General features: G+C 63.0%; 53 protein-coding genes (2 of these 53 cut by a window edge). 41 read left to right on the forward strand and 12 right to left on the reverse strand.

The annotated features are described in order from the left end of the window. From HEP69_RS19550 to HEP69_RS19590, 9 genes are all read left to right on the forward strand, one after another. Nucleotides 1-60 carry the 3' portion of an NIPSNAP family protein gene (locus tag HEP69_RS19550; RefSeq protein WP_290560181.1) on the forward strand. It extends 282 nt beyond the left edge of the window, so 60 of the gene's 342 nt are visible here — the last part of the coding sequence; its start codon lies beyond the left edge, outside the window; its stop codon occupies nt 58-60. Beyond that, the gene (gene phnK / locus HEP69_RS19555) at nt 57-827 is read left to right on the forward strand and encodes a phosphonate C-P lyase system protein PhnK (RefSeq protein WP_290560182.1); all 771 of its coding nucleotides are present in this window, start codon (nt 57-59) and stop codon (nt 825-827) included. Before HEP69_RS19550 ends, phnK begins: the two co-directional genes overlap by 4 nt. 33 nt (nt 828-860) lie before the next feature. Then, nucleotides 861-1,544: a phosphonate C-P lyase system protein PhnL gene (gene phnL, locus HEP69_RS19560; RefSeq protein WP_290560278.1), complete on the forward strand. Its 684-nt coding sequence runs from the start codon at nt 861-863 to the stop codon at nt 1,542-1,544. After that, nucleotides 1,541-2,086, forward strand: a complete 546-nt coding sequence (gene phnN / locus HEP69_RS19565) for a phosphonate metabolism protein/1,5-bisphosphokinase (PRPP-forming) PhnN (RefSeq protein WP_290560183.1) — start codon at nt 1,541-1,543, stop codon at nt 2,084-2,086. Before phnL ends, phnN begins: the two co-directional genes overlap by 4 nt. Before the next feature lie 25 nt (nt 2,087-2,111). Next, nucleotides 2,112-3,251 carry an alpha-D-ribose 1-methylphosphonate 5-triphosphate diphosphatase gene (locus HEP69_RS19570; RefSeq protein WP_290560184.1) on the forward strand — a complete coding sequence of 380 codons (1,140 nt, stop codon included), beginning with the start codon at nt 2,112-2,114 and terminating at the stop codon, nt 3,249-3,251. Nucleotides 3,252-3,659: 408 nt separating this feature from the next. Next, the gene (locus HEP69_RS19575) at nt 3,660-4,316 is read left to right on the forward strand and encodes an ABC transporter ATP-binding protein (RefSeq protein WP_290560185.1); all 657 of its coding nucleotides are present in this window, start codon (nt 3,660-3,662) and stop codon (nt 4,314-4,316) included. Next, complete coding sequence (locus HEP69_RS19580) at nt 4,313-6,715, forward strand: FtsX-like permease family protein (RefSeq protein ID WP_290560186.1); 2,403 nt, start codon at nt 4,313-4,315, stop codon at nt 6,713-6,715. The genes HEP69_RS19575 and HEP69_RS19580 overlap by 4 nt, the downstream gene beginning before the upstream one ends. Further along, a complete protein-coding gene (locus tag HEP69_RS19585) occupies nt 6,705-7,748 on the forward strand; it encodes a lipocalin-like domain-containing protein (RefSeq protein WP_290560187.1) in 1,044 nt (347 codons plus the stop codon). The genes HEP69_RS19580 and HEP69_RS19585 overlap by 11 nt, the downstream gene beginning before the upstream one ends. Then, nucleotides 7,741-8,253 (forward strand): pyridoxamine 5'-phosphate oxidase family protein, encoded by a 513-nt coding sequence (locus HEP69_RS19590; protein WP_290560188.1) that lies wholly within the window; start codon nt 7,741-7,743, stop codon nt 8,251-8,253. The genes HEP69_RS19585 and HEP69_RS19590 overlap by 8 nt, the downstream gene beginning before the upstream one ends. A 234-nt stretch (nt 8,254-8,487) precedes the next feature. On the opposite strand, the gene HEP69_RS19595 is transcribed toward HEP69_RS19590, so the two are convergent. After that, a complete protein-coding gene (locus HEP69_RS19595; RefSeq protein ID WP_366111663.1) occupies nt 8,488-9,345 on the reverse strand; it encodes a GntR family transcriptional regulator in 858 nt (285 codons plus the stop codon). Between the two features lie 94 nt (nt 9,346-9,439). Between HEP69_RS19595 and HEP69_RS19600 the strand changes: the two genes are divergently transcribed. From HEP69_RS19600 to HEP69_RS19640, 9 genes are all read left to right on the forward strand, one after another. Beyond that, entirely contained in the window at nt 9,440-10,615 is a 1,176-nt protein-coding gene (locus HEP69_RS19600; RefSeq protein ID WP_290560189.1) for an FAD-dependent monooxygenase, read from the forward strand. A gap of 1 nt (nt 10,616) precedes the next feature. Then, nucleotides 10,617-11,342 carry an SDR family oxidoreductase gene (locus HEP69_RS19605; protein WP_290560190.1) on the forward strand — a complete coding sequence of 242 codons (726 nt, stop codon included), beginning with the start codon at nt 10,617-10,619 and terminating at the stop codon, nt 11,340-11,342. Further along, entirely contained in the window at nt 11,339-12,829 is a 1,491-nt protein-coding gene (locus tag HEP69_RS19610; RefSeq protein WP_290560191.1) for an aldehyde dehydrogenase, read from the forward strand. Before HEP69_RS19605 ends, HEP69_RS19610 begins: the two co-directional genes overlap by 4 nt. A gap of 34 nt (nt 12,830-12,863) precedes the next feature. Then, the gene (locus tag HEP69_RS19615; RefSeq protein WP_290560193.1) at nt 12,864-13,871 is read left to right on the forward strand and encodes a TRAP transporter substrate-binding protein; all 1,008 of its coding nucleotides are present in this window, start codon (nt 12,864-12,866) and stop codon (nt 13,869-13,871) included. Then, nucleotides 13,871-14,410, forward strand: coding sequence for a TRAP transporter small permease subunit (locus HEP69_RS19620; RefSeq protein ID WP_290560194.1), 540 nt, complete (start codon nt 13,871-13,873; stop codon nt 14,408-14,410). The genes HEP69_RS19615 and HEP69_RS19620 overlap by 1 nt, the downstream gene beginning before the upstream one ends. Nucleotides 14,411-14,413: 3 nt before the next feature. Further along, entirely contained in the window at nt 14,414-15,727 is a 1,314-nt protein-coding gene (locus tag HEP69_RS19625) for a TRAP transporter large permease (RefSeq protein WP_290560195.1), read from the forward strand. Then, complete coding sequence (locus tag HEP69_RS19630) at nt 15,724-16,500, forward strand: aspartate/glutamate racemase family protein (RefSeq protein ID WP_290560196.1); 777 nt, start codon at nt 15,724-15,726, stop codon at nt 16,498-16,500. Before HEP69_RS19625 ends, HEP69_RS19630 begins: the two co-directional genes overlap by 4 nt. A 361-nt stretch (nt 16,501-16,861) precedes the next feature. Beyond that, entirely contained in the window at nt 16,862-19,069 is a 2,208-nt protein-coding gene (locus tag HEP69_RS19635; protein WP_290560197.1) for an NADP-dependent isocitrate dehydrogenase, read from the forward strand. Between the two features lie 140 nt (nt 19,070-19,209). Then, the gene (locus tag HEP69_RS19640) at nt 19,210-20,070 is read left to right on the forward strand and encodes a crotonase/enoyl-CoA hydratase family protein (protein WP_290560198.1); all 861 of its coding nucleotides are present in this window, start codon (nt 19,210-19,212) and stop codon (nt 20,068-20,070) included. Between the two features lie 131 nt (nt 20,071-20,201). Here the strand turns inward: HEP69_RS19640 and HEP69_RS19645 are convergent, their stop codons facing one another. Continuing rightward, complete coding sequence (locus HEP69_RS19645; protein WP_290560199.1) at nt 20,202-21,182, reverse strand: DMT family transporter; 981 nt, start codon at nt 21,180-21,182, stop codon at nt 20,202-20,204. A 136-nt stretch (nt 21,183-21,318) separates the two neighbouring features. Between HEP69_RS19645 and HEP69_RS19650 the strand changes: the two genes are divergently transcribed. The 13 genes from HEP69_RS19650 (at nt 21,319) to HEP69_RS19710 (ending at nt 35,961) form a co-directional block, all read left to right on the forward strand. Then, a complete protein-coding gene (locus tag HEP69_RS19650; protein ID WP_290560280.1) occupies nt 21,319-21,831 on the forward strand; it encodes a carbon monoxide dehydrogenase subunit G in 513 nt (170 codons plus the stop codon). Between the two features lie 91 nt (nt 21,832-21,922). Next, nucleotides 21,923-22,861, forward strand: coding sequence for an ABC transporter ATP-binding protein (locus HEP69_RS19655; RefSeq protein WP_290560200.1), 939 nt, complete (start codon nt 21,923-21,925; stop codon nt 22,859-22,861). Then, entirely contained in the window at nt 22,858-23,619 is a 762-nt protein-coding gene (locus HEP69_RS19660) for an ABC transporter permease (protein WP_290560201.1), read from the forward strand. The genes HEP69_RS19655 and HEP69_RS19660 overlap by 4 nt, the downstream gene beginning before the upstream one ends. 392 nt (nt 23,620-24,011) lie before the next feature. After that, nucleotides 24,012-24,809, forward strand: coding sequence for a S49 family peptidase (locus HEP69_RS19665; RefSeq protein WP_290560202.1), 798 nt, complete (start codon nt 24,012-24,014; stop codon nt 24,807-24,809). A gap of 171 nt (nt 24,810-24,980) precedes the next feature. Further along, nucleotides 24,981-25,934 (forward strand): calcium/sodium antiporter, encoded by a 954-nt coding sequence (locus HEP69_RS19670; protein WP_290560203.1) that lies wholly within the window; start codon nt 24,981-24,983, stop codon nt 25,932-25,934. A 19-nt stretch (nt 25,935-25,953) separates the two neighbouring features. Beyond that, nucleotides 25,954-26,733, forward strand: a complete 780-nt coding sequence (locus HEP69_RS19675) for an SDR family oxidoreductase (RefSeq protein WP_290560204.1) — start codon at nt 25,954-25,956, stop codon at nt 26,731-26,733. A gap of 301 nt (nt 26,734-27,034) precedes the next feature. Further along, nucleotides 27,035-28,912 (forward strand): excinuclease ABC subunit UvrC, encoded by a 1,878-nt coding sequence (uvrC, locus tag HEP69_RS19680; RefSeq protein WP_290560205.1) that lies wholly within the window; start codon nt 27,035-27,037, stop codon nt 28,910-28,912. A gap of 360 nt (nt 28,913-29,272) precedes the next feature. Beyond that, nucleotides 29,273-31,321 (forward strand): CRTAC1 family protein, encoded by a 2,049-nt coding sequence (locus HEP69_RS19685; protein WP_290560206.1) that lies wholly within the window; start codon nt 29,273-29,275, stop codon nt 31,319-31,321. A 273-nt stretch (nt 31,322-31,594) separates the two neighbouring features. Then, nucleotides 31,595-32,893: a cytochrome c peroxidase gene (locus HEP69_RS19690; protein WP_366111670.1), complete on the forward strand. Its 1,299-nt coding sequence runs from the start codon at nt 31,595-31,597 to the stop codon at nt 32,891-32,893. Nucleotides 32,894-33,396: 503 nt separating this feature from the next. After that, nucleotides 33,397-34,563, forward strand: coding sequence for a serine hydrolase (locus HEP69_RS19695; RefSeq protein ID WP_290560207.1), 1,167 nt, complete (start codon nt 33,397-33,399; stop codon nt 34,561-34,563). 38 nt (nt 34,564-34,601) lie between these two features. Then, nucleotides 34,602-35,267: a CDP-diacylglycerol--glycerol-3-phosphate 3-phosphatidyltransferase gene (pgsA, locus tag HEP69_RS19700; protein WP_290560208.1), complete on the forward strand. Its 666-nt coding sequence runs from the start codon at nt 34,602-34,604 to the stop codon at nt 35,265-35,267. Continuing rightward, a complete protein-coding gene (gene moaD, locus HEP69_RS19705) occupies nt 35,267-35,512 on the forward strand; it encodes a molybdopterin converting factor subunit 1 (RefSeq protein WP_290560209.1) in 246 nt (81 codons plus the stop codon). Before pgsA ends, moaD begins: the two co-directional genes overlap by 1 nt. 5 nt (nt 35,513-35,517) lie before the next feature. Next, complete coding sequence (locus HEP69_RS19710) at nt 35,518-35,961, forward strand: molybdenum cofactor biosynthesis protein MoaE (protein WP_290560210.1); 444 nt, start codon at nt 35,518-35,520, stop codon at nt 35,959-35,961. A gap of 428 nt (nt 35,962-36,389) precedes the next feature. Here HEP69_RS19710 and HEP69_RS19715 read toward each other — a convergent pair whose 3' ends face one another. The 3 genes from HEP69_RS19715 to ubiA form a co-directional block, all read right to left on the reverse strand. After that, nucleotides 36,390-36,716, reverse strand: a complete 327-nt coding sequence (locus HEP69_RS19715) for a hypothetical protein (RefSeq protein WP_290560211.1) — start codon at nt 36,714-36,716, stop codon at nt 36,390-36,392. Continuing rightward, nucleotides 36,703-38,610, reverse strand: coding sequence for an OmpA family protein (locus tag HEP69_RS19720; RefSeq protein WP_290560212.1), 1,908 nt, complete (start codon nt 38,608-38,610; stop codon nt 36,703-36,705). Before HEP69_RS19720 ends, HEP69_RS19715 begins: the two co-directional genes overlap by 14 nt. An 87-nt stretch (nt 38,611-38,697) precedes the next feature. Continuing rightward, nucleotides 38,698-39,660: a 4-hydroxybenzoate octaprenyltransferase gene (gene ubiA / locus HEP69_RS19725; RefSeq protein WP_290560213.1), complete on the reverse strand. Its 963-nt coding sequence runs from the start codon at nt 39,658-39,660 to the stop codon at nt 38,698-38,700. A gap of 11 nt (nt 39,661-39,671) precedes the next feature. On the opposite strand from ubiA, the gene HEP69_RS19730 reads away from it, so the two are divergent. From HEP69_RS19730 to HEP69_RS19740, 3 genes are all read left to right on the forward strand, one after another. Further along, nucleotides 39,672-40,394 (forward strand): 16S rRNA (uracil(1498)-N(3))-methyltransferase, encoded by a 723-nt coding sequence (locus HEP69_RS19730; RefSeq protein WP_290560214.1) that lies wholly within the window; start codon nt 39,672-39,674, stop codon nt 40,392-40,394. After that, a complete protein-coding gene (locus tag HEP69_RS19735; RefSeq protein WP_290560215.1) occupies nt 40,391-40,915 on the forward strand; it encodes a hypothetical protein in 525 nt (174 codons plus the stop codon). Before HEP69_RS19730 ends, HEP69_RS19735 begins: the two co-directional genes overlap by 4 nt. 94 nt (nt 40,916-41,009) lie before the next feature. After that, nucleotides 41,010-42,380, forward strand: a complete 1,371-nt coding sequence (locus HEP69_RS19740) for a glutamate--cysteine ligase (RefSeq protein WP_290560216.1) — start codon at nt 41,010-41,012, stop codon at nt 42,378-42,380. Nucleotides 42,381-42,502: 122 nt separating this feature from the next. Here HEP69_RS19740 and plsY read toward each other — a convergent pair whose 3' ends face one another. The 5 genes from plsY to HEP69_RS19765 all read right to left on the reverse strand — a co-directional run bounded on the left by plsY (nt 42,503) and on the right by HEP69_RS19765 (nt 46,440). Further along, a complete protein-coding gene (gene plsY, locus HEP69_RS19745) occupies nt 42,503-43,111 on the reverse strand; it encodes a glycerol-3-phosphate 1-O-acyltransferase PlsY (protein ID WP_290560217.1) in 609 nt (202 codons plus the stop codon). Nucleotide 43,112: 1 nt separating this feature from the next. Continuing rightward, complete coding sequence (gene pyrC, locus HEP69_RS19750; protein WP_290560218.1) at nt 43,113-44,396, reverse strand: dihydroorotase; 1,284 nt, start codon at nt 44,394-44,396, stop codon at nt 43,113-43,115. Nucleotides 44,397-44,546: 150 nt separating this feature from the next. Next, nucleotides 44,547-44,933, reverse strand: a complete 387-nt coding sequence (locus HEP69_RS19755; RefSeq protein ID WP_290560220.1) for a hypothetical protein — start codon at nt 44,931-44,933, stop codon at nt 44,547-44,549. Next, the gene (locus HEP69_RS19760) at nt 44,930-45,490 is read right to left on the reverse strand and encodes a hypothetical protein (protein ID WP_290560221.1); all 561 of its coding nucleotides are present in this window, start codon (nt 45,488-45,490) and stop codon (nt 44,930-44,932) included. The genes HEP69_RS19755 and HEP69_RS19760 overlap by 4 nt, the downstream gene beginning before the upstream one ends. Beyond that, entirely contained in the window at nt 45,490-46,440 is a 951-nt protein-coding gene (locus tag HEP69_RS19765) for an aspartate carbamoyltransferase catalytic subunit (RefSeq protein WP_290560223.1), read from the reverse strand. Before HEP69_RS19765 ends, HEP69_RS19760 begins: the two co-directional genes overlap by 1 nt. A gap of 110 nt (nt 46,441-46,550) precedes the next feature. Between HEP69_RS19765 and HEP69_RS19770 the strand changes: the two genes are divergently transcribed. From HEP69_RS19770 to HEP69_RS19790, 5 genes are all read left to right on the forward strand, one after another. Then, nucleotides 46,551-47,327: a uracil-DNA glycosylase gene (locus HEP69_RS19770; protein WP_290560224.1), complete on the forward strand. Its 777-nt coding sequence runs from the start codon at nt 46,551-46,553 to the stop codon at nt 47,325-47,327. After that, nucleotides 47,324-47,941, forward strand: a complete 618-nt coding sequence (locus HEP69_RS19775; protein ID WP_290560225.1) for a LysE family translocator — start codon at nt 47,324-47,326, stop codon at nt 47,939-47,941. Before HEP69_RS19770 ends, HEP69_RS19775 begins: the two co-directional genes overlap by 4 nt. Before the next feature lie 6 nt (nt 47,942-47,947). Next, nucleotides 47,948-48,490 carry a molybdenum cofactor biosynthesis protein B gene (gene moaB / locus HEP69_RS19780; protein ID WP_290560226.1) on the forward strand — a complete coding sequence of 181 codons (543 nt, stop codon included), beginning with the start codon at nt 47,948-47,950 and terminating at the stop codon, nt 48,488-48,490. Between the two features lie 90 nt (nt 48,491-48,580). Continuing rightward, nucleotides 48,581-50,035, forward strand: a complete 1,455-nt coding sequence (locus HEP69_RS19785; RefSeq protein WP_290560227.1) for an HlyD family efflux transporter periplasmic adaptor subunit — start codon at nt 48,581-48,583, stop codon at nt 50,033-50,035. A gap of 4 nt (nt 50,036-50,039) precedes the next feature. Further along, nucleotides 50,040-53,444 carry an efflux RND transporter permease subunit gene (locus HEP69_RS19790; RefSeq protein ID WP_290560228.1) on the forward strand — a complete coding sequence of 1,135 codons (3,405 nt, stop codon included), beginning with the start codon at nt 50,040-50,042 and terminating at the stop codon, nt 53,442-53,444. Nucleotides 53,445-53,547: 103 nt separating this feature from the next. Here HEP69_RS19790 and HEP69_RS19795 read toward each other — a convergent pair whose 3' ends face one another. Continuing rightward, entirely contained in the window at nt 53,548-54,354 is an 807-nt protein-coding gene (locus HEP69_RS19795; RefSeq protein ID WP_290560229.1) for a protein-disulfide reductase DsbD domain-containing protein, read from the reverse strand. Between the two features lie 146 nt (nt 54,355-54,500). Between HEP69_RS19795 and HEP69_RS19800 the strand changes: the two genes are divergently transcribed. Beyond that, nucleotides 54,501-55,058, forward strand: coding sequence for a YqgE/AlgH family protein (locus tag HEP69_RS19800; RefSeq protein WP_290560230.1), 558 nt, complete (start codon nt 54,501-54,503; stop codon nt 55,056-55,058). Nucleotides 55,059-55,060: 2 nt separating this feature from the next. Here HEP69_RS19800 and HEP69_RS19805 read toward each other — a convergent pair whose 3' ends face one another. Further along, a complete protein-coding gene (locus HEP69_RS19805; protein ID WP_290560231.1) occupies nt 55,061-56,011 on the reverse strand; it encodes an L-threonylcarbamoyladenylate synthase in 951 nt (316 codons plus the stop codon). Between the two features lie 162 nt (nt 56,012-56,173). Between HEP69_RS19805 and HEP69_RS19810 the strand changes: the two genes are divergently transcribed. Continuing rightward, a protein-coding gene (locus tag HEP69_RS19810) for an acyl-CoA dehydrogenase (protein WP_290560232.1) crosses the window boundary here: on the forward strand, nt 56,174-57,186 show its 5' portion. Its footprint extends 703 nt past the window's final position; 1,013 of the gene's 1,716 nt are visible here — the first part of the coding sequence; it begins with the start codon at nt 56,174-56,176; its stop codon lies beyond the right edge, outside the window.

A 57,186-nucleotide genomic window follows, 5' to 3' on the forward strand; every position in this document is an offset into this window, starting at 1 on the left:
ATCGAGGATCTGATCCTGCATCCGACCGCATTCTCACACCCGATTGGAGAGGCATCATGACCCGGCTCTTGTCCGTTCGTGACATCGCCAAGACCTATGGTGGCCGCATCGGCTGCACCGATGTCAGCTTTGATCTCTACCCCGGAGAAGTGATGGGGATCGTGGGCGAAAGCGGGTCGGGCAAATCGACCTTGCTCAATTGTCTTGCCGGGCATCTGGCTCCTGATCGGGGCGAGGTTCTCTACGATATGCGAGGCCAAGGCTTGCGCGACACACTGACCCTTAGCGAGCCGGAACGGCGGATGCTCAGCCGCACCGATTGGGCCTTTGTCCACCAGAACCCGCGCGATGGGCTGCGGATGAGTGTCAGCGCGGGCGGCAATGTTGGCGAGCGACTGATGGCCGTGGGTGCGCGTCACTATGGCGATATCCGCGCAACGGCGACCGATTGGCTGGGCCGGGTCGAAATCCTGGAAGAACGGATCGACGATCGTCCCTCGTCTTTTTCGGGCGGCATGCAGCAGCGCCTGCAAATCGCGCGCAACCTGGTGACCGGTCCTCGGCTGGTGTTCATGGACGAGCCCACCGGCGGCCTGGATGTCAGCGTGCAGGCGCGGCTCTTGGATCTGATGCGCGGGCTGGTGCGCGAGATGGGGCTGTCGGCCCTCATCGTGACCCACGATCTGGCGGTTGTGCGGCTCCTGGCGCATCGCATCATGGTCATGAAAGGCGGCCATGTCGTGGAGGCCGGACTGACCGATCAGGTGCTCGACGATCCACAACACCCCTATAGCCAGCTTCTGGTGTCCTCGGTGCTTCAGGTCTGAGGGGCCGGGGGCATGCAACGAAAGGCAACGCCGATGATCGAGATTGAGAACCTGGGCAAGAGTTTCACCCTGCACAATCAGGGGGGGGCCACGATCCGGGTGATGGACGGCGCCAGCCTGTCGGTGGCGGCGGGTGAATGCGTGGCGCTGACCGGGCAGTCTGGCGCGGGCAAATCGACGTTGATGCGTATGGTCTATGGCAATTACCTGGCCGACGCGGGATCGGTCCGCGTGGGCGGGGTCGAGTTGGTGGGCGCCGAGCCGCGCGATGTTCTGGCACTGCGCCGCGAAACCCTGGGTTATGTCAGCCAGTTTCTGCGGGTCGTGCCACGGGTTCCCACACGCGAGGTGGTCGCCGAGCCGCTTCTGGCGCTGGGCACTCCCAGAGATACCGCGCTGGTCCGGGCGCGTGAACTGCTGACCCGCCTGCGCATTCCTGAGGCACTCTGGGGACTATCACCCACGACATTTTCGGGCGGTGAGCAACAGCGGGTGAACATCGCTCGCGGCTTTGCCCATACCTATCCGGCTCTGCTTTTGGATGAACCCACGGCCAGCCTTGATGCCGCCAACCGGGAGACCGTGCTGAGCCTGATTGATGAGGCCAAGGCGCGCGGGGCCGCGATCATCGGGATCTTCCATGATGAGGCCGCTCGAACCCGCGTCGCGGACCGGGAAATCGACGTGGCGCGGTTTACCCCAGGGCTGGCGGCATGAGGTGGGGCCGGATCTATGCGGTGGTCGGCGCCTCAGGGGTCGGCAAGGACACCGTGATGGCGGCGCTCGCCAAGGCGCGGCCCGAGCTGCATTGGGTACGCCGCGTGATCACCCGGCCCGAGACGGCGGGCGGCGAGCCCTTCGAGGGCGTCAGCCTGGCCGCGTTCGAGGCGCGCCGCAATGCAGGTGAATTCGCGCTGAGCTGGGAGGCGCATGGCTTGCATTACGGTATTCCGGTGACCGCGCATGTCGCGCTCTCGGAAGGGCGGGACGCGATGTTCAATGGTTCCCGCGCAATGCTGAGAGAGGCGCAGACGGCCTTTCCTGGCATGCAGGTTCTGCATATCACCGCCGATGCGGCGGTGCGGGCCGCGCGACTGGCCGCACGCGGTCGCGAGACGCCAGACGAGATCGCGCGGCGGATCGCCCGCACCACGCCGCCGGTCCCATCCGGCCTGTCTGTTACGGAAATCGACAACTCCTGCCCGCTGGAGCGCAGCGTTGCCGCCTGTCTGGCCGTTCTCGACCTTGAGACCGCCTGACACATCCATGAAAGGGACAGATCACGTGCAAGAAACAATCCTGACACAGGCCCGTCTGGTCATGGAAGACGCGGTCCGCGACGGTACTTTGGTGATCCGCGACGGACGGATTGCCGACATATCCGACGGGTCCAGCCGGGCCCCATCGGCGGTTGATTGCGAGGGCGATCTGATCATTCCCGGTCTGATCGAACTGCACACAGATAACCTTGAACGTCATATCCAGCCGCGCCCGCGCGTGGACTGGCCGCATGGTCCCGCGATCCTGGCTCACGACGGTGAGTTGGCGAGTGTCGGCGTGACCACCGTCTTTGACGCGATGCGCGTGGGCTCGATTCCATCGGGCAAGGGGCGGTATCTGAGATACGCGCGCCCTCTGGCCACCGAGCTGATGGAGATGCGCAATGTCGGCGCTCTGAGGATCAGCCATTTTCTGCATTTGCGGGCCGAGGTTTGTTCGGAAACGCTGGAGCAAGAGCTGGCCGAGTTCACGCCCGAAGACCGCGTCGGCCTGGTCAGCGTGATGGATCACACCCCAGGGCAACGGCAGTTCCGCGATATCTCCAAGCTCAAGCTCTACGTGCAGGGCAAGAACAACATGACGGATGCGGATTTCGACGTGCATGTCAGCACGCTCAGGACGCTGCGCGATCAGCATGGCGACCGGCACGAACGGGTGGCCGTGTCCGAGGCCGCGCGGCTGGGCGCGATCCTGGCCAGCCATGATGATACGACGCGCGGTCAGGTGCAGGTCTCGGCCGACCACGGCATCCGTCTGGCAGAGTTTCCGACAACACATGAAGCCGCAGAAGCCTGTCACGAGCATGGTATCGCGGTGATGATGGGGGCGCCCAACCTGATCCGGGGCGGGTCGCATTCGGGCAATGTCGCGGCGCATGATCTGGCTGAGGCCGGGCTGCTCGACATTCTGTCATCCGACTATGTCCCGTCTGCCCTGCTGACCGGTGCGTTCCTGCTGGCAGATCTGTGGGGCGATTTGCCCCGCGGGATCTCGACCGTGACCGGCGCGCCTGCGCGCTCCGCCCGATTGGCGGATCGGGGCCGGATCGACCAGGGGCTTCATGCCGATCTGGTGCGGGTCGCGCGGATCGGTCAGATGCCCGTGGTCCGCGCGGTCTGGAGCCATGGCCGCAGGGTAAGCTAAGCACGGCCCCTCCGCGGGTCCGATCAGGGCAGCAAGGCGCACGTTCTTCGCGATACCACCGCCGCTGGGTTGAAGGGCAGGCCCAAGAGAATTTTCTGACAGGGTCTGTGTGGCGGACGGTCTGATCGGCGAACAGGTCAGCTTTGCCACTGGTTTGCCGCCTCACGTCGCGTTCAGCTCTTCCTGCCTCGCCGACGTCATGACCCGCTGGTCGGTATCACTCGCGTCTTCGCCCGCGTTGCCGGACCAAAGGCCTTGCTGGCCATAGGTCGGGTCACGTCCGATGCCTGCGGACGGATCATCCGGCCCGCGATCCTTGCAGCGGGTGGGGTGATCCCGCTCAGGCGTGCCACGTCCGATTGCCGCATGCCCCTTTTTCTTTTGCGATCATGTGATAGCTGAGCAGGCATGCTGCTTGAGATCGAAAACCTGACCAAATCCTACCCCAGCTCCGATGGGCCGGTGCCGGTTCTGCGCGGCGTCGACTTGAGCCTTGATGTGGGGCAGACATTGGCGCTGACCGGCGAATCCGGATCGGGCAAAAGCACTCTGCTGCATCTGGTGGGTGGGCTCGATCACGCCGATAGCGGCAGCATCCGTATCGCGGGGCAGGAGGTGACCACTCTCGATGATCAAGGCCGTGCGGCGCTCAGGCGCCATGAGGTTGGCGTGGTTTTTCAGCAGTTTAACCTGATCCCCTCATTGGATGTTGCCGCCAACATCGCATTTCAGGCACGTCTGTCCGCACAGGCCGATCCGACCCGGATCGAGGACCTGGCGCGCGCGCTGGGGCTGACCGATCACTTGCGCAAATATCCCGAGGCGTTGTCGGGCGGTCAACAACAGCGCGTCGCCATCGCCCGCACGCTTGCCGCGCGGCCCCGGCTGGTATTGGCGGACGAACCGACCGGCAATCTCGACGAGGCCACGGCGGGAGAGGTTCTGACCCAGATGCTGGACCTGGTGGCCGAAACCGGAGCGGCTCTGATGGTGGTGACGCATTCTGCCGGTGTGGCCGCGCGCATGGGCAGGCGCGTGCATCTGAGCGGCGGTCATCTGGCATGACTGGCGCGGCGCTGGCGGCGCTCTGGTCGCACTGGGCGCGCAACCCGCTCCAGCTTTTCACACTGATCGCCGGTCTGGCGCTGGCCACGGCGCTCTGGTCCGGCGTTCAGGCGATCAACGCCGAAGCGCGGGCGAGCTACGATGCCGCCGCGGCAACACTGGGTGAAGGGCGCTTTGATCAGCTCTTGCCGCGTGTGGGCGAGACGATCCCGCAGGAGAGATACATCGCGCTCAGGCGGGCGGGCTGGCAGGTCTCGCCGGTGCTGGAGGGACGGTTGGCCACGCCGGACGGCAGCATACGTCTGCTGGGCCTCGACCCGATGACCAGCCCGGGCGGGCTGTCGCCGGTGGCGTTGGGTGGCGAGGATATGGACCTGGTCTCCTTTCTGTCGGACGGGATCATCTTTGCCGATGCGGTCACGGCAGCCCAGATCGCGAGCGTCGTCGATCTTGAGGTGATCGTGGACCCGTCTGTCGCCCCAGGTCTGGCATTGACGGATATCGGTGTGGCGCAACGGCTCTTGGATCGCGGGGGAGTGTTGACCCGGCTGATCCTGGCACAGGTTCAGCCCAAGGGCCTCGTTCCGCTGACTGAACTGGCTCCGGACCTAATGCGCCGCGTCGCTCAGGAGGGCAGTGACCTGGGTCGGCTGACCGACAGCTTTCATCTGAACCTGACCGCATTTGGGTTTCTGAGCTTTGCAGTGGGCATCTTTATCGTTCACGGGGCGATCGGGCTGGCGTTTGAGCAACGCCGCACCATGGTGAGGACGCTGCGCGCGCTGGGTCTGCCGTTGCGCCGTCTGGTGTGGCTGATGGTCGCCGAACTGGCGGTATTCGCATTGCTTGCAGGCACTCTGGGTGTGGTCTTGGGATATCTCATCGCGGCGATGCTGCTGCCGGATGTGGCGGCCACTCTGCGCGGGCTTTACGGAGCGGATGTAGCCGGTTCCATCCGGCTGCGCCCGGGCTGGTGGTTGTCGGGCTATGCCATAGCGCTGGGCGGAACGGCGATGGCCGCCGCAGGCGCGCTTTGGCAGATCGCGCGCATGCCGCTTCTGGCCAGCGCAAGACCGCGCGCGTGGGTCATGGCACGCGGGGCGGGCGCGGCACGGTCGGGGGCCTTGGCCGCCGGATTGCTGCTCGGTGCGGGCGCGCTGGCGCTATGGGGATCGGGTATGGTGATGGGGTTTGCTCTGCTGGCATGCCTTCTGACCGGTGCTGCCCTCGCGCTGCCACTGCTGCTGCGCATTGTGCTCGGCATCTGTCAGGCCCGCGCACGCGGCGTGGTCGCACACTGGTTCTGGGCCGACACCCGCCAGCAATTGCCGGGGATGAGCCTTGCCCTGATGGCACTGTTGCTGGCGATTGCGGCGAATATCGGCGTGTCGACCATGGTGTCGAGCTTCCGTCTGACCTTCGTCGGCTTTCTTGATCAGCGATTGGCGCCCGAGCTTTTTGTCGGGGTCGAGGATGCGCGCGAGGCTGCTGCCCTCGAGGCGTTCCTGGAGGGTCGCGCCCGGGAGGTTCTGCCGGTTCTGTCGGTCGAGACCCGTATGGCCGGTTTGCCTGCCGATCTCTATGGCGCCCGCATCGGCATGACCTATCGCGAGAACTGGCGGTTTCTGGCCTCGGACGGGCCGGTCTGGGACCGTGTCGCGGCGGGCGAGGCGGTGATCGTGAATGAGCAATTGGCGCGCCGCTCCGGCCTTTGGGTCGGAGGGGAACTGGCGGTGGCACCGGATGTGATCCTGCCGGTGATCGGGATCGTCGCCGATTACGGCAATCCGATCGGCCAGGCGGTGATCTCCGAAGCGCTTTTTCAGCGCCTGTTCCCCGACATCATCGCAACCCGGTTCGGCCTGCGCACCGACGATGCAGACAGGCTGCGCACTGCGCTGACCAGCGAGTTCGGGATGTCAGAGGCCGTGATGATCGACCAAAAAGACATCAAAGCCTTCTCGCTTGAGGTGTTCGAGCGGACCTTTACCGTGACCGGGGCGCTGAACGTGCTGACCCTGGCCGTGGCCGGCTTTGCCATTCTGATGAGCCTGCTCACACTGGCCGCGATCCGATTGCCGCAGCTTGCCCCGGTCTGGGCGCTGGGATTGACCCGTGCGACGCTTGGGCGACTTGAGTTGTTGCGCGCCGTGGTTCTGGCGCTCTTGACCGCAGTGTTGGCGCTGCCGCTGGGACTGGCGCTGGCCTGGGTTCTTTTGACAATCGTGAATGTGGAGGCGTTCGGTTGGCGATTGCCGATGTATCTCTTCCCCCTTGATTATGCGCGGCTCGGCCTTTTTGCGCTGATGGCGGCCGTTATGGCGGCGCTCTGGCCGGCACGGCGGCTGGCGCGCACCGCGCCGGGTGAGTTGTTGAAGGTGTTTGCCAATGAGCGTTAGAGCTCTCGTCCTTGCCCTCTGCCTGCTTCCATGTGCAGCTTTGGCACAAGGCTTTGCCGGGCTCGGCACCGATGCGGACGGCTTTGCGGTCCCACAACCCAATCCGCGGTTCGATTTTCCAGCAGATCATGGCCCGCATCCAGATTACCGCATCGAATGGTGGTATCTGACGGCCAACCTTACCGGACCGGATGGCGCGATCTATGGGGTGCAATGGACGCTCTTTCGATCCGCCCTTGCGCCGCACTCCGAAGAGGGCTGGGGCGACCCGCAGATCTGGTTCGCCCATGCCGCCGTCACCACGCCAGAGGATCACTTTGTCGCCGAACGTCTTGCACGCGGCGGCATCGGGCAGGCCGGGGTCACTGTCCAGCCCTTTGCCGCCTGGATCGACGATTGGCAGATGGCGGGCGCGCGCTTTGACCAGATGCGGCTCACGGCCTCCGGCCCGGCCTTTCGATACGATCTGGCGCTCAGCGCGCAAGGCCCCTTGGTCTTTCACGGCGAGGGGGGCTATTCGGTAAAATCGGCCAAGGGGCAGGCCAGCTATTATTACTCCCAGCCGTTCTTTGCAGTCGACGGCGTGCTCAGTCTTCCCCAAGGGGATGTGCCGGTGACGGGGGCGGCGTGGCTGGATCGCGAATGGTCCTCTCAACCGCTGGCCGAGGATCAAACCGGCTGGGACTGGTTCTCTCTGTCATTTGAGGCAGGAACCAAGCTGATGGGATTTCGCCTGCGCCAGGAGGATGGCAGTCATTTCACCTCTGCCACCTGGATCGAACCGGACGGGGTCACCACCGCCTTTCCCGACGGGGCATTCCAGGCAACGCCATTGGAGCAAACCCAGGTCGCCGGGCGCACGGTGCCCATACGCTGGCGGGTGGAGTTGCCCGAGAAAGGCGTCGATGTGACGGTCGGCGCGGTGAACCCGCAATCCTGGATGGACGTGTCTCTCCCCTATTGGGAGGGGCCCGTGTTGATCACCGGCAGCCACCGGGGCCGGGGATATCTGGAGATGACGGGTTATGAGTGATCTCGCCGATCTGACGGCGTTTCCGGATCTTGCCTGGCAGCGGCTCGCGGACGGGGTGATCACGCCTGGATCGGCCGCGCGACACCCAAGTTTCGCCACCGTCTCGCCCGACGGCGTGCCAGAGGCGCGCACGCTTGTGATGCGCGCCGCAGACCGGCCCCGGTCCCGCATCGAGGTGCCTACCGATCTCGCCTCCGCCAAATGCCGGAGCCTGACCGCTCCTGCGCAGGCAGAACTGCTGGTCTGGGACCCGCACCCGCGTTTGCACATCCGGCTGGCAACACGGGTCGATCGCCTCAGCGCAGACGTCATCGCCACCCACTGGGCCAAAGGTCCCACGATCATGCGGGTTGGGCAGGGTGCGGATCCGCCGCCCGGTCGCCGATACCGGCCCCGTTTGATGTCATCGCGCACCCGGATGCGACCCGATTTGCCGTCTTGCAATGTCAGATCGAGCGGATCGACCGTCTGGAACTGGGCACGCGCCACCGCCGTGCCTCCTTGACGCGGCCGATGGTCGGGCCGGGCAGCGGGTTGCGCCATAGGCGTCCGCAGACGCGTCGTCGATGCGTTGGCCGTCCTCCGTGCCGCCCGTTCCCCTGGCAGGATCTAGACCCGGCTGGCGCCTGGCACCTCTCACGTGCTTCTTCTGGCTCTAAATATTCCCAGGGTTTGGGACAGCGTCCCAAGGCCCGTGCGGCCGCGCACAAATAGAATAGAATGCGGCGCAGCCGCTCTGTTAGCGAACCGTATCCGGCGCGTCCAGCGTGCCTTGGTCTTGCGCATGCCAGACGCGCCCATTGGCGCCGCTGATGCGATGCATCGTCATCTCGAACCGATAGAGCTCGGGCCTGTAGAGGATCTTGATATACTCCACCGCACGCTCCTGGATGTCATAGACGATGCGTCGCACCTCGATCAGCGGAGCGCCCGCAGGCACATTCAGGGCGCCCGACACCTCGGCATCCGCCAGTGTCGCGGTGATCGTCTGGCGCGCGGTTGCCACCGGGACGCCCGCCTCCTCCAGCAGCAGCAAAAGCGGGGTGTTCGACATATCCTGCCCACTGATCTGGGCCCCGATATCGGGCGGCACCCAGGTCACCAGATACGACATGGGCGCCTTTTCCAAATGCCGTACCCGCACGGCGCGAATGACCGTATCGCCGGGCGCCAGCCCCAGCGCGGTGGCGGCTTCCCGGCCGGCGGGCACCTCACCGTTGCGCAGAACCTCCACCGTGGTGGTGCGTCCGATATGGCCCACATTCTCCAAAAGCCCGTCGATTGAGGCGTCGACCGGCTGTGCAGGCCCTTCGGCAACACGGGTGCCGCGCCCCCGCTGACGCTTGACAAGGCCGCGCGTGGCAAGTTCGTTCAGCGCGCGCCTTGCGGTGATGCGCGAGACACCGAACTCAGTGCAGATTTCCTGCTCGGTGGCGACAGTATCGCCTTTTCTCAGTTCTCCGGACTGAATCTTGTTTTGCAGAATCACGAAGATCTGCTGATAGAGCGGCACCCCTGATCGGGTGTCCAGTACCCGACTCTCATCCGCGTCAGCTCTCGAGTACCCTTTTGATTTCACGCGCAAACACTCCGACACTCATCTCAGTTACAAGGCCCATTGCAATAATGTTATATCTATATATCATTTTTGGCTAGATGCCGCGATCCGGCCTGGCGAGAGAGGAAAAACAGTGGATCTGACGCGTGATCCTGTGCTGATTGTCGGGGCCGGTCCTGTCGGTCTGACGCTGGCCTGGCGGCTCAGCGAGGCGGGTGTCGCGTGCATTCTGTTCGAGGCCGACGCCGAGATTGCCGATCAGCTGCGCGCTTCGACCTTTCATCCGCCGACGCTGGATTTTTTTGAAGCCTCCGGCATCACCGAAGCGCTGATTTCCAAGGGACGGATCACACCGACCTGGCAAATCCGGATGCACCCCACCCAGGAGCGTGCCGAGTTTGACCTGTCGGTGCTAAGCGAGGATACCCGCCACCCCTATCGGCTGCAATGTCGGCAGGCGGAACTCAGCCGCGCGTTGCTCAGGCGGTTGCCCGATGGAGTGGTGCGGTTTTCCAGCCAGGTCAATTATGCCGAACAAGATGCCGACGGCGTTACGGTTGTGGTCGGCCGCCAGCGCATTCGTGGCAGCGTCCTGGTGGGCTGCGACGGGGCGCGCTCTCTGGTGCGGCGTTTGATCGGCGCGGAATGGGAGGGTGGGTCCTATCCCGAAAACACCGTGCTGGTGACCACCCATTTCCCGTTCGAGGATTTTCTTCCCGGCCTTTCGGGCGTGAATTACATCTGGAAAGAGGGGGGCACCTTTTCGCTGCTGCGACTGCCCGATCTATGGCGCATCTCGCTGCACCCGCGGACCGGGCAAAGCCCCGACCTGGCTTTGAAGGATGGTGCCATCCGCGCACAAACGGTCGAGATCCTCACCGCCGCGGCCGAGATGGATATTGTTGAAAAACGCATCTACCGGGTGCATCGCCGCGTGGCCTCGCGATATGCCGAGGGGCGGATGTTTCTGGCAGGCGATGCGGCCCATCTCAACAGTCCCAAGGGCGGCATGGGCATGAATGGCGGCGTGCATGATGCCTGGCTCTTGGCCGATCTGCTGATCGAGGTCGCGAATGGCGCGCCCGATTTGGTGCTGGACACCTATGAACGCAAGCGCCGCCCGATCGCGCGCGACGATATCGTGGCGCAGGCGGACAAGAACCGCGCGCGCATGAATGCGACCGACCCCCAGACCCGGCGCGCGCATCTCGATGAGATGAAACGGATTGCCGCGGACCCTGATCTGGCGCGCGGCTTTTTGCTTCGATCCTCGATGATCGAAGGCTTGCGCCGGGCGGAAACACTCTAGGATGTCGCGGCGGTTGGCCATATTGGGCGGATGCGGCGGGATCGGTCGGCAATTGGTGGCAGACGCGCAGGCCGTGGGCTGGACCCCGGTGATCTTCGATCTGCCCGCCTCAATCGACGCGCATGGGATCGGCGGGGTCGAGATGCATCCGGTCGATGCCAGCGATCCGGCCGATGCCGCGCGCGCGGCAGGCGTTTTGGGCGAGCCTCTCGAAGGTTTTGTCAATCTCTGCGGGTTCATGACCGCCAGTGAGCCGCTGCTGGACCGGACGCCGCAGGATTGGGCGGACGTCATCAATGGCAATCTCAACTCCGCCTTTTTTGCCGCCAGCGCGTTCGCGCCGCATGTGACAGAAGGTGGGGCGATTGTGCAGATCGGGTCCGGCCTGGGTCATGTCGCGCGCCCGGGATATGGGCCTTACGCCATTGCCAAGGCGGGGATTGCCGCGCTGACCCGACAAATGGCGCTTGAGCTGGCGCCGGGGATCCGGGTGAATTGCGTCGCGCCCGCCGCCGTCGATACCGCTTTTTTGCGCGGCGGCACGGGCCGGTCGGACGAAGATGCCCCCCTGCGGTTGGAGATCGAGAGCTATGCCGCGAACAATCCGATGAAACGGATCGCCATGCCTGCCGATATCACCGGGCCGATCCTGTTTCTGCTATCGGATCAGGCCAGCTATGTCACCGGACAGGTGTTGCATGTCAACGGGGGGGCGTTCATGCCATGAGTTTTGATCTGCCAATCGAACCGCCCGCGCGCGTCACCGGATGGGCCGGGGATCGCGCCACTGGCGGCGGCGGCACCGAGTTGCCGGTGTTCTATCCCGCGACAGGTGCGCGGATATCGACCCTGGTCGAGGATGATGCGTGCGCCGTGGATCAGGCGGTTATCGCAGCGCGCGAGGCCTTTGACCGGGGGCCGTGGCCCAGCCTTTCGGTACCTGAGCGGATGGACCATCTGGAGCGGTGCCGCCAGACCATTCTGGATCATGTGGATGAGCTGGCACGGCTGGAATGTGCCGCAACGGGTCTGGTGCTGCGCGAGCTGCGCGAGCGGCATATGCAGCGCGCAGCCTACAACTTCCGCTTTTTTGCCGAGTTCATCAGCCAGTCGGCGGGACAACGCTGGGATCAGGCACCAGGGTTCATGACGACCGTAAGCCGCGTGCCGGTTGGCGTGGCAGCATTGATCGCGCCATGGAACGCACCGGTCGCCCTGGCCACGATGAAGATCGCGTCGGCCCTGGCCTTTGGCAATACCGCCGTTCTGAAGCCGTCCGAACAGACACCGCTTGCGCTGGCGCGACTGGTTGAGCTGTTGCAGGACGTGTTGCCCGAAGGGGTGCTGAACCTGGTCAATGGGCGCGGCCCTGTTACCGGGGCGGCATTGGTCGATCATCCCGGCGTCGATCTGGTGAGTTTCACCGGTGGTACTCAGACCGGGCGCACGATCATGGCGGCGGCAGGCCGCAATCTGGTGCCCTGCACGTTGGAGCTGGGTGGCAAATCAGCCAATATCGTCTTTGCCTCCGCCGATATCGACCGGGCGTTGGATGGGGCGTTGTTGGGCATATTCTCCAACAACGGTCAGCAGTGCCTGGCTGGGTCGCGCATTCTGGTCGAACGCCGCATCTTTGACGATTTCGTGGATCGGTTTCTCGACCGTGCGAGCCGGATTCGGGTTGGCGATCCGCTGGCCGACGGGACCGAGCTGGGCCCGCTGGCCAGTGCCGCGCATCGCGACCGGGTGCTTGGATTTGTCGATACCGCGCTTGCGGATGGCGGCGCCGTTCTGACTGGCGGCACCCGCCGCGACGATCTGGGAGAGGGGTATTTCGTTGCCCCCACCGCCGTCACCGTACCCGACAACAGCGCCCGCGTTGCCCAGGACGAGATCTTTGGACCCTTCGCCACCTTCCTGCCGTTCGACGGGGAGGATCAGGCGATCTCCATCGCGAATGATACGCGCTTTGGCCTTGTCTCCTATATCTGGTCGGATCACCTGCCGACGGTGATGTCGGTGAGCGAGCGCATGAGGTCTGGCGTGGTCTGGGTCAACACGCCGATGATGCGCGAGCTGCGCGCGCCTTTTGGCGGGTTCAAGACATCCGGCGTGGGCCGCGAGGGCGGGACGGCCTGCGAGGCGTTCTATACCGAAGAGCGCACGCTCACGATCCCGACCCATCCACCGCCACTGAGAAAACTCGGGGCATGACCCCAAACGGGGACACATCAACAAGGAGGTTGAAATGAAACACTGGAAAAGGACATTCGCCGGAGCGGCCCTTGCCGCTGCCTGTGCGCTCCCGCTCAGCGCGCAAGAGCTGGTCAAGGTGGGTACTTTCGTACCGGAGCAAAGCGTCGGTGTCAGTCAGGTCATCAAACCCTGGATGGAGGCGGTCAGCGCCGCTGCGGGCGATGAAGTGCGCATGCAGGGCTTTTGGGGCGGGACATTGGGCAAAAGCCCGTTCAAGCAGTTCGAGCTTGTCCAGAACGGTGTCGCCGATGTCACCTGGGTGTTGCCGGGCTACACCGCCGGCCAGTTCCCGGAGATGGGGGTCTTCGAGCTGCCGTTTCTCTTCCGCACCGCCGAGGAAGCTTCGGTTGTGGGCTGGCAGATGCATGAGATGGGCCTGTTGACCGGCTTTGACGGGGTGCATGTGGTCGGCTTTTTTGCCGCTGAACCCAATGCGTTGTTCATGAAGAAAAAAATTGGCTCGCTGGACGATCTGGCGAATATGAAGATCCGCTCGGTCGGGGGCATTCACGCGTCCTGGCTGGAGGCGCTGGGCGCTGCCCCGCAGACGCTGAGCTCGGCCGAGATGAATGAAGGCCTCAATCGGGGCACCGTGGACGGGGCCATTCAGGGCTGGACTGGCATGCGCACCTTCAAATCGCTGCCATTGGTGGATCAGGCCTATGTGGTGCCCGCCGGGGCCATTCCGTTCCTGTTGTTGATGAACGAGGATAAATGGAACAGCCTGTCCGAGGCCGCTCAGGCCGCGATTATGGAGCATGGCGGGCGGGCCATGGCCCAGGCGGGCGGCGGCGCCTATTCGGATATCGGCAACGCCATCCGCGACGATGTGATCGCCGAAGGCCGGATCGAGATCGTGACACCGGATGACGCGACCATCGACGCCTATGCCGAACAGGCCAAGGTCGTGCATGAGGCCTGGATCGCTGAAACGCCCAATGGACAGGCGGTCTATGACGCGGCGGTGACGCTGCTGGCCGAGATGCGGGGCGCCAGCTGATGCAAGGCGGCGCCGTGGCCCCCCGGCTCGACCGGATTACGCAAACCGTGGCCATTATCGGCTTTTGCGGGCTGGTGGTCATGGCGCTGCTGATTTTCTACGATGGAACGGCCCGGACGGTGGGCCTGCCGCGCATTTCGGGCTTTTCGGATTATGGCGAGGTGATCTTTCCCCTGGTGATCGCCAGTTGCTTTCCTGCCGGGTTGCTGCGGCAGACCAATGTGACGGTGCGGGTGATCGGTGCCATCGCGGGGCCGCGCGCCAATGCCGCGTTCGAGCTTTTTGCCGCCCTCGTGACGCTGGCCTTTTTCGGCGTTCTGGTCTGGCAGTTCGTAGAGCTGACCGCGAAATACGGCGCGGCAGGGCGTACGACGCGCACCATCGACATTGCATTGGCGCCCTGGTGGTGGGGCACCACCGCGATCATGGCGCTGTGCCTTCCGGTACAGGTCTATGTCACCTGGTCCTGGGGGCGGTCGCTGATCACCGGTCGCGCGCCCGCGCACGAACATCTCAGACATGAAGGCGAGGTGGCCTGAGCCATGTTCGACGATCCGCTGACAACGGGCCTAGTGGGCCTTGCCGCCATGTTCGTGCTGATCCTGGCTCAGGTGCCGGTGGGCATTGCCATGGGCGTGATCGGCGTGGTGGGCACCGGGCTGATCATCGGGTTCGGCCCTGCACTGACCCTGTTGGCGACCGAGCCGTCTGCCGCCATCGCCGCCGAAGGGCTGGCGGTGATCGCGATGTTCCTGCTGATGGGCAACCTGGCACATGTGGGCGGGCTTTCGGATGAGCTTTATCGGCTGGCTTATGTCTATCTGGGGCACCGGCGCGGCGGGCTGATCTTTGCCACCGTGGGGGCCTGCGCAGGCTTTGGCGCGATCTGCGGATCATCGGTGGCCACGGCGGCCACCATGGCGCGGATCGCACTGCCGCAGATGTTGGAGAGGGGATACGCCAAATCGTTGGCCGCGGGGTCCATCGCGGCAGGCGGGACCCTGGGGATGATCGTGCCGCCGTCTGTGGTGATGATCCTGTACGCCATTCTGACCGAAAACTCGATCATCGCGCTGTTTCTGGCCGCCATCGTGCCGGGGCTGATGGCCGTTGCGTTCTATTTCGTGGCCGTGGCCATTGTGGTCAAACGCAACCCTGGTCTCGCCCCTCTGGGCGAAAGGATCGACTGGCCCGAACGGCGCCGCGCCGCGCGCAAGAGCTGGGCCGTGATCCTGCTGGCGGTGATCGTGTCGGGGGGTATCTATTCCGGCATCTTCACGGTGAGCGAAGCGGCCTCGGTCGGTGCTTCGGTCGCGCTGCTCCTGGCGCTCGTTCGCAAGCGGCTGACGCGGCCCAAGTTCCTCTCGGCACTGGGAGAGACGGCCTCCAATACCGGGTTGATCTTCGTCATCATCATCGGCGCATCGGTTTTCAGCTATTTCGCCACCCTCTCGGGCCTGCCCGCGGCAACCGTCGCCTGGATCGAAGGTCTGGGGTTGGAGCCGTTGATGGTGATCCTTCTGTTGATGCTGTTCTATCTGGTGCTGGGGGCGCTTTTTGACACGATCGCTGCGATGGTTCTGACGCTGCCCTTTGTCTATCCGCTGGTGATCGGGATGGGCTATGATCCGATCTGGTGGGGCGTTGTGATGATCGTCGTGATCGAGCTGGGGATGATCACCCCGCCCATCGGCATCAATGTCTTTGTCCTGCATGGCATGGCGCGCGATCTGCCGTTGCGTACGATCTTTCGCGGCGTGGTTCCCTTTGTCTTTGCCGATCTGGCGCGGTTGATCGTTCTGATCCTTTTTCCCGCGCTCAGCCTGTGGTTGCCGGGGCAATTGGGCTGGCTATGAGCGAGGGGCTGGAATACGGGCGCGCCGGTCTGATGGGTGTGCTGACGCCGCAGGCCAACACCACGGTCGAGCCAGAGCTCTGGGCGTTGATGCCGCCCGGCTGGTCGATGTTGAACGCACGCCTGACCTCCACCAAGGGCACGATCCCGGAGCGGCTGGTTGACTACACGACACGCTTTGCCGCCACGTCGGAAGCGTTTGCCAACGCGCCCATGGATGTGATCGCAGCCGCCTGCACCGGCGCCTCGTATCTGATCGGGCTGGAGGCCGAGGCGCGCATCGTCGATGAGGTTGAAGCGGCGCGCGGGGTGCCGTTTTTGACGGCTGCGCTTGCCTCAGTGGCGGCATTGCGGGCCATGAACGCGCGTCGGATCGGGCTTTTGTCGCCCTATCCCGACGATCTGAACCGCGTCTGTACCCCCTATTGGGAGGCGCACGGGTTCGAGGTTGTCGCAAAAGAGGGGTTGGCGCCGGAAGACAGCGCGTTTCATCCGATTTACGCGATGACCGGGGCGGGGGTCTTGGACGCCTACCGCCGTTTGTCGCAAAGCGATGTCGATGCGGTCTTGATGCTGGGCACCGGCATGGCGACACTTCGTCCGATCCTTGCGGGGCGCGCGGCGGGGCTGCGCCCGGCGATTTCGTGCAATCTGGCTTTGGTCTGGGCTGCGTCCCAGAAACGCCGCTGGGACGCATTGGAGGGGAGCGACCTGGCGTCCTGGTGTCAGGGCGCGCATTGGAAAGACCGGTTGGAGTTGCTGTTTCCGGCGTAATCGGCGCGACTGCGGTTGCCAGTGGGCGAAAGCAAACCGAACCTTGAACATACCCGTTCCTTGGGGGAATGCGCGGCAAGGCGTTGAGCGCGCCTGTGGTCGCACGCTCACAGATCCACGGCTTCAGGGTCGGTCGGGCGCGCCGGTGCACTCCGTCACGCGGCTGTTAAGGTTCAACCGGTCTGTGCTGATCCAAAGACATGTCTTTCCCATGACATCCGCGGCAAGTAGGGTCAGCCCAACCACCCGACCGGCGCGTCACCACGCCCCACCCCTGCGGCGATTGAGCGGTGGACCCGCGGCGTTCGGTATACTATTGCATGCCGAAAATGCGAACCCTCCAACAAAAGGCGTGAGACCCATGACCGACCAGACCTCTCCCGATATCATCTACACCAAGGTTGACGAAGCGCCCGAGTTGGCTTCGGCCTCGCTTTTGCCGATCATCCAGCGTTTTGCCCAGGCCGCGGGCGTCAGTGTCGGGACCAAGGACATCTCGCTCGCCGGGCGGATCCTCGCGACCTTTCCCGAAGCGCTGAGCGCGGAGCAGGTGCAAAGCGACGATCTGGCCGAGCTGGGCAAGCTTGTCAAAACGGCTGAGGCGAATGTGATCAAGCTGCCCAATATTTCGGCCTCGGTGCCGCAGCTTGTGGCGGCGGTCAAGGAATTGCAGAGCCAGGGCTATGCTATTCCCGATTACCCTGAAACGCCTGAAACGGCGGCTGAAAAAGAGACACGCGCGCGCTATGATTCCATCAAGGGGTCGGCGGTGAATCCGGTTCTGCGCGAAGGCAACTCCGACCGCCGCGCTGCCAAGGCCGTCAAGGCCTTTGCCCAGGCCAACCCGCACCGCATGGGGGTCTGGGCCGCCGACAGCAAGACCCGGGTGTCGTCGATGCAGGGGGGCGACTTTTTTTCCAACGAAGCTTCCGCGACATTGAGCGCAGATGCCACGGCCAGGATTGTCCTGACCGCGACGGACGGGGCCGAGGCAGTTTTGAAAGACGGCGTCGCCTTTCCGGCGGGCACGGTGGTGGACGCCACATTCATGTCGGCCAAGGCGCTGGACGCGTTCCTGGAAAATGAGATCGCCAGCACCAAGCAGGACGGCACGCTGTTTTCGCTGCACATGAAGGCCACGATGATGAAGGTGTCGGATCCGATCATCTTTGGTCACGCGGTCAAGGCGTTTCTTGCACCCGTCTTTGAGCAGTTTGGAGATGAGCTGGCCGCGCTGGGAGTGAACCCGAACTCGGGTCTCGGCGATCTTCTGGAGCGGGTGAAGGATCACGCGGGCATCATGGCGGCGATTGACGCGGTGATGGCGGATCGCCCGCCGATGTATATGGTCGATTCCGATCGCGGTATCACCAACCTCCACGTGCCGTCCGACGTCATCATCGATGCCTCCATGCCTGCGTTGATCCGTGCGGGTGGCAAGGGCTGGGGGCCGGATGGCAAGGAACACGACGCCAATTGCGTAATCCCCGACAATTCCTATGCGCCTGTTTATGATGAGACGATTGCATACTTCAAAGAGACCGGTGCGCTGGATCCGGCCACGGCGGGCACGGTGCAGAACATCGGCCTGATGGCGCAAAAGGCCGAGGAATACGGCTCGCATCCTACCACGTTCGAGATCCCGTCCGATGGGGTGGTGCGCATGGTGCTTGAGGATGGCACGGTGCTGCACGAACACAGCGTCGAAGCGGGCGATATCTGGCGCTCGGCCTCGTCGCGCAAGGCGCCGATCGAGGATTGGGTGATGCTGGCCATCGACCGGCAGCGCGCCGAAGGCTGCGAGGCCATCTTCTGGCTGGATGCGGACCGTGCCCATGATGCGGAACTGATCAAATACGTCATACCTGTTCTAGAGGCAAAAGGCGTTGCGGATAAATTCAAGATCATGGCACCGCGTGCTGCGACCCGCGCCACGCTCGAGACGATCCGCAAGGGCGAAAACTCGATCGCGATCACCGGCAATGTGCTGCGGGACTATCTGACGGACCTTTTCCCGATTCTGGAGCTGGCCACCTCGGCAAAAATGCTCTCCATCGTGAAGCTGATGCAGGGTGGCGGGCTGTTTGAGACCGGCGCCGGCGGATCGGCGCCCAAGCACGTGCAGCAATTGGTCGAGGAGAACCATCTGCGCTGGGACAGTCTGGGAGAGTTCTGCGCGCTGGGCGAAAGTTTCATGTTCCTTGCGGATGCCCGCGGCAATGCCAAGGCGCGTGTGCTGGGAGAGGCCGTGGAAGCCGCGACTCAGGGCATTCTGGATCACGGTCGATCGCCAGGCCGCAAAGTCGGACAGCCTGACAACCGTGACAGCCACTATTGGTTTGCGCGCTATTGGGCCGAGGCCCTGGCGGCACAAACGGATGATACGGATCTCGCGGCGCATTTCGCGCCTCTCGCCGCATCGCTGGCCGAGGGTGAAGCGGCCATTGTGGCTGAACTGGCTGCCGTGCGTGGAAATCCCGCCGATCTGGGCGGCTATTATCACGCCGATCCTGCCAAGGTCGCGGCGGTCATGCGCCCCTCTGCCACGCTGAATGGGATCATCGGCTAAGAGATGTCTTCGCCGAAGATCTGAGCCAAGAGTTTTCGGCGAAAACGTTTGACACCCGACGCTCCGCCCCAGTGGCGGGGCGTTTTTCGTCTTGGCAGAACGGCCCCCCCGTGTTCCCTTCCGCTGAGGGAGGATTGAGCATGTCGACAGTTACTTACGACAAAGACGGGCGGATCGGGCGGATCACTTTGAACCGGCCCGATGTAATGAACGCGATCAATGACGAACTGCCAGGCGACTTGGCGTCCGTCGTTGCGCGCGCCGACGCCGACCCGGAGGTTCATGTGATGATCCTGTCGGGCAACGGCCCCGCTTTTTGCGCGGGCTACGACCTGACATTCTATGCCGAGGCCAACGGCTCCAACAATGTCACGCAGGAGATGCCCTGGGATCCGATCAAGGATTACCGGTTCATGTGGGAGAACACCCAGCATTTCATGGCGCTGTGGCGCGCGATGAAACCGGTGATCTGCAAGGTGCACGGATATGCTGTGGCGGGCGGGTCGGACATCGCGCTGTGCGCGGATCTCACGATCATGGCCGAGGATGCCCAGATCGGTTACATGCCCGCCCGCGTCTGGGGCTGTCCGACAACAGCTATGTGGGTCTATCGGCTGGGTGCGGAAAAGGCCAAGCGCATGCTGTTTACGGGCGACAAGATCACAGGGCGCGCAGCCGCGGATATGGGCCTGGTCCTGGAGGCGGTGCCGGCCGAAGACCTCGATAACCGGGTCGAGGAGTTGGCCGCGCGCATGAGTACGGTGCCCATCAACCAACTGGCGATGCAAAAAATGGTCATCAACCAGGCCATCGAGCAGACCGGAATCTTGCAGACTCAGCGGCTCGCCACGATTTTCGACGGGATCACGCGCCATTCGCCCGAGGGGATCAATTTCAAGACCCGTTCCGAGGAGGTCGGCTGGAAGCAATCGGTTGCGGACCGGGATGATGGCACCTGGGACTGGACAGAGAATACGCCGCTGCCAAGGCGCAACCGATGATGTGATCCAAAGGCACGGGGTTCTTTCGGCGCGTCCGGTCAGGTACGGGATCGGTCCATCCTGCGCTCACCCTCACAAGCGATATGCCGGTCAGGAAGATCACGGGGGGAGGGTGTGACGCCAGCACATCGTCAGAACCGGCGATTGACCTGCCCCCGTGCGACGCGCCGCGCCTTTTGCTGCTCGCGCAGGAACACGAACAGGCCAGACCCCACGATCAGCACGATGCCCAGCCATACCTCCCATACGGGGAGTTCTGCAAAGACGACCCATCCCCACAAGACCGCAAGCGGCAGGCCGACATATTCGAACGGGGCCACCGTTGCCGCATCCGCCATGCGGTAGGCCTGGCTCAGGCAATAGCCCACAATGGCAGAGTTGAGACCTAGGCCGATGAAAAAGATCCAATCGTCCGCAGTGGGCCACACCCAGGCCCGCAGCAGAAAGACCAGGCTGGGGTTTTCCACCCCTTCGGCGAAACGCCCATCCCCGGCCACCAGCCAAAAGGCCAGCGAGCTGACAAGGAACATTCCCTGCACATAGACCGCCAGCGCGCTGGCCTTGCTCTCAACCCCCAGCTTGCGCGTCAGAAGCTGATTGATGGCATAGGTCAGGGCCGCCAGAAGCGGCAGCAAGAGGATAAGGCGGTCGACCTCCAACGCGTCGCTGCCTGCCCAGGGGCGCTGCATTATGACAACCCCCGCAAATCCGATGGCCACCGCGCTCATGCGCATCGGGCCTACCTTTTCACCCAGCATCGGGATCGATAGCAGCGTAATGATCAGCGGTGCGGCAAAAAATAGCGCGGTTGCATCGGCCAGCGGCATCACCGCCAGGGCCGTGAAATAGGTCAGATTGGCAATCACCAACAGCGCGCCGCGCAGGATGTGCAGCCCAGGGCGCCGTGTTTTGAGGATCTGCCAGCCGCCTTCCCACTGGACCAGCATAAGGCTGAACACGATGCCGATGGCCGACCGCGTGAACACCATTTGATGCAGCGGATAGGCGCCCGAGAGCTGCTTGATCAATACATCGTTGACCGAAATCGCCACCATTCCAGCCATGATGAATGCAATGCCCCATCCGGCACGGTTCTGGGGAGGGGGTGTCACGCGGCAGGCTCCTTGAGAGGGTCGTCCCGTTCCTCCTGACTGTGAGAGGTCCGGGCGTCGCGCCTGTTTGCGACAGGCTTGGCCAAATGTGCTGGGTAGAGTAGGAGGGATGCAAGTGCCAAAGGAGGATGACCCGATGAAGATGCAGGACCAGCGTGAGATCAAAGCGGCCCGCGAGGTGGTGTTCGCTGCCATCCTCGATCCCGAAGTGCTCAAAGACTGCATTCCAGGTGCCAGCGAGGTCACAGGCTCGGTCTCGGAAGGCTATAACGCGGTGGTCACGCAAAAGGTCGGTCCGGTAAAGGCCACCTTCAAAGGGCAGGTGCAGATGTCCGATATCGTCGAGAACGAGGCGATCACCATCACCGGCGAAGGCAAGGGTGGCGCCGCCGGTTTCGCCAAAGGCGGGGCCGTTGTCACATTGGAAGAAATCGCGCCCGAGCTTACGCGCCTGTCCTATGATGTGGAGGCCAAGGTCGGCGGCAAGCTGGCCCAGCTCGGAAGCCGTATCATCGACGGATTCGCCAAAAAGATGGCCGATCAGTTTTTTAGCAACCTTCAGGACGGTCTCGAAGGCCCATCCGAAGAAGAGGCGGACGAGGACGCGCCAAAGAAAGGCTGGTTCAAACGCCTGACGGGCAAGTCCTGATCTGCATCCGCGCGCAAGGTCATGTGCGTTTTAGCCCTGTCGTCTCTCATCTGAACGATTTAGTTTAGCATTTGTGAGACGGGAGAGCACCATGTCGGATATTGTCGAGATCAGGGACCTGCGCAAGACCTACGCGGGCGGGTTCGAGGCGCTCAAAGGTGTGACGCTGAACATCCACGAGGGAGAGATCCTGGCGCTTCTCGGGCCCAATGGGGCCGGAAAGACCACATTGATTTCAACGGTTTGCGGGATCACCCAAGCCAGTGGGGGATCGGTACATGTCGGTGGCTTCGATATCCTGGAGGAGTTCCGTGCGGCCCGCTCGATGATCGGCCTGGTCCCGCAGGAAATCGCGCTGGAGCCGTTTGAAAAGGTGATCAGCACCGTGCGGTTCTCCCGTGGGCTCTTCGGTAAGCCGCGCGACGATGCCCGTATCGAGGCGATCCTGAAGAAGCTTTCGCTCTGGGACAAGCGCGACAACCAACTCAAGGAGCTGTCGGGCGGGATGAAACGCCGCGTTCTGATTGCCAAGGCGCTGGCGCATGATCCCCGCGTTCTCTTTCTTGATGAACCAACGGCAGGCGTGGATGTGGAACTGCGCCGCGACATGTGGGAAACGGTGGCCGAGCTCAAGGCCGATGGCGTCACGATTATCCTGACCACCCATTATATCGAAGAGGCCGAAGCCATTGCAGACCGTGTCGGCGTCATCGCCAAGGGTGAATTGATGCTGGTCGAGGACAAAGACGACCTGATGCGGCAGATGGGCAAAAAGCAGATCGAGGTGCAGCTGTCGGAACCGCTGACCGCGATCCCCGAGGCGCTCGCGTCCTATGCGCTGGAGCTGCGCGGCGACGGCTGCGCGCTCGTCTATTCCTATGACACGCGCGCAGAGCGCACCGGTATCACCACGCTTTTGAACGATGTCGCGGCGGCCGGTCTGGTGCTGCGCGACATGCAGACACGGCAGACCAGCCTGGAAGAGATATTCGTTGACCTCGTGGCCGCGGCCGAAGGGGACGCGGCATGAATTTCACCGCGATTATGGCGATCTACAAGTTTGAAATGGCGCGGTTTTTCCGTACTCTGATGCAGAGCTTCCTGTCGCCGGTTCTGTCCACATCGCTTTATTTCGTGGTCTTCGGCGCCGCCATCGGGTCGCGGATCGACGAGGTCGAAGGGGTGAGCTATGGCGCGTTTATCGTGCCCGGCCTGATCATGCTGTCGGTGATGACCCAAGCCATCTCGAACGCGTCTTTCGGGATCTATTTTCCGAAATTCATCGGCACGATATACGAGCTTCTCTCAGCGCCTGTGAACTTTCTGGAGATTGTCTGTGGCTATGTGGGCGCCGCGGCGACCAAGGCGCTCTTTATCGGCCTGGTGATCCTGGTAACCGCGCATTTCTTTGTCGATCTTGAGATCCAGCACCCGCTTGCCATGCTGGCGTTCTTGGTTCTGACCTGCCTCTCGTTCGCGCTTTTGGGCTTTATCCTCGGCATATGGGCCGGGAACTTCGAGCAACTCCAACTCGTGCCATTGATGATCGTCACGCCTTTGGTGTTTCTGGGCGGATCGTTCTATTCGATCTCGATGCTGCCGCCGGTCTGGCAGACGGTTACCTTGTTTAATCCGGTGGTTTATCTGATTTCGGGCTTTCGCTGGTCGTTTTATGGGATGGCGGATGTGCCGATCGGGCTCAGCTTGCTCGCGATCGGGGGGTTCACCCTGGCCTGTCTGGCGGTGATCTGGTGGATTTTCCGTACCGGCTGGCGCATTCGGAACTGAGCGGTGTTCGACAAGACCGCGCAGGCGCTCCGGTACCTGCGGGACGGCGCTGGGGCAGACATGCGTGAAAGCGGGGCTCTGCCCCTGGCGTTCGGCCTCCCCCGGGAATATTTAGAGCCAGAAGAAGCCGTAAGCGGATCTCTCGCTTCTTCTGGCTTTAAATATTCCCAGGGTTTGGGACAGCGTCCCAAGGCCCGTGCGGCCGCGCACAAATAGAATAGAGTGCGGCGCAGCCGCTCCGGGTTTAGCGCCGCCTATCGTAGAGGCCGAAAGAGTGTGGCAGCGCCCGGGCGTGGCAAAATTGCCGCCGCATGTCGCAGATCATGTGACGTGATCAAACGAACTGGCCACGCCGCCTTGTTTCACCGCACCTGGCAATCTACATGGGGGCAATGATCCGAAGGCTGCCCTTTCTCAAATCCAACCCGCTCGTTGCTGTTGTCCGCCTTTCCGGCGCCATCGGCATGCCCGGTCGTGGCTCGCTCAGCGATGCGACGGCCGCGCCGATCCTGGAAAAAGCGTTCCGCAAAGGCAAACCCGACGCGGTTGCGCTTGAGTTGAACTCACCTGGTGGATCGGCGGTACAATCTTCGTTGATCGCAGCGCGCATCCGGCGCCTTGCCGAACAGACCGAAACGCCGGTCTATGCCTTTGTCGAGGACGTTGCCGCCTCGGGCGGGTATTGGCTGGCGGCGGCTGCCGATGAGATCTGGGCCGATGAGAGTTCGGTTATAGGCTCCATCGGCGTGATCTCAGCGGGTTTTGGCGCGCATGAGTTCCTCTCCCGCTACGGGATTGAACGGCGGGTCTATACCGCAGGGCAGTCGAAATCCATGCTCGACCCGTTTCGCCCCGAACAGAAGGAGGATGTCGCGCGGCTCAAAGTGCTGCTTGAGGACATCCACGCTAATTTCAAGAACCACGTTCAGAGCCGCAGGGGCGACAAGCTGCCCACGGACCGGGACCTTTTCACCGGTGAGATCTGGCTGGCCCGGACCGCGCTTGAGCTGGGGCTTATCGACGGTGTCGGTCATCTCAAACCCAAGATGCAGGAGATCTTTGGCGATAAGGTCGGCTTTCGCCGCTATGGCTTGCGCCGTCCGTTCCTGCAACGGCTGGGCGCACAGGTGGCGCAGGATGCCCTGACCGGGATCGAGGAGCGTGCCGACTACGCGCGTTTTGGCCTCTGACGTGATTCTCAAGATCGTTTCCCTGTTCCTGATTTTCATCGCCCTGCTGGCGATGTTCGGCAAATTGCGAGTGCCGGGCGTGCAGCGCTTGAAATCGGCCAAATGCCGGTCTTGCGGGCGCTACCGGATCGGCAAGGGTCCTTGTGACTGCGGTGCCGGAGGGCGCGACACATGATCCCTTGGCTCCTGTCCGGCCTTGGGCTGGTCATTTTGCTGCTGGCCGGTGATGCGCTGGTTCGTGGGGCAGTTAACCTGTCGCTGCGTCTGGGTGTGCCTGCATTGATCGTCAGTCTGACCATCGTGGCGTTTGGCACCTCGGCGCCCGAGCTCTTGATTGCGATCAAGGCGATCATGGATGACGCGCCGGGCATCGCACTGGGCAATGTGGTGGGATCAAACACCGCGAACATCCTGTTGGTTCTGGGTGTGCCGGCGATCCTGTCGCGGCTTCATACCAGCGAATGCGATACCAGAAAGACCTATGTCTTTATGCTGATCGCTTCGGCGCTTTTTATCGCGCTTGCTTTTACCGGCACATTTACGGCGCTGACGGGCGGGATCCTGCTGGCCGCTCTGGCCTATGTCCTGTTCGACGCGTTTCGCGATGCACGCGCGCATCAAAAGGCCGGGGACGGTGTTGAGATCGACATCGAAGAGCTGGAGGGCGCCGACCCGGAGATGCCCGGATGGCGTATCGCGCTTTTCCTGGTTCTGGGACTGATCGGGCTGCCGCTGGGTGCCGATCTGCTGGTGGATAACGCGACCGTCATCGCCAAGACCTATGGGGTCAGCGACACGGTGATCGGTCTTACCCTGGTTGCGATCGGCACGTCGTTGCCCGAGCTGGCCACCACGGTGATGGCCGCGATCCGCAGGCAGGCGGATGTGGCTTTGGGGAACGTGATCGGCTCGAATATGTTCAACCTGCTGGCCATTATCGGGCTGGCGACGATGGTGGGTCCGATCCCGGTCGACCCGTCTTTCCTGCGGTTCGATCTGTGGGTGATGCTGGGCGCGTCACTGATCATCTTTCCGTTCGTCTTTATGAAACGCGACATTACCCGGCGTTGGGGATTTCTCTTGACCGCTGCGTATCTGGTCTATCTTGCTGCCGTACTGATCTGATCATTCAAAGGCGATGTATATGACCCGAGCATTGGTGACCGGTGCGGGCAAGCGCCTGGGGCGCGCGATGGCGCTCTATCTTGCGGGACGCGGATTTGACGTTGCAGTGCATTACGCCAGCTCGGATGCGGGCGCAGGGAAGGTTGTCGAGGAGATCAAGGCCATGGGGCGCAATGCCGTGGCGCTTCGGGCGGATATGCTGAATGAGGCAGAGGTCGCACCGCTGCTGGGTCACGCCGGCACGGCGTTGGGGGGCGCGATCACCTGCCTGATCAACAACGCCTCGATCTTTGAATACGACACAGTGGCCAGTGCCACGCGCACAAGCTGGGACAGACACCTGGAAAGCAACCTGCGCGCGCCCTTCGTGTTGACACAGGCGATGGCGGCCCAGGGGCTCAGAGCAATGACGGACGAGAACGGTGAACCGCAAGCCGCCGGTCTGATCGTCAATATGATTGACCAGCGCGTCCGCAAGCTGACCCCAGAGTTCATGACCTATACGATTGCCAAGATGGGCCTCTGGGCGATGACCCAGACCACTGCCCAGGCGCTGGCCCCGGCAATCCGCGTCAACGCGATTGGTCCGGGCCCCACGATGCAGGGCGCGCGTCAAGGCTCGGAGCATTTCGCGGCACAGCGCGCCGGCACCGTGTTGGAACGTGGCGCGGATCCTGAGGGCATCTGTGCCGCGTTGGGATATTTCCTGGATGCCCGTGCGGTTACAGGGCAGCTGATCTGCGTGGATGGCGGGCAGCATCTGGCCTGGCAAACGCCGGACGTTCAAGGCGTCGAGTGAGGCAGCGTATCGCGCCATTTGGCGAAGTTTTCCACCGCAAGCATATCTGTAATAATTTCGTTACAAAAAAGCGTGTGTTTTCAGTGATTTGGGATGTGCTCAAGAAAGTTTTGTTTGAATTCAATATCTTACAGATTTGCCTAAATTTTAGGCAAATCGCAGAGAGCCCGGAAACACAACGAAAAATTCCGGGGCACCGAAACATATCTTCAGACTTATCCACAGCAATCGGGGACAGCTTAGGGCTTGATCCGTATGGCTCAAGATTGCAGGCGTGGCCTGAGAATCATATCTGGGTGCCATGACCTTTTCTGACCAATCCCCCCAAGCCGATGCAAAGACCGGGCACGCCGCGATCCAGAGCTATCTCAAGACGCTGGACAGCTCGCCAGGGGTGTACCGGATGCTCGATGATCAGAGCCGCGTTCTCTATGTCGGCAAGGCCCGCAACCTACGCGCGCGGGTGTCGAACTATGCCCGACCCTCGGGCCATTCCGCGCGCATCGACAGGATGATCCGCGAGACCGCCTCGATGATGTTTCTGACCACAAGGACAGAGACCGAGGCGCTGCTTCTGGAACAGAACCTGATCAAGCAGCTGAAACCCAAATACAACGTTCTGCTGCGCGACGACAAAAGCTTTCCCAATATCCTGGTCGCCAAGGATCACGATTTCCCGCAGATCAAGAAACATCGCGGCGCCAAGAAGGAGAAGGGCACCTATTTCGGCCCCTTCGCCAGTGCAGGTGCGGTGAACCGGACGCTGAACCAGCTGCAAAAGGTGTTCTTGCTGCGCAACTGCACCGATGCGATGTTTGAAAGCCGCACGCGGCCTTGCCTGCTTTACCAGATCAAGCGGTGTTCGGGCCCGTGTGTGGGCCATATCAGCCCCGAGGATTATGCCCGCTCGGTCCGCGATGCCGAACAGTTCCTCACCGGTCGGTCGACCAAGGTGCAGGAGGCGCTGGCAACCCAGATGCAGGAGGCGTCCGACGCGATGGAGTTCGAGCGCGCCGCCGCACTGCGTGACCGGATCCGCGCGCTGACCCAGGTGCAGACGGCGCAAGGCATCAATCCGCGCGGCGTGACCGAGGCGGATGTGATCGCGCTGCATCTTGAGAACGGGCAGGCCTGCGTGCAGGTGTTTTTCATCCGCGCCAATCAGAACTGGGGCAACCGCGATTTCTATCCCCGGGTGGGTGCGGATATCGACGAGGGCGAGGTGCTGGAGGCGTTTGTAGGCCAGTTCTATGACACCAAGGAGCCGCCGCGTCAGGTGATCCTCAGCCACGAGATCGAGAACCCCGATCTGATGCAGGACGCGCTGACCCAGAAACTGGGCCGCAAGGTCACGCTGCTGGTACCCCAGCGCGGGGAGAAGGCCGAATTGATCGAAGGCGCGCTGCGCAACGCCCGCGAGAGCCTGGCGCGCAAGATGGCCGAGACGGCCACACAGGCCAAACTGCTTAGGGGTCTGGCGGAGGCGTTTGCCCTGGAGGCGCCGCCCAAGCGAATCGAGGTCTATGACAACTCGCATATCCAGGGCGCGCATGCAGTCGGTGCGATGATCGTGGCGGGGCCTGACGGGTTCATGAAGAACAGCTATCGCAAGTTCAACATCCGGGGTGACGAACTGACCCCCGGCGATGATTTCGGGATGATGAAAGAGGTGTTGACCCGCCGGTTCTCGCGCCTGATCAAGGAAGATCCGGATCGCGAAAAGGGGATGTGGCCGGACCTGTTGCTGATCGACGGCGGCGCGGGGCAGGTGAGTGCCGTGGCCCAGATCATGGCCGCGCACGGGGTGGAGGATATCCCGATGGTGGGCGTTGCCAAGGGGGTCGACCGCGACGCGGGCAAGGAGGAGTTTCACCGCACCGGCGCGCGCCCCTTCGCGCTGCGCCACAATGATCCGGTGCTCTATTTCGTGCAGCGATTGCGGGACGAGGCGCACCGCTTTGCCATCGGCACGCATCGCGCCAAAAGGGCCAAGGCGGTGGCGGCGACCCCGTTGGACGAGATCGCGGGCGTGGGGGCGGCGCGCAAACGGGCGCTTTTGGCGCATTTCGGATCCGCAAAGGCCGTGGCGCGCGCCAATCTGGCGGATCTCAAGGCCGTGGACGGTGTGAGCGAGGCGCTGGCGGAGAAGATCTACGACTTTTTTCACGACCGGGGGTGAGGTCAGACGGTGCTCAGGTTGGGCGGTGTCGATGGTCATGGAAAACAGCGACCGGCTTGTGGCCTCCGTGATCGACGTGTCACCACATGGGACTGGTAGCGCGGGTTGGGGCGGTCAAATGCGTCGCGACACACCGAGGATCGTGCTGACGGTTTGCGCCGATTGACGTTCTGCTGACATGGAGTTGCGGAACACAGGCTGAAAATGTCTGGAAGATCGTCTCGGATGGCTGCCACATAGCGGTGGGTCGGCGAGGAATCCCAGTTGAAATTCCTAACCGGTTGGCGATGATCGCGGCATTGCCAACAGCCAGCGGCGCCGTGGTCCTGAATGGGCGCAGGCCGCGAAGAGGGGGGAACGATGAGCCAACCAGTCGCGCAGTATGCCAAGCGGTCTGCGGTTTTTGCCGTGGTGCTTGTCGCGGTCCTTGCGACAGCGCACAGCATCAGCCCAGGGCACAGCCAGCGGGTGTCCGGCATTCTTCTGGGCCTGGAACAGGTGCTTCTGCCCGCCGCCGCCGAGGCAGCAGACATCTCGTCCGATCGCCCGATCCGCATGACATCGCGCCCTTTCGCTCCGCGCTCGCCCGCCTATGAGACGGTTTTCCAGCGCGTCGAGGCTTCGAGCCACGGCATCGACAAGCCGCTGGAGTTTTCGATAAAGGACATGTGGCCACCATTCTGGGAAGGTCGCAGCCTGTCGACCGGGGATATCGACCACGACGGCGACCTGGATCTGGTGATCGCCTCGACAGAGCGTGGCGTCTATATCTATCTCAACGATGGCGATGGCGGGTTCAGCCCGTGGCCGGGCGCGCTTGGCCCGCTGGCCGATCTGGATGTGTTCAACGCCGCGCTGGTCGACACCGATAATGACGGCTGGCTCGATCTGTTTCTTGCCACATACCTGGACGGCAACTTCATCGTTCACAACCGGAATGGTGATTTTGAAACCGAGAGGCCGCAGCCAGTGGCCAACCGCGACGACGCGATCCTGACAATGTCGCTGAGCTTCGCCGATGTCGACCGCGATGGCGACCTTGATGCCGCTCTGGGCAACTGGGCCGCCGGTTGGTACCGGCGCATTCCGGGCGAGGAGTCGCGCAACCGGCTGATCTTTAACGAAAACGGCACGCTCGATGGCAGCGCTTTCGCCGACTTGCCGGGTCTGCCCGGCGAAACGCTGGTCATGCTGTTGAGTGATATCGACCTGAACGGCACGGCCGATCTGCTGGTGGGCAATGATTTTGAACTGCCCGACTATGTCTATCTCGGTGACGGGCAGGGCGGTTTCACGGCCGTCACCCGGGCCGACGACCTGATCCCGCATACCACCAACACGACCATGGCAATCAAGACGGCGGATTTGCATAACGATGGCATGCCCGAGATCTTCTTCGCGCAGATCGCAGGCCGGTCGTCACGTGTCTCCGAGCGGCTGAAAATGCAGCATCTCTCGGAGTATTGCGATGGCATCATCGACGCTGCAACCAAAGCGCTCTGCGTCCGCAACATGGAAATCAAGGAGTGGTACAAAACCGGCAACCGGTTCGATCCAAGTTATTCCAGCAAGTGCGATGCCCTTTCGGGAATGTTGCGCAGGGAATGCAATGCCATGCTGGTCAAGGATCTCGCGATCCAGAAACAGGATCCGTCGATCTGCGCCTTGATCCCGGCGGGGCAGCGCGAGGCACAAGCCTTTTGCGAGATCCATTTCAAACCATTCGAGCTGCCGCTCATGTCGGTTTTTGACACCACGATCCGGCAGATCCTGCGTACCAACGTCCTTTTGACCCGCCAAGGGGACAGATATGTCGACACCGCTACGGCCGAGGGGCTCGAAATCGGTGGCTGGTCCTGGGACACCAAGATTGCCGATTTCGACAATGACGGCTGGCAGGATGTGTACATCGTCAACGGGACCTGGGTGCCAAACGAGTTCAGCCCGTCAAATCTGTTCTTCCGCAACATCGGCGACGGAACCTTTGCCGAGGCCTCCGGTCCCTTCGGGCTGGAAGACTATCTGATGACCGCGGCTGCCGTGGCCTTCGACATGGATCACGATGGCGATCTCGATATGATCACCCAACCGGTCAACGGCCCGGTGGCGCTGTTCCGCAACGGGTCGCAGACCGGCAATGCCATTCGGGTCGAACTGCGTGATGCAAGTGGGGGCAACAGCCACGGGCTGGGTGCGCGGCTGGTCGTTGAAATGCCCGACGGCACGCGGATGATGCGCGAACTTCAATCGGGGGGTGGCTTCATGTCATTCGATGCACCGGTGGCGCATTTCGGTCTTGGAGATGCCGATGAAATCGCCCGGCTCACGGTCTACTGGCCTGATGGCGGCCACACCGAAATTGCCGGTCCGATTGCCGCCGGCGCCACCTATCGCATCACCCGCGACTGACACAGGGTGCTGCGCGGACTGATCATGGTATCGTTTATCATGACAAACAGTCAGATACCTGCCCGCCTGAAGGCCTCTCCGCGTGTGGCTGAGATGCGACCGTGTTCGCCCCGACGAAGTGGCCGCATACCAAGGGCCCGACACATCGTCTTTGCCGGGCGGCGCGCAGCCACAAACCGTCTGGAGCCGCACTTCGGATGGCTGTAGCCTGAGGGAAACGGTTCAAATAGGAGATTCCGGGTGAGATCCGTTCGACAAAGAGTGCACGCGTCTTTGCTGGCCCTGAGCCTGGCTACACCGGCCGTGGCGCTCGACTTACCCGACCCTCTGAAACTCGAAGATTTTATCCAGTTCGAACCGGCCCAGGTGCAGCTTGGGCAATTGCTGTTTTATGACAAGGTCCTCTCTGGCAACCAGAATATCGCCTGCGCCACTTGCCATCACCACGACTTCAACAGCGCCGACGGTGTAAGCCTTGGCATTGGTGAAGGCGGAACCGGGCTGGGGAAGCAGCGCTCAGCCGGAGCTGGACCCGATCAGATCCACGAACGCGTGCCGCGCAATGCGCCCGGCCTGTGGAACCTGGCGCATCAAGATGTGAAATTCATGTTTCATGACGGACGCGCCGAGGTTTCCGACGATTTCGGCAACGGTTTCAGAACACCTGCCTGGATATTCCTGCCCAAGGGGCTGAATTCCTTGCTGGCGGCGCAGGCACTGTTCCCTGTCGCCTCGGAAACGGAAATGGCCGGGCAACCCGGTGAAAACCCGATCGCCGGAGCTGCGTTTGACGGCGCGCACCATGTCTGGCCACTGATCACCGAACGTGTTCGTAACATCGATGCCTATGTCCCGAAATTCACAGAAGCCTTCGACAATGTGAACGATGCCTCTGACATCACGATTGTCGAAATCGCCAACGCCATTGCTGCTTTCGTGGGCACCGAATTTCGTAACTTCGACAGCCCGTTTGACAAATACCTGAATGGTGATGAAACGGCGCTGGACGATGCGCAGGCGCGCGGCATGGAGTTGTTCTTTGGCGACGTTGGCTGTGTGAGTTGCCATGCAGGGCCATTGCTGTCGAACCAGAGCTTTCAGGCGTTGGGACTGCCACCCTTCGGTCCGGGTCTCACTTTCTTGAACGACCCGATTCCCCGCGACGTGGGCCGAATGGCAATCTCCGACAATCTGGATGACGCCTACCGATTTCGCGTACCATTCCTGCGCAATGTCGCCTTGACGGGGCCATATGGCCATAACGGCGCCATGCCGACGCTCGAAGCAATGGTCCGTCACCACATGAACCCCCAGGAAAGCAATGCCAAGTGGCGCGCTGACATGGCGATCCTGCCCTCTGTTCCGTGGCTCGCTTCCAGCGACTTCGCCCTGCGCGACAACATCGCCGAGAACGATCGGGTTCGATCCAGGATCAGCATTGATCTGCCACCCGTGACCGACGCCGAGATCGCCGATATCGTTGCATTCCTGAATGCGTTGACCGGAGAAACCGCACTGCAACGCCCGATGGGCCGCCCCGACATGGTGCCCAGTGGCCTGCCCGTCGATTAGGGCCGCCTGGGGGCAGAGTGTCAGCGCGCGGCCACGCGGGCAAACCGGCGTGCAAAGAAGGCAGGGATGAACGCGAACAGACGTGCGGCAATCACGGTCACTCGCACCCTGGCATAGTATGATGACGACGGCGCTTCGCGGCGTTTTTTGTGTGTCAGATGTGCCCAGCGGTACGGATGGGGCCAGAGGTCGTGGTCTGAACGGCTCGGCGCTGTTGATCGTTGAATGTGTTTGGCTTGAATCTGCTGATCAGCTTGCCCGCACTGTCTCTGCCATCCTCGGCGCGACCCTTTCCAATGGACCGGAGCGGCTCAGGGTATTGCCGCGGATCGTGAACCTTGTGCGCCCTTGGATCGAACCCAAGCCGCCATTGAGGTGTCGTCCGCGAAGGACGGTTTGACCCAGGGTGCAGACATCGCACCAATCCACCTTCTTGCCATGCCGGGGCTTGCCCTTTCCGGCCGGGCGGGGTTCGATACCTGTTGAACCAAAAGGGCATCGACATGGATATTCAGCAGGGATTTCCCCCCGATCCGGACAAACGCGCGACGCTGGCCAATTGGCGCAGATCGCCTTTCAATCACTGGGCCTTTCATCACGTGCGCGAGATTGTACCCTCGGCAAGGATTGCGAATGATCCCGGCGATGTCTGGCACTTGCCCCATGGCGAAATGGACTTGAGCGCGGCCGACCTGAATCAGGCGGTCACTGGCATGCCCAATGACGCGCTGGTGATTCTGCATGAAGGCGCCATCGTGCATGAAAGCTATCGCAATGGGATGGCGCCACAGGATCCGCATATCCTGATGTCGGTCTCTAAGTCCATGCTTGGCCTTGTGGCGGGCACCCTGGTCGAGCGTGGCGAGGTTGATCTTCAGGATCCGGTCACCACCTACCTGCCGGAATTGGCCGATACCGCCTATGCCGGAGCGACGGTGCGCGATGCGCTGGATATGCGTGTAGGGGTGCTTTTTGACGAAGACTATGAAGCAACAGACGGTCCGATCATCGAATACCGCAAAGCTGCGAACTGGAACCCGCTGGAGCCCGGCGAGGCCGCGATGGATCTGCGCAGCTTTCAGACCTTGCTGACCGGGCGGGATGGCACGCATGGGGGCCGCTTTCACTATGTCTCTCCGGTGACTGATATGCTGGCGTGGCTGATGGAGCGTGCGACCGGCACCCGGTTTTCCGACCTGCTGTCTGACCGTCTGCTCAAACCCTTGGGGGCCGAGCAATCGGGCGATCTGACTGTCGACCGGATCGGCGGGGCGCGTGCGGCAGGCGGAATGAACATCACCGCACGGGATCTGGCCCGCGTCGGGCAGATGTTGCTGCAAGGCGGGACGCGTGAGGGCAAACAGGTTCTTCCCCGGGCCTGGGTGCAGGATCTGTGGTCCGGCGGTGACCGCGCTGCCTGGGCCGCAGGCGATATGGCCGACCGGTTCTCCGAGCCGGGGCGGTCTTACCGATCCAAATGGTATCATGTCCCGCACCCGGACGGAGACATGATCCATTGCATGGGCATTCATGGGCAGTATCTGTTTGCGTGCGCTCAGACGCAGTCGGTCATTGCGTGGTTTTCATCGGCGGACGACCCCATAAACGATGCCAACTCGGCGCATGTGTTTGCCGCCGTGGCGCGCATTCAGGCAGCCTTGCGCCGATAGCCCTTTCCGGCGCGCTTCAGAGCGGGTAGTCAACGGCCATGCAGTGGAACATTCCCAATATCCTGACGCTTCTGCGGCTGCTGGCCGCGCCGAGTGTCGCGGTGATGTTTCTCTATTTCAACCGGCCTTACGCGGACTGGTTCGCTCTGGTCCTGTTCTTGTCGGCGGCGATTACCGATTGGTTCGATGGCTATCTGGCCCGCGCCTGGAAACAGGAGACCAAGCTGGGTGCGATGCTGGACCCGATTGCCGACAAGGCGATGGTTGTCATCGCTCTGATGGTGATCGTGGGTTACTCGTCGATGTCGCCCTGGCTGGTGTTGCCCGCCACGTTTATCCTCTTTCGTGAAGTCTTCGTGTCGGGTCTGCGCGAATACCTGGGCGATACGGCAGGAACGCTCAAGGTTACGCCACTGGCCAAATGGAAAACGACGGTCCAGATGCTGGCCATTTCCGTACTCTTTGCCCAAGGCATATTCGAGCATTATCTGGGTATGTCCGCCTGGGGCATGGATCAGGCGCTGGTCGACCGGATCATGATGGGTGAAGTGGAAGACCTGCAAGGGCTGAAATGGAAATTCATCGCCATGGAATGGACGGGGCGCCTGGGGTTGTGGCTCTTGTGGCTGGCGGCGGGGCTGACCTTGGTCACCGGATATGATTACCTGCGCAAGGCGATGCCGTATCTAAGGGAGAGGCGCTGATGAACGTATTGTATTTCGCATGGGTCCGTGAACGGATTGGCCACCCCATGGAAGAGGTCGAGAGCGAGGCGGAAACCGTTGGCGATCTGGTCGCGGAGTTGCGCGCCCGCGAGGACCGGTATGAGGCCGCCTTTGCCGATGTGTCGGCCTTGCGCGTGGCGGTCGACCAGAAGCTAACTGATTTCGACGCTCCGCTCAAAGGCGCGCGCGAAGTGGCGTTCTTCCCGCCGATGACAGGGGGCTAGCCCGCATGCGCATTGTGGTTCAGGAGGCCCCGTTCGATCTGGGCGATGAGGCCAACCGCTTTGCCGCCGGGCACCGCGATATGGGAGCGATCGTGACGTTCACCGGCGTGGTGCGCGATCTGGCGACCGGCGATCTGGACGCGATGGAAATCGAGCATTACCCCGGCATGACCGAGGCCGCCCTGACCGAGATCGCGCAGCAGGCCCAGAGCCGCTGGAGCCTGGGGGACGTGCTCGTCATCCATCGCTATGGAAGGCTGGAGCCGGGCGCGTTGATCATGATGGTGGCAACCGCAGCGCCTCATCGCAAGGACGCCTTCGAGGCTGCCGAATATCTGATGGACTATCTCAAGTCCCGCGCTCCGTTTTGGAAAAAAGAACATATCGGCGCAGACGCCTCCTGGGTCTCGGCCAAAGACGCGGACGAAGACGCGCTGAGCCGGTGGTAGGCGATCATATCACAACTGTGCCAGGACGGCAGATGACCTGACGAGGACTGTTTCAGGAAAGAGCCCTCTGACAGAGGGTCAGGGCCCCCAACCCACAAGCGTGCAGAGCCCCTGGATCTCTTGCGGGCGGCGGCGCCTTTGACCACATCGTGGCGGCCCAACAGACCCACGCGCTGGCGTTGTCGGATAGCATATGTGCCGACCGGGCAGGCGCCGGGGATCCAGATCGGTTCATTCGTCGTTCCGGGTGCTCTCGGTGCGGTCTGTAACACATCGTGTCCCTGCATGTGCTGCACGTGCCATCCTTCAGCCCGTGCAGAAAACCGGCAATCAGGGCTCGTATGGCCCAAGTCCGAACCTGTCGTTGCATGGCGCGGGCTGTGACATGCCCCGCTGCCCGCTGCGCAAGATCTGCTCAGGCCGTATTGTCACGCGTGGCGCACGCGCTCCAACTCGCCGCGCAGCTCTTCGGCCTCCTGGCGGGCATCGCGCAGACCTTCCATCGCTGCGGTCAGTTCGGCTTCGGTCTGGCTGAGCTGGTTGGTCAGCTCGGCTTCGCGCTGTTGCAGATAGGTGATCGCCTGGTCCCGTGTCTCTTCGGCCTCGTGCAACTCCTGGCTCATCCGCTCCAGCTCGCCCATATCGGCCGATGAAACGCGGGTGAACCGGTGCACCAGCCAATTGGCAAACCAGCCCAGGGCAAAGGCCACAAACAGAATGATCGCCGTGGTGATGATAAACTCAGTTCTGTTCATCGGGTGTTCCTTCATCCCCGTCCGCCTCTGCCGCGGCGTCCTCTGCCATGGCATCGAGCGTTTGTTCGGCCTCGGTCACCGAGGGTTCGGGCCGGATCAGCCGAAACTCGATCCGACGGTTGGCGTCGCGCCCGGCCTCGGTGCCGTTATCGGCGATGGGTCGGGTTTCGCCGTAACCCTTGGCGGTGTAATTCGTGGTCAGGATGCGACGGCTGCGCAGCTCGCTCAACACCGACTGCGCGCGCGCCTGGCTAAGCTGCTCATTCATCACCTCGCGGCCCTGACTATCGGTATGGCCCTGAATTTCCAACCGAATATCGCCGCATTCCGCCAACAGATCCGCAATCGCGTTCATCGTGTCGAGCGATCCCGCGTCGATAGTGGCCGAGCCTGGCTCGAAGGTGATCTGGCCTTCGCTCATGATTTCGGCCAGGCCGATTTCACAATCTTCAGGTGAGGGCGGGATATCGGTGGGCGGGGGCGGTTCGCGAAAGACTACATTGATCTCAAAGGTTTCGGTTTCGCCCAGCTTGTCCGACAGCAGCCGCGCGATCACGTCGCTGGTGTCCGTGGCGTGGGTCAGCCCCCGCAGCGCGACATTATCCGGCGTCACCCGCAGAGACCCGTTTTCAAGATGCGAGAGAGCCTCCAGCCCGGTCAGCACCCGCAGCGGCCAATCCAGCGGCAGTCCTTCGACCACGCGGGCCGCCGTATGGACGCTGGCCGATCCGAAGCGCGCGCGGGCATAGCTGTCGGCCAGATCACGCAGGGCCGGATCGCTGAGCCGGCCACGCAGCTGGACCAGACCTTCGGGGCTGAGCGTCGCGGTGAATTCCGGCGGGCCTTCGGCGGTGGGTGTTTCGGGCGCGGGCAGGCTGGCATAAAGCGCAAAGACATCCGGCAGATCGTTTTCCAGCTCACCCACCACCCGGTCAAAGAGCCTCTCCTCGGTGCCTTGAAGTGCGACGAGCGAGACATCGGCATCCGAGAATGTCACCGTTCCCCCGCCCAGATCGGCAACGGCGGCCAGCGCCAGCTCTGCCGCATCGGCCCAGCTCGGCGTCGGCACGCCCATGCCGATGGTGCATCGGCCCGTCTCGGTCAGGCCGGCGGCTGTGGCGGCGTTCAGGATGCGGACTTGCGCCTCCTCATCCTCGGCCGAGCAGGCATCGAACCGTCCGCCATCCTCGTTCAGCACAAAGCGCAGCGTAAAGGGGGTGATCACCGGGCGCGGTGCCGCAATGTCCATCGAAATCCGCAAAGCCGGTGGCGCACGGCGGGCCAGACGGGCTTCCAGTTCGGCCTTTTCCTCAACGCTGTCGGCAATGGCGGTGATCTCGATCTGGCCGGGATCGACCGAGATCTTGGCGCGCGGCAGCTTGGCCAGCGCGGTCAGCGCAAAACCCAGCGCGTCCTCCCATCCATCCGGCGCGGGATAGTCGGCGGTCTCCAACAGATCAATGACCGGCAGATCGCCCGCAAGCGCCTCCAGCGCATCGACAAACCCGGTTCGATCCGATGTGGCGGGGATCAGCCCGATCAGAGAAATACCGCTGTCATTGCGCAGAATCTCGGCTGAAAACCGCGGCGCCACCACACCGACGGCGTCTATCACCTCAATCTCGTCGATCACTCGGGCCGCATCGACCACTGTGCCGGTCGTACTGATCGCCTGAAACCGAAACGCCTCGGATGGGGCGGTGCCCGACAGCGTCACCGTCAGGCCGTCGGCCTGCACCTCGGCCCAGGTCAGATCGTTTTGATCAAGGGTGTTGCGCACGCTGATCTCGGACCCGTTTTCGATAAGCCGGACGGCGAATCCGGCCGTCACCAGGCTGATCACGGCGGCGCCTGTGAACATTGCAGCGACAATGACAACGGATGAAAGGCGCATCAGCAGACAGGCTCGGCTTTTATGTCCAGGGTCACGCCGCACGCGGCGTTTGACCGGAGTGATACGCCCTGTCCGCCCGGATCGCAATCAGATCAGGATCGCGATGCACAAGAACACCAGCGGAATAAGGCCTGCGTCGCGATTGGACTGAAACAGGCGCAACAGGCGCGGGACGTTTTCCGGATCGAATCGGCGCAATTGCCAGGTCATATGCACGCCCATCGCCCAACAGCCGATGAGCGCCAGCGCCAGAACCAGTGGATTGGCCCCGGGCAACAACGCCCAAAAGACTGCCAGCGCCATCAACAGGACGGTGCTCACCAGAAACCGGCGCAGCCATTGCGGTGAGTTGTCACCAAAAAGTCGTGCGGTGGATTTGATCCCGATCAGCGCGTCATCCTCGGCATCCTGATGCGCATAGATCGTGTCATAAAACAGTGTCCAGACGATCCCCGCCACATAGAGGATCATTGGCGCGGGATGCAGCGTACCGGTATGCGCTGCCCAGGCCAAAAGCGCGCCCCAGTTGAACGCCAGCCCCAGAAAGGCCTGCGGCCACCAGGTAAAACGCTTGGCAAAGGGATAGATCACGACCGGCACCAGCGCCAGGATGCCCAAGGCGATTGCCGTGGTGTTGAAGGTCAGCAGGATCGCGAGGGCGGCAAGCGCCTGTGCGCCCATCCAGATGATCGCGCCGCGCACGCTTGTCTGGCCCGAGGGGATCGGCCGCGACCGGGTGCGCTCTACCGCGCCGTCGAAATCGCGGTCGGTGATGTCGTTCCAGGTGCAGCCCGCGCCCCGCATGAGCCAGGCGCCCATCGCACATCCCAGCGCGATCCAGGCGTCCTCCCATCGCGGCTGCCCGTCATGCAGGATGGCCAGCGCAAGGCCCCACCAGCACGGGATCAACAGTAGCCATGTGCCGATGGGCCTGTCCGCCCGGCTCAGCCGCAGATAGGGCCGCGTGGCGGCAGGCGCCCAGCGGTCGACCCAGTTGTCTTTTGCTGCATCGGCGACCTGTCCGTCTGGCGTTGGCGCGTGGCCTTGCATATCTAGGGCTCATGACTGTGAAAATCCGGCTTTATGTAGAGCACCCTTTGGGGGCGGGGCAATCGGTTCCTTTGACGCGTGACCAAGCGCATTACCTCTTCGGGGTGATGCGGCAGGCTACGGGCTCTGAGGTGCTGCTGTTTAACGGGCGCGACGGCGAGTGGCGCGCCCAGGTGGCCGAGGCGGGCAAACGTGGCGGAACGCTGGCCGTGGCCGAACGGACGCGGGCGCTCAGCCTGCCGCCCGATCTGTGGCTCTTGTTTGCGCCGATCAAAAAGGCGCGTACCGATTTCATCGTTGAAAAGGCCGCTGAAATGGGCGCGGCGCGGATCATCCCGGTGCAGACCGCCTTCACCAATGCCGAGCGGCTGCGCCAGGACCGCCTCCAGGCGCATGCGGTCGAGGCGGCCGAGCAATGCGGCGGCACATTCGTACCCCAGGTCACCGATCTGCAAAAACTGGATCGGGTGCTGGCCGACTGGCCCGCTGGGCGGAAGCTGATGTTCTGCGATGAGGCCGAGGCAGGCGCGGGACGAGACCTGAGTGACGCGCATCCTGGCCCCTGGGCGATTCTGATCGGCCCCGAAGGCGGCTTTTCCCAGGCCGAGCGTGTTCGGCTTGCCGGTCTGCCCTTTGCCCATGTGGTCAGCCTGGGCCCCCGCATCCTGCGCGCCGATACCGCGGCCGTGGCCGCGATGACCCTCTGGCAGCAGGCGCTGGGGGACTGGAGATGAGTTTCATTCGCCCCGAGGCGCGCGCGCTCATCTGGCGCCTGCGCGAGGTGTTGACGGCGCTGACATTGGGGGCGCTGGGCGTCTGGATGATCCTGGGCCGCGGGCTGACGGTCTGGCTGGGCTATGCGGCCATTGCCGTCGCCATCGCTTTGCTGGTCGTTGGAGTTCAGCGCACGCGGTTCCGGCGCGGTGGCGGCGGCATGGGCGTGGTCGCGGTGGATGAGGGGCAGGTGGTCTATTTCGGGCCGCTGACCGGTGGGGTGGTGGCGCTGCGGGAAGTCTCCTCACTGACCCTCGATCCGACGGCGCATCCCGCCCATTGGATATTGTCGCAACCCGGTCAGCCCGATCTAGCGGTGCCGGTCGATGCCGAAGGGGCCGAAGCTCTCTTTGACGCGTTTACCAGCCTTCCCGGCATTCGGACCCAGCACATGCTTTCGATGCTCAAGACGATGCCCGAAGGGCCGGTTGTGATCTGGCGGCGCGACCCCGGTGTGATATCTGCGCTGGCGCGGGACTGAGAGGTGTGGTGGGTCCCGACACACGAAATCGCGCCTTGACACCTCGGGGCAACCGTTTCACCACTGGCGCGAAATACAGCGCGGAGGCCTGTCCATGTCCATACCTCAATCCGGCGGCGGGCCCATCGAACGTCACGAACAACTTGCCGAATATCTTGCTGATGGGTGCAAGCCCAGGGATGACTGGCGCATCGGCACCGAGCATGAGAAGTTCGGCTATTGCAAGGATACGCTGAAACCGCTGCCCTATGAGGGCGAACGCTCCATTCTGGCGGTGCTGGAGGGCTTGCGTGATCATCATGGTTGGGCGCCCTTGAGCGAAGGCGGCAAGCTGATTGGGCTGGAAAAGGACGGGGCCAATGTCTCGCTTGAGCCGGGGGGACAGCTGGAGCTGTCCGGTGCGCCGCTTGAGACGATCCACGAGACCTGCGACGAGGTGAACGCGCATCTGGCCGACGTCAAGGATATCTCGGACAAGATCGGTGTCGGCTGGATCGGGCTGGGTGCGGCGCCGGTCTGGACCCATGACGAGATGCCGATGATGCCCAAGGGGCGGTACAAGCTCATGGATGCCTATATGCAAAAGGTCGGTACCATGGGCCAGGTGATGATGCGCCGAACCTGTACGGTGCAGGTGAACCTCGATTTCGCGTCAGAGGCGGATATGGTGCGGAAAATGCGTGTGGCGCTGGCGTTGCAGCCGGTGGCGACCGCGCTGTTCGCCAATTCCCCGTTTTTTGAAGGCGCGCCCAATGGTCACAAAAGCTGGCGCAGCCGGGTGTGGCGCGATCTTGATGCGGATCGGACGGGCACCTTGCCGTTTGTCTTTGACGAGGGGTTCGGGTTCGAGGCCTGGGCCGACTACGCCCTCGATGTGCCGATGTATTTCGTCTATCGCGATGGGGAGTATATCGACGCGCTGGGCCAGTCGTTTCGGGATTTTCTGGAAGGCGAGCTGCCTGCTTTGCCGGGCGAGACACCGACCCTGTCCGATTGGGCCGATCACCTGACGACGATCTTTCCCGAAGCGCGCGTAAAGAAATTCATCGAAATGCGCGGCGCGGATGGCGGACCTTGGCGCAGGCTTTGTGCGTTGCCGGCCTTTTGGGTTGGGTTGATGTATGATCAGGGCGCGCTCGATGCCGCCTGGGATCTGGTCAAGAACTGGACGTCCGCGCAGCGCGAGGCGTTGCGGATCGCGGCCAGCGAGGACGGGTTGAAGGCCCGTGTCAATGGGATCCGCATGGCAGACCTGGCTGCCGAGGTGGTGTCCCTGGCGGATGCCGGTCTGAGGGCTCGGGCGATGCCGGGCGCAGGAGGGCTGGTGCCCGACGAGACCCATTTCCTGAACGCACTCAAAGAGAGCTTGGCGATCGGTAAGGTGCCCGCCGATGAGTTGCTCGACCACTATCACGGTGATTGGGGCGGCGATCTGAGCCGGGTTTATGCCGAGTACAGTTACTAGTCGGGGCCAGAAACTGACGCAGTTTCTGGCCAATTTCTGATACAGAAATTGGGCGCGTACCCGGGCGGGTTGCGCCCAGAATTTGCGTCAAATTCTGTCCATTTTCTGTGTCAGAAAATGGGTCACCCCTTCGAGCCGATCCGGGGTTCAGTTCCGGCCCGAATCCGCGCGATGTTCTCCCGGTGCCGAAAAAAGATCAGCAAGGTCAGGACGATCCCCAACAGAAACGCGTCCGGCACGCCCAGAAAGACCACCCAGAGTGTTGACAGCGACGCGGCCATCAACGCGCCCATCGACGAGATCCGCGTCACCGCTGCCGCCGATAGCCAAGTGGCACAGCAGGCCAACCCCACCGGCCAGGCAAATGCCAGCCACACTCCCAAAAACGTGGCCACGCCCTTGCCTCCGCGAAACCGCAGCCACACCGGAAAGCAATGCCCGACAAAGGCCGCCAGCGCCGCCAGCTGTACCGCATCATCCGGCGCCAGGCTGCGCGCGATCAGCACCGCAACCGCCCCCTTGCCGCCATCCAGGATCAGCGTCAGCGCGGCAGCCCCCTTGTTGCCTGTCCGCAGAACATTGGTGGCCCCGATATTGCCCGACCCGATCTGGCGCAGATTGCCCAGACCCTTGGCCCGCGCCACGATCACACCAAACGGGATCGAGCCCAGAAAATACCCCACAATGGCCCAGATCAGCAGCGTTGCAGGTGAGGAGATCAGCTCTGGCATCCTAAGGTCTCCGATATACGTCTTGGCCCGCCACATATGTCGCCAGGACCCGGCCTTGCATGCGCTGGCCGTCAAACGGCGTGTTTTTGGACTTCGACTGCAAGGTGGCGCGATCCAGAACGAAAGGCACGTCCGGGTCGAACAGCACCAGATCCGCAGGCGATCCGGCGGACAGACGGCCCGATGCCAGCCCCAACCGCCGTGCCGGGTTCAGTGCCATCGCGCGAAAGAGCGTTGGGAGATCCAGATCGCCCGCATGATAAAGGCGCAACGCGGCAGGCAACAGCGTTTCCAGCGCGACGGCCCCGCTTGCGGCCTCTTCAAAGGGCAGCCGCTTGCTTTCTTCATCCTGTGGCGTGTGCATCGACGAAATCACGTCGATCAGGCCGGTGCGCACAGCCTCCACCACCGCGATCCTGTCGCCTTCCGAGCGCAGCGGCGGTTTGACCTTAAAAAAGGTCCGGTAGTCGGCCACATCCAGCTCATTGAGCGTCAGATGATGGATCGACACACCTGCGGTGATGTCAAACCCGTTGACGCGTGCGCGTTCAAGCGCGGGCAGGGCCCGAGCCGTGGTTATCTGGTCTGCGTGATAGCGCGCGCCGGTCATCTCAATCAGAGCGATGTCGCGATCCAGCCCCATCCGCTCGGCCATGGGCGAGACGGCGGGCAGGCCGCGCAAGGATGCGAATTTGCCGGATGTCGTCGCCGCGCCGGAGGATAGTCCCGGTTCCTGAGGATGGGCGATGACCAGCGCGCCGCACGAGCGCGCATAGCTGAGCGCGCGGGCGAAAACCTTGGTGTCGCGCACCACATGGTCGCAATCGGTAAAGGCCACGGCACCCGCATCCAGCAAAAAGCCGATCTCGGTCATCTCTCGCCCTTGTCGTCCCTTGGTCAGCGCCGCCATGGGCAGGACGTTCACAGGGGCGGCTTCATTTGCGCGACGCGTCACGAATTCCAGTGTTTCAGGGCTGTCGATGGTGGGGGAGGTGTCGGGCCGTGTGATCATTGTTGTCACGCCACCCGCAGCCGCCGCCAACCCGGCAGAGCGATAGCTTTCCTTGTGCCGTTCTCCCGGCTCGCAAACTTTCACGCCCAGATCTACCAGACCGGGGGCGAGGCATTTGCCCCCACAGTCGATGACCTCTTCGCCTGTCGCCGTCTCGGTATCGCCGACGCCCGCCGCGGTGATCTGGCCTGCGCGCACGCGCAACCAGCCGCGGCTGTCGGTGCCTGCTTCGGGATCAATCAGACGGGCATTCTGAAAGAGGATATCGGTCATTGCGGCTCCTCGTGTTGCCGGGTGCGGACGTGCTGGCACATCGCCCGTCTCATCCCGCGATCCACACCATCAAACCGACAAAGATGAACATGGCAACCAACGCCAGCATCGCGACGCGACCGGACATTTTTGGATCGGGGCGTGGCTCTTTCATCGGCGTGCGGCCTCGATGCGGGCGACGGTGGCCTGGGGGTCGGACTGATACTTGATCAGATGTTTGTCGCCCCCATGCGTGATGATCTGCACCATGCTGCCCAATGTACGCAGCTTGGCGATGTCGCTGAGCGCGATATTGCGCTCCATCGGGCCCTTGATCCGCTCGTCCTCGATGACCCAGACGACCGCCAGCTCTTCGGAGGCCAGATACCAGCCGCGCAGCGTGATCGCGGCAAGCCCGGCAATTGCACCGGTCCAGACATGCGGGTTGCCGATCACCCACAGGATCGCCATCGCCCCTCCCATGCCCAGGGCCGCCATCCAGGTATGGCTGCGGATATAGGCGTTGCGGTCGGCGATGAAACGGATCGGCTCGGTCATTCGAGTATCATCCAGAGAAAGGCGAAAATGACCACCATGAAGGCGGCGAAGATCATCCCACCCATCCGCTGTGCCCGGGCGCGGGCCTCACGGGGGGAGGCGAGCTGCGCGCTATAGGGCTTGGCCGCCTCCGAAGGCAGCGTGCCCGAGGAAGACCAATCCGTTCCCGGCTGATCAAAGCTCGCGATATGGGTCAGATCTGCGGTCTCGGCCAGGGTAAAGGCGCGTCCGCCAAAGGCCGAGGAACGCAGGATCAGGCCATACCCTTCGAGCGCGTCGAGCTTGCGGCACAGAGGTGCGAGTGCGGCGGCTTCAACATCATAGCCCTCGGCGAGATACCCGCTGAGGCCCAGATCGGCCAGATCCTCCAGCGGGATCAGCTCGGCCCCGCTGGGGTCGAGATCCGGCGTGCCGGTCAAATCGGTCAGTACGTCATGGCTGGGTTGCAACCGATTGGCCCCCGTCGTGGCCGGCGTGTGATGCAGCGCGATATCGCCTTTGGGCCGGTTGACCGCAAACACATGCAGCCGCCCGCGTTCCTGCGCCGCGACCCGCATCACGCCGCTCCTTGGGCGCGCGCGTCGCGCAGGTTGCGGGCCAGAAGATGCATCGCGGCCATACGCACGGCCACGCCCATCTCGACCTGTTCCTGAATGACCGAGCGGTTGATGTCATCGGCGATCTCGCCGTCGATCTCCACGCCACGGTTCATCGGGCCCGGATGCATCACGATGGCATCATTCTTGGCCAGCGCCAGTTTCTCGGCATCCAGACCAAAGCGATAAAAGTACTCGCGCTCCGACGGGATGAACCCGCCATCCATCCGCTCTTTCTGAAGGCGCAGCATCATCACCACGTCCACGTCCTTTAGCCCCTCGCGCATGTCGTCGTAAACCTCGACCCCGAACTCGGCGATCTGCGCTGGCATCAGGGTGGGCGGGCCGATCAGCCGGATCCGGCTTTCCATCTTGCCCAGAAGCAGGATGTTCGAGCGGGCCACGCGGGAATGGGCGATATCGCCGCAAATCGCGATGCTCAGCCGGTGCAGCCGCCCTTTGGCCCGCCGGATGGTGAGCGCATCCAAAAGCGCCTGCGTGGGATGTTCGTGGCGCCCGTCGCCTGCGTTCAGAACCGCGCAGTTCACTTTCTGCGCCAACAGATCCACGGCGCCTGAATTGGGGTGGCGCACGACCAGCAGATCGGGATGCATCGCGTTCAGTGTCAGTGCGGTGTCAATCAGCGTCTCGCCCTTTTTGACCGAGCTTGCCTGCATCGCCATGTTCATCACATCCGCGCCCAGCCGCTTGCCCGCCAGTTCGAAACTGGCCTGAGTCCGGGTGGAGTTTTCAAAGAACATATTGATCTGGGTGAGACCTGCCAAAACGTCGGAATGTTTGTTGGCCTGGCGGTTCAGCACGACATACTGATCGGCCAGATTGAGGATGGCCTCGATATCGGCAGGACCAAGCGGCTCGATCCCCAGAAGGTGGCGATGCGCGAAGGACATGTCGGGCGCTCTCCCATTGCGGCTGGGGCCTTATAGGAAGGGACGCGTCGGCGGGCAAGGCGGCACAGAGGGGGATTTTATGTCATCGCGCAGACAGGTAGCTTGCGGGCATGGAATCGGTTGATCAGGCGCATCTGGCGCGGACATATCTCGACTGGCTGGTCGAGCTGGGGGCGGATGAGGCAATCTGCGATACGCCCATCGACCGGTATGCGCTTGCGGATCGACCAAAGGCGCCCGCCGTGAAGCCCCCGTCCGAGACGCGTACCCCGATCCAGGCCGAGGGACCGGCGGATGTGGCCGATCCGGTCGAGGCGGCGCGCATGGCGGCGCAAGGGGCGGGGGATCTGCCCGCGTTGCGCGCCGCGCTGCAAAGCTATGAGCATTGCGAGCTGAAGCGCGGGGCGCGCAATCTGGTTTTTGCCGATGGCACACCCGGCGCGCGGGTGATGATAATCGGTGAAGCGCCCGGACGTGACGAGGACCGGGAGGGCAGGCCCTTTGTCGGGCGCGCGGGCCAGCTTCTGGATCGGATGCTGGCGGCGATCGATCTGAGCCGCGGGAGTTCTGTCTATATCACCAATGTTCTACCCTGGCGCCCGCCGCAAAACCGCGATCCCAAACCTGAAGAGATCGCGATGATGCAGCCCTTCTTGCAGCGCCATGTCGAGCTTGCCGCGCCCGATCTGCTGGTTGTGATGGGCAATATCAGTTGCCACGCGGTGCTGGGCAAACGCGGTATCACCCGGCTGCGCGGCACATGGGCCGAGGCATATGGCAGGCCGGTCATGCCGATGTTTCACCCGGCCTACCTCTTGCGCCAACCCGCCGCCAAGCGCGAGACCTGGGCCGATCTCTTGGAGCTCAAGGCGCGGCTGATCGCATGATTGACCCCGTCACGCTCCTGACCTTTGTCCCGGCCGCTTTGGTGCTGAACCTCACGCCCGGAGCAGACATGATGTTCTGCCTGGGCCAGGGCCTGCGCGCGGGAGCGCGGCCCGCGATGGCCGCCAGCGCGGGCGTGTCTGTCGGAGGTATGATCCATGTGACACTTGCTGGATTGGGGCTGGGCGCCGTCGTGGCCGCGGTCCCTTGGGCGTTCGACCTGATCCGCTGGGTCGGCGTGGCCTATCTGCTCTATCTCGCGGCGGGTGCAGTCCGGAACCGGACGCGACCTATCGGTGCCGACCCGATGACCGCCAAGCGAGCGTTCCGGTCGGGCCTCTATGTCAACCTGACAAATCCCAAGGTGATCCTCTTTGTGCTGGCCTTTCTGCCGCAATTCGTCGATCCCGCCAAAGGGCCTGTGCTGGCGCAGTTCCTGATCCTAGGCGCGATCCTCAGCCTGGGCGGCTTTGTGGTGAATGCGGGGGTGGGATTTTTTGCTGGCGGGGCGGGTCGGATGCTGACGGGGTCGCTCCTGGCCCGTCGCATCCTGGGCTGGGTCAGTGGAACGATTTTCGCGGGCCTCGCCCTGAGGCTTGCCATTGTGGAAAGGTAAGGCGCGATGTCGCGACTGGATGAAAGCAAGGAATTCTTGGCGATCCGCATTGCGGTTCTGACGGTGTCCGACAGTCGCGATCTGTCACAGGATCGTTCGGGCCAGGTGCTGGTCGACCGGATCGAAGCGGCGGGTCATACGATTGCCGCCCGGAGCATCCTGCGCGATGAGCGGGCCGAAATCGCCGATCAGCTGCGCGCCTGGGTGGCTGACCCGGAGATTGACGTCGTGATCTCGACCGGGGGTACCGGGCTGACCGGCCGTGATGTGACGGTCGAGGCGCATAGGGACGTCTATGAAAAGGAGATCGACGCCTTCGGTACGGTCTTTACCATCGTGTCGATGAAAAAGATCGGCACCAGCGCGGTGCAGTCGCGCGCCACTGGCGGCGTGGCCGGTGGCACCTATCTCTTTGCTCTTCCGGGCAGCCCGGGCGCCTGCAAGGATGCCTGGGATGAAATTCTGTCCATGCAGCTCGATTATCGTCACCGACCCTGCAACTTCGTCGAGATTCTGCCCCGGCTGGATGAACATCAGCGACGGAAGTAACGCGCCTTTGCGTTAACACCCTTGTGCCTTGGCATTTTTTGCACGCTCGCTACGTTTAGAAGGGCAGGTGTGCGGTGAAGTAGGTGACGAATGCGCTTTTTGCGACAAAGCCTTGTGGGCGTTTTCCTGACGGCTGTGACGTTGGGCCTCTTGGTCTATGCCGGGCAGCTGATCGGCGCGGCCGTACAGGACCGGATGTCGGATGAGCGCACAGCACCGCCCGCGCGCGAACGGGTATTCGCCGTCAATGTGATCCGCGCGGTTGCCGGGCGCGAAACGCCCCTCCTCGAAGCCTTCGGCCAGGTGCAGAGCCGCCGGACCCTGGAACTGCGCACCGCGACCTCTGGGCGTGTGGTTTGGTTGGCGACAGAGTTCACCGAAGGGGGTGTGGTGGAGGCCGGTCAACTGTTGCTCCGCATTGATCCGGCGGATGCGCAATCGCTGCGCGACCGGGCCCGCAGTGACCTTCTGGACGCCCAGGCAGAGGTCCGTGACGCCGATCGTTCGCTCGCGCTGGCGGGCGATGAGTTGGCCGCAGCGCAGGAGCAGGCAATTCTGCGCGACCGCGCGTTTCGCCGTCAGCAGGATCTGGAGGCGCGCGGCGTAGGCACCGCGGCGGCAGTGGAAACCGCCGAGCTTGCCGCCGCCCAGGCGCGTCAGCAGGTTTTGTCGCGCCGGATTGCCCAGGCTCAGGCCGAGGCCCGTGTGGATCAGGCGGCCACCAGTCTGGCGCGCGCCAGCCTTGCGTTGGATCAGGCCGAACGAGATCTGGCCGAGACGGAGGTGTTTGCCGCCTTTGACGGCACGCTCAGCGATGTGACCCTGGTCGAAGGGCGTCTGCTGTCGGCCAATGAAAAACTGGCCGAGCTGATCGACCCTGCCGAGCTTGAGGTGGCGTTTCGCGTCTCGACCAGCCAATATGCCCGCCTTCTGGACACCCGTGGCGTGCTGATCCCGGCGGATGTCACCGCGACACTGGACGGGGCCGGGGCCGAACTGACCGCGACCGGTCGGATCAGTCGCGACAGCGCCGGTCCCGGTGAGGTGCAGACCGGGCGCCTGCTCTATGCCACGCTTGAGACCGCGCGCGGGTTCAAGCCCGGCGATTTCGTGACCGTGGCGGTGCAGGAGCCTGCGGTGGATAATGTTGTCCGCCTGCCTGCCTCGGCCTACGGTTCCGGTGGGACGGTTCTGGTGCTGGATTCCGATGACCGGCTGGAGGCGTTGCCCGTGACGCTGGTCAGGCGACAGGGGGATGATGTGCTGTTGCGCGGCGTTGGCCTGACCGGGCGCGAGGTCGTGCAGGCGCGCACACCGCTTCTGGGGGCCGGTATTCGCGTTCGGCCCTTGCGCGATGCCGCGCCCGGTGTCGAAGAGCAGGCGATGCTGCAACTGGAGCCGGAACGCCGCGCGCGGCTTGTGGCCTTTGTCGAGGGCAGCACGCGCATGCCCGAGGCGGCCAAGACCCGCATCCTGAACCAACTCGCGCAGGAGAGGGTGCCCGAACAGATGGTGAGGCGCATCGAAGCCCGGATGGGTGGGTAACGCGATGCCGCGCGATGTCCCCCGTGCCGCCGGCGGCGTGCTGTCCTATTTTACCCGTCACCCCACAGCCGCAAACCTGCTGCTTGTCATGCTGATGGTTCTCGGCCTGGCTGCGATCCCCAATATGCGCGCGCAGTTCTTTCCCGATGTGATCATCGACAATGTGACGGTCAGTATCGAATGGGAGGGGGCCGGCCCCGAAGATGTGGATGGCGCCATCGTGCAGGTGCTGGAGCCGGTGCTGCTGGCGGTGGACGGTGTCGAAAGCTCCAACTCGACATCGCGTGAGGGGCAGGCCTCGATCACGCTGGAGTTCGAGCCGGGTTGGGACATGGGGCGCGCCGCAGACGATGTGCAGGCGGCAGTCGATGGGATCACCACTCTGCCGGAGGAGGCGGAGGAGCCAAACGTGCGGCGCGGCGCCTGGCGCGACCGGGTCACCGATCTGGTGATCACCGGCCCGGTGGAGCCCGAACAGCTTGCCCTTTTTGCCGATGAATTGGTCACGCGGCTTTTTACCGTGGGGGTCACCCGCACAACGATCCGGGGCGTCGCCGCCCCCGAAACGGTGGTTGAGGTCCCGTCATCTGCGCTGATCGAACATGATGTCACGATGCAGCAGATCGCTCAGGCCATCGCCGAGGAGGTCGATGCCGATCCGGCCGGAGACGTGACCGGCGCCAATGCGCGGGTGCGCACCGGCACCGAGAAACGCACACCCGATGACATTGCACGCATCGTGCTGCGCTCGAACGCCGATGGCTCCAAGCTGACGGTTGCGGATGTGGCGCGGATCCTGGTGGAGGGGCCGGACCGGGAGCGCGCCTATTTCGTGGGTGAGGATCCGGCGATCTCGATCCGGGTGGACCGGTCGGATCAGGGCGACGCGATTGGCATTCAGCGCACCGTCGAAGAGATCGCAGAGCAGATGCAGGCCAGCCTGCCTCAGGGTGTGACGGTCGAGCTGATCCGCACCCGGGCCGAGGCGATCACCGGGCGTCTGAACATCTTGCTCGATAACGGGCTTTTGGGTCTGGGGCTGGTCTTGTGCCTGCTCTTTCTGTTTTTGAACGCGCGCACGGCGTTCTGGGTGGCGGCGGGTATCCCTGCGGCCATGCTGGCGGCGATTGCGCTGATGTATGCCGCGGGGCTGACCATAAATATGATCAGCCTTTTCGGTCTGATCATTACATTGGGCATCGTCGTGGATGATGCCATCGTTGTGGGCGAACATGCCGATTACCGATACCGCCATTTTGGTGAGCATCCCTATGCCGCGGCTGAAAATGCCGCGCGCCGCATGGCGATGCCGGTTTTTGCCGCGACGCTTACCACGATTATCGCGTTCTTTGGGCTGATCGCCGTCGGTGGGCGGTTCGGTGATCTGATCCGCGACATTCCTTTTACCGTGATCGTGGTTCTGGCGGCGTCCTTGGTGGAATGTTTTCTGATCCTGCCGCATCACATGGCCAAATCGCTGATCAAAGCGGAAAAGGAACGTTGGTACGACGTGCCTAGCCGGGTGGTGAATACCGGGTTCCGCTGGGTGCGCGATACCCTGTTTCGGCCGCTGGTCGCTTGGGTGATCTGGGGCCGCTATGCGGTTGTCGCGGGGGTGCTGGTGATCCTGGCGAGCCAGGTGGCCGTGTTCATCAAGGGCGATGTGCAATGGCGGTTTTTCAACGCGCCTGAGCGGGGTTCGGTCACTGGCAATTTCGCCATGGCCGAAGGGGCGACCCGCGCCGACACAATGGCGATGATGCGCGAGATGCAGCGCGCCACCGAAGCATTGGGCGCGCAATATGCCGAACGCTATGGCACAAACCCTCTGGATTATGTCATGGCCGAGATCGGCGGCAATGCCGGGCGCGGGCTGAGCGGGGTCGGGGCCAAGGACACCGACCTTTTGGGCGGGATTTCGATCGAGCTGATCGATGCCGATCTGCGCCCCTATTCCAGTTTCGCCTTTGTGGCCGAGTTGCAGGACAGCGTGCGCCGCCACCCGCTGGCCGAGACGGTGAGCTTTCGCGGCTGGCGGTCGGGCCCGGGGGGCGATGCGCTGGATGTGCAGTTCTTCGGCGCCTCGGTCGATACGCTCAAGGCCGCCAGTCAGGATTTGCAGACCGCCCTTCTGCGCTATCCCGAAGTATCGGCGGTGGAGGATAACCTCGCCTATGACAAGGAAGAGCTGATCCTGGACCTGACGGCGCAGGGGCAGGCGCTGGGTTTTACTATCGACACGCTGGGCAGGGCGCTGCGCGCGCGGCTCAACGGGCTGGAGGCCGCGACCTATCCCGACGGGCCGCGCAGTGCGAGCATCCGGGTGGAACTGCCGGAAGGGGAACTGACCGCCGATTTCCTGGAGCGCACGCAGATGCGCACGCCCGATGGGCATTATGTACCGTTGGCCGATCTGGTCACGGTCGAACAGCGCACCGGCTTTTCGACCGTTCGGCGCGAGAACGGTGTTCGTCTGATATCGGTGACCGGCGATATCTCCGAGGATGACCCGGCCCGCGCCGAACAGATCATGCGGGCGCTCGAGACTGAAATCCTGCCCGAAATTGCCAGTGTGCGGCAGGTGGAATGGCTGCTCTCGGGATTGAGCGAGGATGAGGACGAGTTTCTTTCTGACGCGCTAACCGGTCTGATCTTGTGTCTGACGGGCATCTTCCTGGTATTGGCCTGGGTGTTTTCCAGCTGGACACGGCCCTTGGTGGTCATGGCGATTATTCCATTCGGCCTGGTGGGCACGATCTATGGGCATGGCGCCTGGGATGTGCCGCTGAGCATGTTCACGGTTGTGGGACTATTAGGAATGACGGGGATTATCATCAACGATTCCATCGTGTTGGTGACGACCATAGACGATTATGCCAAGGAGCGTGGGCTGATCCCGTCCATTATCGACGCCACGGCCGACCGATTGCGGCCGGTCTTGCTGACCACTCTGACGACGGTATTGGGGTTGGCGCCGCTGCTCTATGAGACCTCGCAACAGGCGCAGTTCCTCAAACCGACCGTGATCACGCTGGTCTATGGGCTGGGCTTTGGGATGATCCTGGTGTTGTTGATCGTACCGGCCCTGGTTGCGATGCAATACGATGTCAGCCGTCGTATGGCGGCAATGCGCCGGGCTTTGCGCAGCCCGCATCAGGGGGTAAGAGGCACGGTTGTGGCAAGTGGTCTGGCCATTCTGGTTTGGTTTGCTGCGACCCTTGGCGCGGTTCTGGTGCACGGTGCCATTCCGCCTGAGTTGGTGAGGCTGTTGGGTTTTGTCGCCGATATGGACCCGATGCGCGCCGCGCTGCTTGCGTTCTTGGTGGGCAGTTTCGTCATCGTGGCATCGATTTATCTGATTGCCAGCACTGTAGCGGTTCTACGAGGCGCACGAGAGGTCAGAAACTGACGCAGTTTCTGACCAATTCCTGACGCAGGAATTGGTGCATTTGGCCAGCACAGGCACCCAGAAACTGCGTCAGTTTCTGGGCAGATTTTGCGTCAAAATCTGCTTAGTCGCTGCTGCATCCACGGATATCTACCGCGCGCGTTTGGCCCAGCACGGTAAAGCGCAGGGCCGAGCGGTCGAGCGCAAAGCTTCCCGCTTTTGCATGCATCAGCTCCGAAACCGCGATCAGCGTACCGCCTTGGCGCGTGGTTTCGGTCTCCGATACCCAGATCTGGGGATCGCCCGTTTCGGTCACGGTGTACTCGGTCCCGCCCGCATGGGGCATGCGGATATGTGCCTCGATCCGCAGCCCGTCGCTGGTGGGAGAGATCACACATTTGGCCGAAGTCACGCCAGCCTCCACCGCGCTGTAGGGCCGGTCGGACCGGGCCGCGAGGATGGCGGGGTGGCGTGGGCTTGCCGGATCCAGCATACGGTCGAATATAAGCGTGCTGGGAATGCAGACCTCCCGGCACACGCCGATCTCCATCTTGCCCTTCAGGCGCACAGGTTGGCCCGCTCGCCGGGGCGTGATGTCGATGGGCAATACCAGTTCGGTCTCATATCCCACCGATCGCATGCCGTTCTGGTCGAATACCTCGGGCGTTGGCCAGGACATCTGCGTTGCTTCCAGATTGCGCGATCCACGCCAGGAAAACTGCGGCGGGATACCGGCATCGCCGGGCGCGCGCCAATAGGTCTTCCATCCAGGTTCCAACGTCAATCGGATCGCCGCCCGGTGCGTGCCGGTCGCGGTCGTGCCACCATCGAGAACGTCAATCTGAACGACATCGTCCACCCAGCCTTGCGCCGAGACGGGCAGAGCGGTCAGGGCGGCCAGCGCCAAAGGGGCAAATACATGTAATTTCATACCCCTTCAGATGGACCAGGTTTGTCAGTTTGCCAAGTCACGTTCCGGTCAACGCGCTGCACGCGGCAAGGCTTGCACCGATGCGTTGAACCCATCATGTTAGAAGCTGTGTGAAGGGGGCTTCGAGACCGTGGCGGATATCAGATATGCTCGACCTGACCGGTAAACTCTTGATTGCGATGCCCGGTATGGGCGATCCGCGCTTTGAGGCGTCGGTGGTTTTCGTGTGCAGCCATTCCGGCGAAGGGGCGATGGGTCTGATCATCAACAAACCGGCCCCCGAAGTGCGCCTTGCCGAATTGTTGGAACAGCTTGATATCGATCCCCGGGCCGAGGGGCTGAACCGGCCGGTGCATTTCGGCGGCCCGGTCGAAGGTGGCCGCGGGTTTGTGCTGCATGGGCGCGATTACGGGTCAAGTATTCAGACGCTGGAGGTGACCGACGAGATCGGCATGACCGCGACACTGGATGTGCTCGAAGACATCGCCCGCGGGACAGGCCCGTCACAGGCGCTGATGCTGCTGGGCTATGCCGGCTGGGGTGCGGGGCAGCTGGAGGGCGAGATCGGCCGCAATGGCTGGCTGACCGCCGACGCCAGTGCGGATCTGATATTCGGCTTGCCTGATGAGCGCAAATGGAGCGCCGCACTCAAGACGCTCGGCATCGAGCCGATGATGCTGTCGGGCAGTGCCGGACACGCCTGAGTTCAGGTGCGCGGCGCGGCGGCGCGGCGCAGACGATCGTTGATCGCCTGACCCAGACCCGTCTCTGGGATCGGTGCCACGGCAATCGGGCGGCCCAGGGCATCCAACTGATGAAGACAGGCAAAGAGCCGCGCCGCGGCTTCTGAAAGATCGCCCGACGGGGACAGGTTCAAATCCCCGGTGCCGGATCCGAAGCCGAGATAGACCTCCCCCGGTTCGGGGGCCTCGGCGTTCAGGCGGACCCGCACCCGCGGGGCATAGTGCGAGCGCAGCTGACCGGGGGCCGAGATCGCGCGCCCATCGTCCCAACTGGAGAAACGACGGCCCAGAGCCGCCTCCAACGGGTCAAGCGGCACCCCGCCGGGGCGCAGGAGGATCGGTGTCTCGCCGTCAAACCCGACAACGGTCGATTCCACGCCGACAGGGCAGGGGCCCGCGTCGATCACTGCGTCGATCCGCCCCGACAGCCCCGCCAGGACATGCTGCGCGGTCGTTGGGCTGATCCGGCCCGAAGGGTTGGCCGACGGACCCGCCAGCGGCCCACCGAACGCAGCCAAGAGGGCCCGCGCCACCGGATGCGCTGGCACGCGCAGGCCCACGGTCGCCAGCCCTGCGGTCACCAGCTCACTCAGACCATGATCGCGCGCCAGAGGCAGCACCAGCGTGAGCGCGCCTGGCCAGAACGCCTGCGCGAGCCGGGCCGCGTCGTCGCTCAGATCGGCATATTGCGCCGCGTCCGCCATATCGGCCAGATGGACGATCAGCGGATTGAAGGCGGGGCGCCCCTTGGCCGCAAACAGATCGGCTACCGCACGGCCCTGGCGGGCATCCGCACCCAGCCCGTAGACCGTTTCGGTGGGAAACGCGACAAGCCCGCCCTGTCGCAGCAGCTCTGCCGCGCGCGCCAGATCGGGCGCGGTTGTGCCCAGGTGTTGGGTCTCTCGGTCATCCATTTGACATGCGGGGCTCGTGACGCGGCGTTTTGGTTGCGTGGACCCGCACGACCAGTGTGGAATGCGGATCACCATGTCTTAGCGGTGCTGTGCGCGAAGGGAAACCCATGACGGGCGCTCCTGTGATCTCGCCCGGAAGCCGCCGTCTTGAGAGGTTACGCCATGCCCTATCGCGCGCCGGTTTCGGATTTCGAGTTCATCCTGTCTCATGTGGTGGGGTTTGAGGATGTGACGGCGACCGACCGTTTTTCCGAGGCCAGCGCCGACACCGTGCACGCCATCCTCAGCGAGGCCGGAAAGATGAGCGAAGAGGTGCTCGCCCCCTTGCAACGCCCCGGCGATCTGCATCCCGCGCGACTGGAAAACGGGGTGGTGCGCACCTCTCCTGGATTTGCTGATGGCTGGAAGGCAATTGCCGAAGGCGGCTGGGTCGGGCTGGCGGGCGATCCAGACTATGGCGGTATGGGACTGCCGATGGCGCTGGCCACAGCCGTGAACGATATGATGAGTGCGGCCTGCGTGTCGTTGCAGCTGGCCCCCCTGATGGCTCAGGGTCAGATCGAGGCGCTGGAGCATCACGCAAGCGACGCCATCAAAGCGCTCTATTTGCCCAAGCTGATCAGCGGGCAGTGGACCGGCACGATGAACCTGACCGAGCCGCAGGCCGGATCGGATGTGGGTGCGCTGACCTCCAAGGCCGAGCCTAATGGCGACGGCACATACGCGATCACCGGGCAGAAGATCTATATCAGCTGGGGCGATCACGACGTGGCCGAAAACATCTGCCATCTGGTGCTGGCACGCCTGCCGGGCGCACCTGACGGGACCAAGGGGATCAGCCTCTTTCTGGTGCCCAAGCGCCTGCCGGACGAAAGCGGCAATCCCGGCGTGGCGAACGAGCTCAAGGTGGTGAGCCTGGAGCATAAGATGGGTCTGCATGGCTCGCCCACCTGTGTGATGCAGTATGACGGCGCCACTGGCTGGCTGATCGGCGAGAAGAACAACGGCATGGCGGCGATGTTCACGATGATGAACAACGCGCGCCTGGGTGTGGGCACGCAAGGCATCGGCGTGGCCGAGGGAGCCTATCAGAATGCGCTGCACTATGCGCTGGACCGCAAACAGGGCCGGTCGCTGCATGGCTATACCATTGCCGCCCATGCGGATGTGCGGCG

Source organism: Aestuariivita sp. (assembly GCF_021404545.1).
GTDB lineage: Bacteria > Pseudomonadota > Alphaproteobacteria > Rhodobacterales > Rhodobacteraceae > Aestuariivita.

Excerpts from the sequence above, each read along its gene's own strand:
- HEP69_RS19740 (WP_290560216.1), top strand. The coding sequence starts at position 41,010 with ATGTCCATACCTCAATCCGGCGGCGGGCCCATCGAACGTCACGAACAA.
- HEP69_RS19715 (WP_290560211.1), bottom strand. The coding sequence starts at position 36,716 with ATGAACAGAACTGAGTTTATCATCACCACGGCGATCATTCTGTTTGTG.
- HEP69_RS19795 (WP_290560229.1), bottom strand. The coding sequence starts at position 54,354 with ATGAAATTACATGTATTTGCCCCTTTGGCGCTGGCCGCCCTGACCGCT.
- uvrC (WP_290560205.1), top strand. The coding sequence starts at position 27,035 with ATGACCTTTTCTGACCAATCCCCCCAAGCCGATGCAAAGACCGGGCAC.
- HEP69_RS19660 (WP_290560201.1), top strand. The coding sequence starts at position 22,858 with ATGAATTTCACCGCGATTATGGCGATCTACAAGTTTGAAATGGCGCGG.
- HEP69_RS19730 (WP_290560214.1), top strand. The coding sequence starts at position 39,672 with ATGACTGTGAAAATCCGGCTTTATGTAGAGCACCCTTTGGGGGCGGGG.
- HEP69_RS19695 (WP_290560207.1), top strand. The coding sequence starts at position 33,397 with ATGGATATTCAGCAGGGATTTCCCCCCGATCCGGACAAACGCGCGACG.
- HEP69_RS19630 (WP_290560196.1), top strand. The coding sequence starts at position 15,724 with ATGAGCGAGGGGCTGGAATACGGGCGCGCCGGTCTGATGGGTGTGCTG.
- HEP69_RS19575 (WP_290560185.1), top strand. The coding sequence starts at position 3,660 with ATGCTGCTTGAGATCGAAAACCTGACCAAATCCTACCCCAGCTCCGAT.
- HEP69_RS19790 (WP_290560228.1), top strand. The coding sequence starts at position 50,040 with ATGCCGCGCGATGTCCCCCGTGCCGCCGGCGGCGTGCTGTCCTATTTT.
- HEP69_RS19635 (WP_290560197.1), top strand. The coding sequence starts at position 16,862 with ATGACCGACCAGACCTCTCCCGATATCATCTACACCAAGGTTGACGAA.
- HEP69_RS19605 (WP_290560190.1), top strand. The coding sequence starts at position 10,617 with ATGTCGCGGCGGTTGGCCATATTGGGCGGATGCGGCGGGATCGGTCGG.
- HEP69_RS19755 (WP_290560220.1), bottom strand. The coding sequence starts at position 44,933 with ATGACCGAGCCGATCCGTTTCATCGCCGACCGCAACGCCTATATCCGC.
- phnL (WP_290560278.1), top strand. The coding sequence starts at position 861 with ATGATCGAGATTGAGAACCTGGGCAAGAGTTTCACCCTGCACAATCAG.
- ubiA (WP_290560213.1), bottom strand. The coding sequence starts at position 39,660 with ATGCAAGGCCACGCGCCAACGCCAGACGGACAGGTCGCCGATGCAGCA.
- HEP69_RS19675 (WP_290560204.1), top strand. The coding sequence starts at position 25,954 with ATGACCCGAGCATTGGTGACCGGTGCGGGCAAGCGCCTGGGGCGCGCG.
- phnN (WP_290560183.1), top strand. The coding sequence starts at position 1,541 with ATGAGGTGGGGCCGGATCTATGCGGTGGTCGGCGCCTCAGGGGTCGGC.
- pyrC (WP_290560218.1), bottom strand. The coding sequence starts at position 44,396 with ATGACCGATATCCTCTTTCAGAATGCCCGTCTGATTGATCCCGAAGCA.
- HEP69_RS19800 (WP_290560230.1), top strand. The coding sequence starts at position 54,501 with ATGCTCGACCTGACCGGTAAACTCTTGATTGCGATGCCCGGTATGGGC.
- HEP69_RS19670 (WP_290560203.1), top strand. The coding sequence starts at position 24,981 with ATGATCCCTTGGCTCCTGTCCGGCCTTGGGCTGGTCATTTTGCTGCTG.
- HEP69_RS19710 (WP_290560210.1), top strand. The coding sequence starts at position 35,518 with ATGCGCATTGTGGTTCAGGAGGCCCCGTTCGATCTGGGCGATGAGGCC.
- HEP69_RS19720 (WP_290560212.1), bottom strand. The coding sequence starts at position 38,610 with ATGCGCCTTTCATCCGTTGTCATTGTCGCTGCAATGTTCACAGGCGCC.
- plsY (WP_290560217.1), bottom strand. The coding sequence starts at position 43,111 with ATGCCAGAGCTGATCTCCTCACCTGCAACGCTGCTGATCTGGGCCATT.
- HEP69_RS19625 (WP_290560195.1), top strand. The coding sequence starts at position 14,414 with ATGTTCGACGATCCGCTGACAACGGGCCTAGTGGGCCTTGCCGCCATG.
- HEP69_RS19640 (WP_290560198.1), top strand. The coding sequence starts at position 19,210 with ATGTCGACAGTTACTTACGACAAAGACGGGCGGATCGGGCGGATCACT.
- moaD (WP_290560209.1), top strand. The coding sequence starts at position 35,267 with ATGAACGTATTGTATTTCGCATGGGTCCGTGAACGGATTGGCCACCCC.
- HEP69_RS19805 (WP_290560231.1), bottom strand. The coding sequence starts at position 56,011 with ATGGATGACCGAGAGACCCAACACCTGGGCACAACCGCGCCCGATCTG.
- HEP69_RS19585 (WP_290560187.1), top strand. The coding sequence starts at position 6,705 with ATGAGCGTTAGAGCTCTCGTCCTTGCCCTCTGCCTGCTTCCATGTGCA.
- HEP69_RS19770 (WP_290560224.1), top strand. The coding sequence starts at position 46,551 with ATGGAATCGGTTGATCAGGCGCATCTGGCGCGGACATATCTCGACTGG.
- HEP69_RS19665 (WP_290560202.1), top strand. The coding sequence starts at position 24,012 with ATGATCCGAAGGCTGCCCTTTCTCAAATCCAACCCGCTCGTTGCTGTT.
- phnK (WP_290560182.1), top strand. The coding sequence starts at position 57 with ATGACCCGGCTCTTGTCCGTTCGTGACATCGCCAAGACCTATGGTGGC.
- HEP69_RS19685 (WP_290560206.1), top strand. The coding sequence starts at position 29,273 with ATGAGCCAACCAGTCGCGCAGTATGCCAAGCGGTCTGCGGTTTTTGCC.
- HEP69_RS19610 (WP_290560191.1), top strand. The coding sequence starts at position 11,339 with ATGAGTTTTGATCTGCCAATCGAACCGCCCGCGCGCGTCACCGGATGG.
- pgsA (WP_290560208.1), top strand. The coding sequence starts at position 34,602 with ATGCAGTGGAACATTCCCAATATCCTGACGCTTCTGCGGCTGCTGGCC.
- HEP69_RS19775 (WP_290560225.1), top strand. The coding sequence starts at position 47,324 with ATGATTGACCCCGTCACGCTCCTGACCTTTGTCCCGGCCGCTTTGGTG.
- HEP69_RS19760 (WP_290560221.1), bottom strand. The coding sequence starts at position 45,490 with ATGCGGGTCGCGGCGCAGGAACGCGGGCGGCTGCATGTGTTTGCGGTC.
- HEP69_RS19765 (WP_290560223.1), bottom strand. The coding sequence starts at position 46,440 with ATGTCCTTCGCGCATCGCCACCTTCTGGGGATCGAGCCGCTTGGTCCT.
- HEP69_RS19650 (WP_290560280.1), top strand. The coding sequence starts at position 21,319 with ATGAAGATGCAGGACCAGCGTGAGATCAAAGCGGCCCGCGAGGTGGTG.
- HEP69_RS19655 (WP_290560200.1), top strand. The coding sequence starts at position 21,923 with ATGTCGGATATTGTCGAGATCAGGGACCTGCGCAAGACCTACGCGGGC.
- HEP69_RS19580 (WP_290560186.1), top strand. The coding sequence starts at position 4,313 with ATGACTGGCGCGGCGCTGGCGGCGCTCTGGTCGCACTGGGCGCGCAAC.
- HEP69_RS19590 (WP_290560188.1), top strand. The coding sequence starts at position 7,741 with ATGAGTGATCTCGCCGATCTGACGGCGTTTCCGGATCTTGCCTGGCAG.
- HEP69_RS19615 (WP_290560193.1), top strand. The coding sequence starts at position 12,864 with ATGAAACACTGGAAAAGGACATTCGCCGGAGCGGCCCTTGCCGCTGCC.
- moaB (WP_290560226.1), top strand. The coding sequence starts at position 47,948 with ATGTCGCGACTGGATGAAAGCAAGGAATTCTTGGCGATCCGCATTGCG.
- HEP69_RS19735 (WP_290560215.1), top strand. The coding sequence starts at position 40,391 with ATGAGTTTCATTCGCCCCGAGGCGCGCGCGCTCATCTGGCGCCTGCGC.
- HEP69_RS19620 (WP_290560194.1), top strand. The coding sequence starts at position 13,871 with ATGCAAGGCGGCGCCGTGGCCCCCCGGCTCGACCGGATTACGCAAACC.
- HEP69_RS19785 (WP_290560227.1), top strand. The coding sequence starts at position 48,581 with ATGCGCTTTTTGCGACAAAGCCTTGTGGGCGTTTTCCTGACGGCTGTG.